This window comes from Photobacterium sp. DNB23_23_1 (genome assembly GCF_052873815.1).
Genome location: NZ_JBNNXT010000033.1, coordinates 1 through 57,671, shown reverse-complemented (window position 1 = coordinate 57,671; position 57,671 = coordinate 1). Strand labels below are relative to the sequence as shown.

The 57,671-nt window shown below is 44.4% G+C and carries 53 protein-coding genes, 2 tRNA genes and 3 pseudogenes (1 of these 58 running past the window's edge); 40 read left to right on the top strand and 18 right to left on the bottom strand.

Features of this window, described 5'->3' with window-relative positions; all coding sequences use genetic code 11:
* Both ACVA53_RS18375 and ACVA53_RS18370 read right to left on the bottom strand, forming a co-directional pair.
* Positions 1–258, bottom strand: partial view of a tyrosine-type recombinase/integrase gene (locus ACVA53_RS18375; RefSeq protein ID WP_446505882.1) — the 5' portion only. 159 nt of this gene lie to the left of the window's left edge; 258 of the gene's 417 nt are visible here — the first part of the coding sequence; its start codon is at positions 256–258; the stop codon falls past the left edge of the window.
* Between the two features lie 32 nt (positions 259–290).
* The gene (locus tag ACVA53_RS18370; RefSeq protein ID WP_446505881.1) at positions 291–833 is read right to left on the bottom strand and encodes a hypothetical protein; all 543 of its coding nucleotides are present in this window, start codon (positions 831–833) and stop codon (positions 291–293) included.
* 174 nt (positions 834–1,007) lie between these two features.
* Here ACVA53_RS18370 and sbcB point away from each other — a divergent pair, with 174 nt between their 5' ends.
* The 7 genes from sbcB to ACVA53_RS18335 all read left to right on the top strand — a co-directional run bounded on the left by sbcB (position 1,008) and on the right by ACVA53_RS18335 (position 7,572).
* A complete protein-coding gene (gene sbcB, locus ACVA53_RS18365) occupies positions 1,008–2,429 on the top strand; it encodes an exodeoxyribonuclease I (RefSeq protein ID WP_446505880.1) in 1,422 nt (473 codons plus the stop codon).
* A gap of 214 nt (positions 2,430–2,643) precedes the next feature.
* Positions 2,644–3,186 (top strand): winged helix-turn-helix domain-containing protein, encoded by a 543-nt coding sequence (locus ACVA53_RS18360; RefSeq protein ID WP_446505879.1) that lies wholly within the window; start codon positions 2,644–2,646, stop codon positions 3,184–3,186.
* 105 nt (positions 3,187–3,291) lie between these two features.
* A complete protein-coding gene (locus ACVA53_RS18355; RefSeq protein WP_446505878.1) occupies positions 3,292–3,633 on the top strand; it encodes a CidA/LrgA family protein in 342 nt (113 codons plus the stop codon).
* Positions 3,630–4,310 carry a CidB/LrgB family autolysis modulator gene (locus tag ACVA53_RS18350; RefSeq protein ID WP_446505877.1) on the top strand — a complete coding sequence of 227 codons (681 nt, stop codon included), beginning with the start codon at positions 3,630–3,632 and terminating at the stop codon, positions 4,308–4,310. Before ACVA53_RS18355 ends, ACVA53_RS18350 begins: the two co-directional genes overlap by 4 nt.
* 189 nt (positions 4,311–4,499) lie before the next feature.
* The gene (gene cdd, locus ACVA53_RS18345) at positions 4,500–5,387 is read left to right on the top strand and encodes a cytidine deaminase (protein ID WP_446505876.1); all 888 of its coding nucleotides are present in this window, start codon (positions 4,500–4,502) and stop codon (positions 5,385–5,387) included.
* A gap of 135 nt (positions 5,388–5,522) precedes the next feature.
* Positions 5,523–6,413 (top strand): DMT family transporter, encoded by an 891-nt coding sequence (locus ACVA53_RS18340; RefSeq protein ID WP_255044082.1) that lies wholly within the window; start codon positions 5,523–5,525, stop codon positions 6,411–6,413.
* 184 nt (positions 6,414–6,597) lie between these two features.
* Entirely contained in the window at positions 6,598–7,572 is a 975-nt protein-coding gene (locus ACVA53_RS18335) for a TAXI family TRAP transporter solute-binding subunit (RefSeq protein WP_446505875.1), read from the top strand.
* Between the two features lie 106 nt (positions 7,573–7,678).
* Here ACVA53_RS18335 and ACVA53_RS18330 read toward each other — a convergent pair whose 3' ends face one another.
* On the bottom strand, positions 7,679–8,083 hold the full coding sequence (locus ACVA53_RS18330) for a hypothetical protein (protein WP_446505874.1): 405 nt from the start codon (positions 8,081–8,083) through the stop codon (positions 7,679–7,681).
* 323 nt (positions 8,084–8,406) lie between these two features.
* Here ACVA53_RS18330 and purT point away from each other — a divergent pair, with 323 nt between their 5' ends.
* A complete protein-coding gene (gene purT, locus ACVA53_RS18325; protein ID WP_255044079.1) occupies positions 8,407–9,582 on the top strand; it encodes a formate-dependent phosphoribosylglycinamide formyltransferase in 1,176 nt (391 codons plus the stop codon).
* Positions 9,583–9,663: 81 nt separating this feature from the next.
* Here purT and ACVA53_RS18320 read toward each other — a convergent pair whose 3' ends face one another.
* Positions 9,664–10,308, bottom strand: a complete 645-nt coding sequence (locus tag ACVA53_RS18320) for a thiopurine S-methyltransferase (RefSeq protein WP_255044078.1) — start codon at positions 10,306–10,308, stop codon at positions 9,664–9,666.
* Between the two features lie 349 nt (positions 10,309–10,657).
* On the bottom strand, positions 10,658–10,951 hold the full coding sequence (locus ACVA53_RS18315) for a hypothetical protein (protein ID WP_107348508.1): 294 nt from the start codon (positions 10,949–10,951) through the stop codon (positions 10,658–10,660).
* A 231-nt stretch (positions 10,952–11,182) separates the two neighbouring features.
* Here ACVA53_RS18315 and ACVA53_RS18310 point away from each other — a divergent pair, with 231 nt between their 5' ends.
* Complete coding sequence (locus ACVA53_RS18310) at positions 11,183–11,578, top strand: nitrous oxide-stimulated promoter family protein (RefSeq protein ID WP_446505873.1); 396 nt, start codon at positions 11,183–11,185, stop codon at positions 11,576–11,578.
* A 4-nt stretch (positions 11,579–11,582) separates the two neighbouring features.
* Here the strand turns inward: ACVA53_RS18310 and ACVA53_RS18305 are convergent, their stop codons facing one another.
* Positions 11,583–11,945, bottom strand: a complete 363-nt coding sequence (locus tag ACVA53_RS18305) for a spore gernimation protein (RefSeq protein ID WP_255044076.1) — start codon at positions 11,943–11,945, stop codon at positions 11,583–11,585.
* A gap of 238 nt (positions 11,946–12,183) precedes the next feature.
* Between ACVA53_RS18305 and pdxY the strand changes: the two genes are divergently transcribed.
* From pdxY to ACVA53_RS18275, 6 genes are all read left to right on the top strand, one after another.
* The gene (gene pdxY / locus ACVA53_RS18300) at positions 12,184–13,038 is read left to right on the top strand and encodes a pyridoxal kinase PdxY (protein ID WP_255044075.1); all 855 of its coding nucleotides are present in this window, start codon (positions 12,184–12,186) and stop codon (positions 13,036–13,038) included.
* A 421-nt stretch (positions 13,039–13,459) separates the two neighbouring features.
* Positions 13,460–13,533, top strand: a tRNA-Gly gene (locus ACVA53_RS18295).
* A gap of 44 nt (positions 13,534–13,577) precedes the next feature.
* Positions 13,578–13,664: transfer RNA gene (locus ACVA53_RS18290), tRNA-Leu, on the top strand.
* A 156-nt stretch (positions 13,665–13,820) separates the two neighbouring features.
* Positions 13,821–14,480 (top strand): glutathione S-transferase, encoded by a 660-nt coding sequence (locus tag ACVA53_RS18285; RefSeq protein ID WP_446505872.1) that lies wholly within the window; start codon positions 13,821–13,823, stop codon positions 14,478–14,480.
* 278 nt (positions 14,481–14,758) lie between these two features.
* Positions 14,759–15,160 (top strand): YkgJ family cysteine cluster protein, encoded by a 402-nt coding sequence (locus tag ACVA53_RS18280; RefSeq protein WP_446505871.1) that lies wholly within the window; start codon positions 14,759–14,761, stop codon positions 15,158–15,160.
* Positions 15,161–15,310: 150 nt separating this feature from the next.
* Complete coding sequence (locus ACVA53_RS18275) at positions 15,311–15,715, top strand: thioesterase family protein (protein ID WP_255044072.1); 405 nt, start codon at positions 15,311–15,313, stop codon at positions 15,713–15,715.
* 327 nt (positions 15,716–16,042) lie between these two features.
* Here the strand turns inward: ACVA53_RS18275 and ACVA53_RS18270 are convergent.
* Positions 16,043–16,211, bottom strand: a pseudogene (locus ACVA53_RS18270) (4'-phosphopantetheinyl transferase family protein); the annotation flags it as partial.
* A 10-nt stretch (positions 16,212–16,221) separates the two neighbouring features.
* On the opposite strand from ACVA53_RS18270, the pseudogene ACVA53_RS18265 reads away from it, so the two are divergent.
* Together ACVA53_RS18265 and pfaD are read left to right on the top strand one after the other, a co-directional pair.
* Positions 16,222–16,581, top strand: a pseudogene (locus tag ACVA53_RS18265) (beta-hydroxydecanoyl-ACP dehydratase); the annotation flags it as partial.
* A 15-nt stretch (positions 16,582–16,596) separates the two neighbouring features.
* Positions 16,597–18,234, top strand: coding sequence for an eicosapentaenoate synthase subunit PfaD (gene pfaD / locus ACVA53_RS18260; RefSeq protein ID WP_255044070.1), 1,638 nt, complete (start codon positions 16,597–16,599; stop codon positions 18,232–18,234).
* Between the two features lie 194 nt (positions 18,235–18,428).
* On the opposite strand, the gene ACVA53_RS18255 is transcribed toward pfaD, so the two are convergent.
* Both ACVA53_RS18255 and ACVA53_RS18250 read right to left on the bottom strand, forming a co-directional pair.
* Positions 18,429–18,845 (bottom strand): plasmid pRiA4b ORF-3 family protein, encoded by a 417-nt coding sequence (locus ACVA53_RS18255; protein WP_255044069.1) that lies wholly within the window; start codon positions 18,843–18,845, stop codon positions 18,429–18,431.
* 101 nt (positions 18,846–18,946) lie between these two features.
* Entirely contained in the window at positions 18,947–19,393 is a 447-nt protein-coding gene (locus ACVA53_RS18250; RefSeq protein ID WP_446505870.1) for a hypothetical protein, read from the bottom strand.
* Between the two features lie 364 nt (positions 19,394–19,757).
* Here ACVA53_RS18250 and ACVA53_RS18245 point away from each other — a divergent pair, with 364 nt between their 5' ends.
* From ACVA53_RS18245 to ACVA53_RS18235, 3 genes are all read left to right on the top strand, one after another.
* Positions 19,758–19,973, top strand: a complete 216-nt coding sequence (locus ACVA53_RS18245; RefSeq protein WP_373689599.1) for a site-specific integrase — start codon at positions 19,758–19,760, stop codon at positions 19,971–19,973.
* 469 nt (positions 19,974–20,442) lie between these two features.
* Positions 20,443–20,916, top strand: coding sequence for a cell division inhibitor SulA (locus ACVA53_RS18240; RefSeq protein ID WP_255045390.1), 474 nt, complete (start codon positions 20,443–20,445; stop codon positions 20,914–20,916).
* A gap of 226 nt (positions 20,917–21,142) precedes the next feature.
* Complete coding sequence (locus tag ACVA53_RS18235) at positions 21,143–22,549, top strand: basic amino acid/polyamine antiporter (protein WP_255045389.1); 1,407 nt, start codon at positions 21,143–21,145, stop codon at positions 22,547–22,549.
* 58 nt (positions 22,550–22,607) lie between these two features.
* Here the strand turns inward: ACVA53_RS18235 and ACVA53_RS18230 are convergent, their stop codons facing one another.
* The 3 genes from ACVA53_RS18230 to ACVA53_RS18220 form a co-directional block, all read right to left on the bottom strand.
* Positions 22,608–23,006 (bottom strand): hypothetical protein, encoded by a 399-nt coding sequence (locus ACVA53_RS18230; protein ID WP_255045388.1) that lies wholly within the window; start codon positions 23,004–23,006, stop codon positions 22,608–22,610.
* Between the two features lie 369 nt (positions 23,007–23,375).
* A complete protein-coding gene (gene glgC / locus ACVA53_RS18225; RefSeq protein WP_255045387.1) occupies positions 23,376–24,593 on the bottom strand; it encodes a glucose-1-phosphate adenylyltransferase in 1,218 nt (405 codons plus the stop codon).
* Between the two features lie 922 nt (positions 24,594–25,515).
* Positions 25,516–25,674, bottom strand: coding sequence for a hypothetical protein (locus ACVA53_RS18220; protein WP_255045386.1), 159 nt, complete (start codon positions 25,672–25,674; stop codon positions 25,516–25,518).
* A 621-nt stretch (positions 25,675–26,295) separates the two neighbouring features.
* Here ACVA53_RS18220 and ACVA53_RS18215 point away from each other — a divergent pair.
* From ACVA53_RS18215 to ACVA53_RS18185, 7 genes are all read left to right on the top strand, one after another.
* On the top strand, positions 26,296–27,243 hold the full coding sequence (locus ACVA53_RS18215) for a TerC family protein (RefSeq protein WP_446505869.1): 948 nt from the start codon (positions 26,296–26,298) through the stop codon (positions 27,241–27,243).
* A gap of 445 nt (positions 27,244–27,688) precedes the next feature.
* A complete protein-coding gene (locus ACVA53_RS18210) occupies positions 27,689–28,699 on the top strand; it encodes a dihydroxyacetone kinase subunit DhaK (protein WP_446505868.1) in 1,011 nt (336 codons plus the stop codon).
* Positions 28,696–29,328, top strand: a complete 633-nt coding sequence (gene dhaL / locus ACVA53_RS18205; RefSeq protein ID WP_446505867.1) for a dihydroxyacetone kinase subunit DhaL — start codon at positions 28,696–28,698, stop codon at positions 29,326–29,328. Before ACVA53_RS18210 ends, dhaL begins: the two co-directional genes overlap by 4 nt.
* Positions 29,329–29,401: 73 nt before the next feature.
* On the top strand, positions 29,402–30,409 hold the full coding sequence (locus ACVA53_RS18200; protein WP_446505866.1) for an ABC transporter permease: 1,008 nt from the start codon (positions 29,402–29,404) through the stop codon (positions 30,407–30,409).
* 76 nt (positions 30,410–30,485) lie between these two features.
* Positions 30,486–31,484 (top strand): substrate-binding domain-containing protein, encoded by a 999-nt coding sequence (locus ACVA53_RS18195; RefSeq protein ID WP_446505865.1) that lies wholly within the window; start codon positions 30,486–30,488, stop codon positions 31,482–31,484.
* A 77-nt stretch (positions 31,485–31,561) separates the two neighbouring features.
* Positions 31,562–33,148, top strand: coding sequence for a sugar ABC transporter ATP-binding protein (locus ACVA53_RS18190; RefSeq protein ID WP_446505864.1), 1,587 nt, complete (start codon positions 31,562–31,564; stop codon positions 33,146–33,148).
* On the top strand, positions 33,145–34,179 hold the full coding sequence (locus ACVA53_RS18185) for an ABC transporter permease (RefSeq protein ID WP_446505863.1): 1,035 nt from the start codon (positions 33,145–33,147) through the stop codon (positions 34,177–34,179). The genes ACVA53_RS18190 and ACVA53_RS18185 overlap by 4 nt, the downstream gene beginning before the upstream one ends.
* A 249-nt stretch (positions 34,180–34,428) precedes the next feature.
* On the opposite strand, the gene ACVA53_RS18180 is transcribed toward ACVA53_RS18185, so the two are convergent.
* From ACVA53_RS18180 to folE, 4 genes are all read right to left on the bottom strand, one after another.
* A complete protein-coding gene (locus ACVA53_RS18180) occupies positions 34,429–34,698 on the bottom strand; it encodes a hypothetical protein (RefSeq protein WP_255043132.1) in 270 nt (89 codons plus the stop codon).
* 104 nt (positions 34,699–34,802) lie between these two features.
* Entirely contained in the window at positions 34,803–36,572 is a 1,770-nt protein-coding gene (locus ACVA53_RS18175; protein ID WP_446505862.1) for a L,D-transpeptidase family protein, read from the bottom strand.
* 342 nt (positions 36,573–36,914) lie between these two features.
* Complete coding sequence (locus ACVA53_RS18170) at positions 36,915–37,862, bottom strand: LysR family transcriptional regulator (protein ID WP_446505861.1); 948 nt, start codon at positions 37,860–37,862, stop codon at positions 36,915–36,917.
* A gap of 106 nt (positions 37,863–37,968) precedes the next feature.
* Positions 37,969–38,622: a GTP cyclohydrolase I FolE gene (gene folE, locus ACVA53_RS18165; protein ID WP_255043129.1), complete on the bottom strand. Its 654-nt coding sequence runs from the start codon at positions 38,620–38,622 to the stop codon at positions 37,969–37,971.
* Between the two features lie 236 nt (positions 38,623–38,858).
* On the opposite strand from folE, the gene moeA reads away from it, so the two are divergent.
* From moeA to ACVA53_RS18145, 4 genes are all read left to right on the top strand, one after another.
* Complete coding sequence (moeA, locus tag ACVA53_RS18160) at positions 38,859–40,091, top strand: molybdopterin molybdotransferase MoeA (RefSeq protein ID WP_446505860.1); 1,233 nt, start codon at positions 38,859–38,861, stop codon at positions 40,089–40,091.
* A gap of 118 nt (positions 40,092–40,209) precedes the next feature.
* The gene (gene moeB / locus ACVA53_RS18155; protein ID WP_446505859.1) at positions 40,210–40,956 is read left to right on the top strand and encodes a molybdopterin-synthase adenylyltransferase MoeB; all 747 of its coding nucleotides are present in this window, start codon (positions 40,210–40,212) and stop codon (positions 40,954–40,956) included.
* Between the two features lie 216 nt (positions 40,957–41,172).
* A complete protein-coding gene (locus tag ACVA53_RS18150) occupies positions 41,173–41,631 on the top strand; it encodes a CC0125/CC1285 family lipoprotein (RefSeq protein WP_446505858.1) in 459 nt (152 codons plus the stop codon).
* A 139-nt stretch (positions 41,632–41,770) separates the two neighbouring features.
* Complete coding sequence (locus ACVA53_RS18145) at positions 41,771–42,421, top strand: MarC family protein (RefSeq protein ID WP_255043125.1); 651 nt, start codon at positions 41,771–41,773, stop codon at positions 42,419–42,421.
* Between the two features lie 54 nt (positions 42,422–42,475).
* Here ACVA53_RS18145 and ACVA53_RS18140 read toward each other — a convergent pair whose 3' ends face one another.
* A complete protein-coding gene (locus ACVA53_RS18140) occupies positions 42,476–43,315 on the bottom strand; it encodes a CvfB family protein (protein ID WP_255043134.1) in 840 nt (279 codons plus the stop codon).
* Between the two features lie 320 nt (positions 43,316–43,635).
* Here ACVA53_RS18140 and ACVA53_RS18135 point away from each other — a divergent pair, with 320 nt between their 5' ends.
* Together ACVA53_RS18135 and ACVA53_RS18130 are read left to right on the top strand one after the other, a co-directional pair.
* On the top strand, positions 43,636–44,985 hold the full coding sequence (locus ACVA53_RS18135) for a hypothetical protein (RefSeq protein WP_255043124.1): 1,350 nt from the start codon (positions 43,636–43,638) through the stop codon (positions 44,983–44,985).
* Between the two features lie 114 nt (positions 44,986–45,099).
* Positions 45,100–46,578 carry a protein adenylyltransferase SelO gene (locus ACVA53_RS18130; protein WP_446505857.1) on the top strand — a complete coding sequence of 493 codons (1,479 nt, stop codon included), beginning with the start codon at positions 45,100–45,102 and terminating at the stop codon, positions 46,576–46,578.
* Between the two features lie 409 nt (positions 46,579–46,987).
* Here ACVA53_RS18130 and ACVA53_RS18125 read toward each other — a convergent pair whose 3' ends face one another.
* Positions 46,988–47,869 (bottom strand): putative PEP-binding protein, encoded by an 882-nt coding sequence (locus tag ACVA53_RS18125; RefSeq protein ID WP_255043122.1) that lies wholly within the window; start codon positions 47,867–47,869, stop codon positions 46,988–46,990.
* 441 nt (positions 47,870–48,310) lie between these two features.
* Here ACVA53_RS18125 and ACVA53_RS18120 point away from each other — a divergent pair, with 441 nt between their 5' ends.
* The 7 genes and pseudogenes from ACVA53_RS18120 (at position 48,311) to ACVA53_RS18090 (ending at position 57,373) form a co-directional block, all read left to right on the top strand.
* Entirely contained in the window at positions 48,311–49,366 is a 1,056-nt protein-coding gene (locus tag ACVA53_RS18120) for a 3-deoxy-7-phosphoheptulonate synthase (protein WP_446505856.1), read from the top strand.
* Between the two features lie 79 nt (positions 49,367–49,445).
* Entirely contained in the window at positions 49,446–49,928 is a 483-nt protein-coding gene (locus ACVA53_RS18115; RefSeq protein WP_107348828.1) for a YajQ family cyclic di-GMP-binding protein, read from the top strand.
* Between the two features lie 513 nt (positions 49,929–50,441).
* A pseudogene (locus tag ACVA53_RS18110) lies at positions 50,442–50,618 on the top strand (pirin family protein); the annotation flags it as partial.
* A 166-nt stretch (positions 50,619–50,784) separates the two neighbouring features.
* On the top strand, positions 50,785–53,028 hold the full coding sequence (locus tag ACVA53_RS18105) for a hypothetical protein (RefSeq protein WP_446505855.1): 2,244 nt from the start codon (positions 50,785–50,787) through the stop codon (positions 53,026–53,028).
* A 10-nt stretch (positions 53,029–53,038) separates the two neighbouring features.
* Positions 53,039–55,258 carry a hypothetical protein gene (locus ACVA53_RS18100; RefSeq protein ID WP_446505854.1) on the top strand — a complete coding sequence of 740 codons (2,220 nt, stop codon included), beginning with the start codon at positions 53,039–53,041 and terminating at the stop codon, positions 55,256–55,258.
* Positions 55,251–55,859 carry a hypothetical protein gene (locus ACVA53_RS18095; RefSeq protein ID WP_446505853.1) on the top strand — a complete coding sequence of 203 codons (609 nt, stop codon included), beginning with the start codon at positions 55,251–55,253 and terminating at the stop codon, positions 55,857–55,859. Before ACVA53_RS18100 ends, ACVA53_RS18095 begins: the two co-directional genes overlap by 8 nt.
* Positions 55,856–57,373, top strand: coding sequence for a hypothetical protein (locus ACVA53_RS18090; RefSeq protein ID WP_446505852.1), 1,518 nt, complete (start codon positions 55,856–55,858; stop codon positions 57,371–57,373). The genes ACVA53_RS18095 and ACVA53_RS18090 overlap by 4 nt, the downstream gene beginning before the upstream one ends.
* Positions 57,374–57,671 lie beyond the last annotated feature (298 nt).

Below are 57,671 nucleotides of genomic sequence, written 5' to 3'. Positions count from 1 at the left end.
GGCGCCTGTAGACAACGAGCGCCTGAAATCATGGGTTCGCCACTCTTCTAATGGCAATCTAGCGCGTATGCGGCGTATATAACGGTTGGCGGCTGAAATGGTAATTGGAATGTTGAGGTTCTGCCCTGGAAACAGCACGTCATCGTATGTTTCCATAACGCGTTCGAGTATGGCTCGGGCTTTGGTGGGGATTGGGCGGCGGATAGGCTTGTTAGTTTTGCTCAGCTCTTTTGGAACTGTCCAAATGCCGGCTTTCATCAACTTTAATCTTAAGTGCATGGTGAGATCGGCTAGCTAAGCGAAATTCTGAGAGGCGGTTGCCCCAGTAAGCACGAAAAAGGTATGGTAAGTTGATGAAGGGTTTTGTTAGCGGTGCTGGCCCGGCTACGTTCGATGGCTAACCAGATTTGTCCTAGTTCAGACCAGGTAGGAACACGGCTTCCGTTCTCTGGCCGCATACCAACGTTTTGCTTTTTGATTCGGTCTAGGTCGGTTCTATCAATGATGAATTTGCTTTTGCAGAAATTAAGGCAGGCAAGGAGCGTGGTAAAAATGGAATTGGCCGTTTTGGGCTTGTCAGCGCCTATATCATCGAGCCATTGCATCCATTCTCTGGCGGGGATGGTTTCGACGTTTCTGTCTGGGAAGGCGCCAAAGTAGTAGTTTCTGGAAAAGGATCGGTAGAGCTCTTGCGTCCCCTTCTTTAAGTTGGGGACATAGTGCTTCAACCAGTAGTTAATGCAGTCGTCTAAAGTGACGAAATCTTGTTCACCACTACCTCCAACCCCGTTGGCAATTTCTGGATTTCGGCCAGATTCTCTCAATTCCATCATGATTTTATGTTTCCGCCTTGCCTCTTTTAGGCTTGTTGCGGGATACTTAGCTAATCTGAGTTTTAGGTGCTGATGAGTTAAAAAATAAGTACATCAGAGCTTAAATACCAACCAATTTAAGGCTGTCGTAAAAACTAACACTTAATATCAATGCGATGGCTTCTGGAAACGACTATGAATGATACAAATCAGCCAACCCTGTTTTGGCTGGATTATGAAACCTTCGGTGCCAACCCGGCACTGGATCGCCCATGCCAGTTTGCCGGTGTTCGTACCGACATGGACATGAACATTATCGGTGAGCCACTGGTTATCTACTGTAAGCCACCCGTCGACTACCTGCCTTCGCCCGAAGCCTGCCTTATCACCGGGATCACGCCGCAGGAAGCGCATGAAAAAGGCCTGTCTGAGCCTGAATTTATTGCCCAAATTCACAAAGAGCTGTCAAAGCCTAATACCTGTGTGATTGGCTATAACAATGTACGCTTTGATGACGAAGTCACTCGCTATACCCTTTATCGTAACTTCTACGACCCATATGCCTGGAGCTGGCAGAACGGTAATTCGCGCTGGGACCTATTGGACATCATGCGGACCTGTTATGCATTGCGCCCGGAAGGGTTGAACTGGCCGACTAACGAAGATGACCAGCCAAGCTTCAAGCTTGAGAACCTGTCTGTCGCCAACGGCATCGAACACGCCAATGCGCACGATGCGATGGCCGATGTCTATGCCACCATTGAACTGGCAAAAATTATTAAGCAAAACCAACCTAAGCTGTTTGATTACTTCTTTAAGCTACGTAACAAGCGCAAGCTTCAGGAGCTGGTTGATATCGTCGAAATGACACCGCTGATGCATGTGTCAGGTATGTTCGGTGTAGAGTGTGGCAATACCAGCTGGATTGTACCAATGGCATGGCACCCTGATAACAAGAACGCGGTTATTACAGTGAATCTGGCAATGGATCCTACCCCGCTTATCGAGCTCTCTGCCGATGAGCTGCGTGAGCGCCTGTATACCAAACGTGCCGATCTTGGCCCTGACGAACAACCAGTGCCACTTAAGCTTATTCATCTTAATAAGTGTCCGGTACTGGCTCCGGCGAAAACCCTGCGCGCCGAAGATGCGGCTCGCATTGGTATCGACCGTGAAGCTTGTCTGAAAAACCTCGCGACGTTGAAAACGCACCCCGAAATTCGTGAAAAGCTGCTGGCGATTTATAGCGTAGAGCGTGAGTTTGAAAAAAAAGATAATGTCGATGCCATGCTTTATGACGGCTTCTTCTCAAACGCCGATCGCTCCACCATCGATATCATCCAGAAGACGCCAGAAGCCGAGCTAGGCAAGCTGGAGTTGAATGTTAGTGATAAGCGTATCAAGCCGCTGCTGTTCCGCTACCGTGCCCGTAACTTCCCAATGACACTGGATTTCCAAGAACAGCAACAGTGGAAGCATCACTGTCAGGATTTCTTTGAAGAAAACCTGCCAAGCTATATGGAAAACCTCGAAGCGGTTGCCATGGAGCACCAGTCGAACGAAAAGAAGATGAAGATCTTAAAAGCTGTCTACGATTACGTACAAACACTTGTATAAATTACGACAGTTCACCGGAACCTTGCTGCTCCACTAGCTTACTGATATAGAAACACATATTGACAGCCCCTTGCGCTTATCTGGCCAAGGGGCTTTTTTCGCATCGATGATTCTTTATTGTGAGATTGCGCAACTGAGCATGTACACCAACACTGATAGTGATGGATTTTAAATTGTCATTCATGGATTCGAAGGGTGAATTGTAGTGATTGATATGACAACACAATCTTTAACACGCTGTTTCCGGTTCCCAGATGTCGATTTCGAGCCAGATGTACACCTGCTGGTGTGGCGAGACAAAACACAAACAACACTCACGTTGCATGAGTCTCGATTACTTGAGGCACTCTGCTATTGTGCTGGTGAAGTGATCAGCCATGAGCAGTTGCACAATAAAACTTTCAGCCAACTTGATCCTTATGAAGACGGCACAGGTCAACACTACGATCTTAATAACATACTCAGGCCTTTGACGGTTAAACTTAATCTTCAAGGAAAAATGGCGATCCCCATCGAAGTGGTCCCCCATTATGGCTTTAGAGTACCACTACCCGAGAAAACCTGCCGACTGGTTCACGAGCCTGAAAAAGCAGAAGACAAAGACCAAGTTACCCCTCCGAACCAAAATGAGGAGGAAGAATTCAGTTCGGCCACAGAAGAGATAGTGAAAACCAGTACTGTGCATAAAATCTCTGTCGCCATACTGGCTTTGATGGCAACAGGGGTTATAACCGCTTCATTCCTTGACTATTTATGAAGTCGCTAACTCTTTGAAGCGCAGCAGTCATTACAACTAACCGTGGCTTAGATTACGTTTATTTTGTATGATAAATGAGTTTATTCTTCCATTCCTGAAGGGCTCATGGCATATCTACGATCTTTCTTTGTTATTTTTGTCTGTCTACTGTTAGGCAAAGGCATTCAACACCTTACAGGTTTAGACATCCCCGGTAGTATCATCGGCATGCTGATATTGTTCACCATTCTTTCTATGGGGCTTATTCCTGCCCACTGGGCAATGCAAGGCTGTCACCTTCTTATTCGCCACATGGCTTTATTGTTCGTCCCTGTTGGCATCGGTCTGATGAACTACCTCGATCTACTTACCAATAACGCCCTTATCATCCTATTTAGCACGATCGGCAGTAGTGTGGTGGTCTTCGTGACCATAGGTTTGGCAACACACTATAAGGAAAAACAATGATCTGGCTGCTGACTACCTTGGTTGTGTTCTACACTGCCCGTTATATTTCTAAACATATCCAGCATCCGATTGTTAATCCGCTTCTCATTTGTTTGCTGGTGATCATCCCTCTACTTATGTGGCTTGAGGTTCCTTATGAAACCTATTTCGAGCAAAACAAATGGCTTAATGCCTTGCTTGAGCCTGCAGTGGTTGCATTGGCTTTTCCTCTTTATGAGCAACTCAGCCAGATCCGCAAAAAATGGAAAGTGATTTTCTCTGTCTGCCTAATTGGTAGTTTACTATCTATGGTCACCGGTGCGGGCATCGCACTGATGCTCGGGGCTGATGCACAGCTTACCGCATCCATACTTCCTAAGTCGGTAACGACGCCTATCGCGATGGCTGTTGCAGAGCAAATTGGCGGACTCCCTTCCGTTGCCGCTATTATGGTTATTATTGCTGGATTATTTGGTGCAGTACTAGGGTATCCCCTGTTCCGCCTGATGGGTGTCAAAGCCCCTATCGCCAAAGGGTTAACCATGGGTACTGTTTCACACGCATTAGGTACCGCGAAAGCGGCAGAAGAAAATTACCAGGAAGGTGCATTCAGCTCGTTGGCCCTGGTCATTTGTGGGGTGATCACCTCGATTCTGGCACCAGTATTGTTTCCACTCATCATGGCAGTATTTCGTTAAGACGTGCTAGTAATCGAATACAAATTTAAATTATTGATTAATAAATATAATTTTTGTTTAAGCCGTGTGACCCGACTCGCACTACTGCAAATGATGCAACATACAGTTGATATATGTGATAGAGATCACCCAATTATATGATTACCAAGCCTACAATGTTTCTCCATACACAAGACGGAGTGAAAACTCATGCACACTAAAGTAATGGATGCTTTAGGCGCTCTACCCGCTGATCTGGCTTCTGCAATTAAACCTGTGCTAGAAGCTGATAATTTCGATGCCACCTTAAGCCCTGAGGTGTTTGCTCAGTTAATGTCGAAAACCAACATGACTGACAGTGAATTGCGTGTTGCATTACTTCCGCTTGCCGCTGCTTATTCTGTCGCACCTATTTCTAATTTCTTTGTTGGCGCAATCGTCCGTGGTCAATCAGGCACACTTTATTTCGGTGCTAACATGGAATTTGTCGGTGCTTGCCTTTCTCAAACGATTCACGCAGAACAATCCGCCATCAGCCATGCTTGGGTGAAAGGCGAAACCGGCATTTCTGATATCACCATTAACTACAGCCCTTGCGGTCACTGTCGCCAGTTCATGAACGAGCTGACAACAGCGAACGAATTAGTAGTCCAATTACCAGAGCGTGCTGCGAAGTTACTGCAAGAGTACTTGCCGGAGTCTTTTGGTCCAGCCGACCTAAATGTAACTGATGCACTGCTATCTAATGTTGATAACGGTATGGAAACCGAAGCATCGGAAGCACTCATTCAGCAAGCATGCCAAGCGGCCAACCGTGCCCATGCGCCTTACACCAAAAACTTCAGCGGTGTAGCACTGAAAGCCAAAGACGGTAAAACGTTCATCGGTATGTATGCCGAAAATGCCGCTTTCAACCCAAGCCTTCCACCGCTACAAGTGGCGTTGGTGAACATGAACATGGCAGGTTACCCGCTTGCTGATATTGAAGAAGCGGCATTGGTTGAAAAAGCAGATAGCACAATCAGCCACCTCTCTGATACGCAGACAACACTAGAAGCACTAAACCCTGATATTCCTTTGTCTTATGTCGCTGCATAAGCATAATGAAGGTAAGAAAACCGCCAACTGGCGGTTTTTTTGTATCTGTTGTCGCGTAGCGAGCAGAAAGCGGTTTTCTCTTAACATAGGTAGGAGTATGATTTTCCAGTTATAAACTCAATAAACCTTAATTACATGTCTCATCAACACAACCCGATCCAAGGGGCTAGCTGGATGGTCACTGCTGGCTTAGCCTTTGCCATAGTCAACAGTCTGGCGCAGTACCTCAGTATGGTTTTACATCTTCCATCAACCACTGTTGCCCTATTCCAGTACTTCATTGCCTTAGTTGCTATTTTCCCTTGGTTAAAAACCTTAGGTATTCGCAATGCACTGCGCACCCAACATTTTAGCCAACACTGTTTCCGCGTGTTGCTAGCGGTAATCGGTATTCAATTGTGGCTTTGGGCATTGGCCTATCCGGTGCCAATCTGGCAGGGTATCGCGCTGCTCATGACCTCGCCGTTGTTCGCTACGATTGGCGCGGGTATATTTCTGAAAGAGAATGTCGGCACTGCACGCTGGGTTGCGACAATTGCTGGTTTCTGCGGTGCGATGATCATCCTAGAACCTTGGTCAGACGGTTTCAGCTGGGCAACGCTACTTCCGGTGGCAGCTGCATTCTTCTGGGCGTGTTACTCGCTGATGGTGAAGAAAATGTCATCCAGTGAATCGCCAACCAGCATTGTGGTCTATTTGCTGATCTTAATCACCCCGTATAACCTACTCCTTGCCGTACCTGAATTTACACTGCCGCAGACAGGGCTAACTTGGCTCTTGCTAGGTGGTGCGGGATTATTGACGGCACTGGCTCAGTGGGCGATAGCCAAGGCCTATGCGGTGGCCGACGCTTCTTTTGTTCAGCCTTTTGACCATGCCAAACTGCCCCTGAATGTGCTGGGAGGGTGGATAGTCTTTGGCTGGGTACCGCCGGGAAGGTTGTGGCTAGGTGCTGCGATTATCATTACATCTGTCGCATTCATCACCCAGTGGGAAAACAAAAAAGCAGCAATGGCAAAGGGCTAACAACTCTGTACAATATCAAGCCTTCCGAACCTACAGTTAGCAAAATAGTAGGTTCGGGGGGAAGTCTTAATCCCACGACAATTCTCATTCCTTCAGCGTCTACACTCTCCCTAAACCGCCCAACCTATTGTTAACTTAATGGTTGAGTCGTCATGTATGAACAACAACATGTGAGGTTTACTGAATGTCTTGGCGCGTTTTAACTCTCTCGTTTATCAGTGGCGCTCTGCTATCGCTCTCTTCGGTTGCACAAGCCCAGTCTTTCGTTACGATCGGTTCCGGTGGTGTGACCGGTGTTTACTACCCTACTGGTGGTGCTATTTGCCGACTGGTAAATAAAGATCGGAACAGGCACGGGGTGAGATGCTCGGTCGAATCAACCGGCGGCTCCATCTATAACATCAACAGCATCCGTGCAGGCGATCTGGATCTTGGTATCGCCCAATCGGACTGGCAGTATCATGCGTACAATGGCACCAGCAAGTTTAAAGAAAAAGGCCCTTTCAAATCACTTCGCGCTTTGTTCTCTATTCACCCAGAACCTTTTACTGTGGTGGCACGGGCAGACTCTGGCATCAAGAATTTTGAAGATCTCAAAGGCAAACGAGTCAATATCGGTAACCCGGGCTCAGGCCAACGTGGAACCATGGAAGTATTGATGAAAGCCTATGGCTGGAGCAAGAAAGATTTTGCCTTAGCGTCAGAGCTCAAAGCATCGGAACAGTCCAAAGCCCTGTGTGATAACAAAATCGATGCCATGGTCTATACCGTAGGTCACCCGAGCGGAGCCATCAAGGAAGCGACAACGGCTTGTAAGAGCGTGATCGTCAACGTTTCTGGACCTGTGATAGAGACACTGATTGAAGAAAATAGCTTCTACCGAAAGGCAACCGTACCGGGGGAAATGTACCAGGGTAATGTTGACGACGTGCACACCTTTGGCGTCGGTGCCACCTTTGTATCATCGGCATCCGTAGACGAGAAGATCATCTATGAAGTGGTGAAGTCGGTGTTTGACAACTTCGATACCTTCAAGAAACTCCACCCGGCTTTTGCCATTCTGAACAAAGAAGAAATGGTGGCAGATGGCCTTACCGCTCCCCTGCATGACGGTGCGAGAAAGTATTACCTTGAGGCGGAGTTAATCCAACAGGAATAACGCTGTCGACAGAAGTCCAAAACAAAACGAGGAGCCCGTTAGATAACGTTGCTCCTCGCTTATCGAGCCGTCTATTATGACGCCTATCAAAAATAACAGTGCTTACTTAGAAACGAATGCGGAAACCCAGCTGTCCTTCTAAATCAAGATCGACATCTTCAACCACATACAGGGTCGGGCCAACCTCGCCGTAGAACTCAAAGCTGTTCACCGGCACTTGGAAACCAATACCACCACGCACACCAAGCTTGTTGTGTTTGTTGTCTACGTACTGGGCGCCGACAAAGGTGTATAAGTTGTTCATGCCTGGGTCTTGGGTAAGTGAACCTAAATTGAAGGTTTTATCGAACGCAAGACCAAAATCGTCGATACCTAGCGAGAAACGCAAGTCATTGTGCTTATATTGGATCCCCGACATCGGGCTACCAAAGAAGATACCAACAGCTTGAGATGCATGAACTGAAAACGGAACCGCCATCATCAGGCCTAGAGCTAATAGATATTTTTTCATGATGTAATCATTGTCGTTACTAAACAAAACTGCGGCTAATCTAACGGTAATACGGTGTTAATTCGACCCTTCTGCATGACTAATGACACAACTTTGACAATCGTGACAGAATATTACTGTGATTTTGTTGTCGCTATAAACCCACCCCATCGATGAGAAAACCACCAGCTTGGGTGGGCAATAAACACCATTCCCAATAACGAGTTACCCATTGAGATAGCAAATTTAAGGAAGTGATGAATTCCAAGCGCAATCGTTTGCGTGGAGGTGAAATTCCTGTATGATCCGCACTAGTTTCACGTCACCTCCAGTAAGGAATTCCAATGTTAGGATCTGCAACCCGCTTAAACGCAACGCGTGTACTTCTTCTTGGCTCTGGCGAGCTAGGTAAAGAAGTGGCCATTGAATGCCAACGCCTAGGCCTGGAAGTTATTGCCGTTGACCGTTATGCCGACGCACCGGCGATGCAAGTTGCCCACCGTAGCCATGTTATCGACATGCTTGACGGTGAAGCCTTAAAGCAGCTTATTGCCGATGAAAAACCTGATTATGTTGTCCCTGAAATCGAAGCAATTGCGACCAACACGCTGGTTGAGTTAGAAGCCGAAGGCTTGAATGTGGTCCCAACCGCCAATGCCACCAAGCTAACAATGAATCGTGAAGGGATCCGCCGCCTAGCTGCAGAAGAACTTGGCCTAACGACCTCTCCTTATCGTTTTGCCGATAACTACGATGATTTCAGCGCCGCTGTTGAGCACGTAGGTATTCCGTGTGTCGTGAAACCGGTTATGAGCTCTTCTGGCAAAGGTCAGAGCGTGATTAAGTCGAAAGAAGACATTGAAAAGGCATGGGGCTATGCTCAGGAAGGCGGCCGTACTGGCGCTGGCCGAGTGATTGTTGAAGGCTTCATTGACTTTGATTATGAAATTACCCTACTGACGGTACGTGCTGTTGACGGTACTCACTTCTGTGCCCCCGTCGGCCACCGCCAGGAAGACGGTGACTACCGTGAATCGTGGCAGCCACAAGTGATGTCAGAGCAAGCGCTCAAAGCCGCTGAGCATGCAGCTGGGAAAGTTGTAAACGCCCTGGGCGGTTATGGTATCTTCGGTGTTGAACTGTTCGTGAAAGGTGACACGGTGATCTTCAATGAAGTATCCCCTCGCCCACACGATACTGGCATGGTAACGCTGATCTCACAAGAGCTATCAGAATTTGCCCTGCACGTTCGTGCCTTCCTAGGACTTCCAATTCACACCATTCACCAGTACGGTCCATCGGCCTCTGCGGTTGTATTGGGTGAAGGTGTGTCTGAAAATATCCGTTTCGATAACCTCGCGACAGCACTTGCCCGCCCGAACACGCAAGTTCGCCTGTTTGGTAAGCCAGAGATCAATGGTCGCCGCCGTTTAGGTGTCGCGCTCACTCGCCGTGACAATATCGAGGGTGCTATCGAAGATGCCCTTGCTACCGCATCCGACATTAAGGTTGTGTACTGATTTTTAGGTAAAACCAAATATACAACTAAAAAAGGAGCCACTAGGCTCCTTTTTGTTCATCTGCCATAAAGTGGCTGTATTCTACGCGACTGTAATCAACCAAGCCTCTTCGGCAAAGCGGGTTAGGCCACGCTTGCGACGAGGGTGTGACTCATCCGCATCATCGCGTGCTAAATGGCGAATATCGCAACCTTCAAACAGGGCTTCAATTTCGTCTTTAACCACAGCGAATGGAGGACCGTCCATTTCATGCTGCGGGTAATCCAGTGTCACCAGCAAGATGCGACCACCCGGCTTCACCATTGATAGCAGCTTCTGGGTATAGCTCTGGCGCATTTCCTGCGGCATAGCTATAAGGGCGGCGCGATCATAAACGATATCGACAGGATCAACCTGTGCCATGAAAAAATCACCACAGTGAATCGTGATTTCATCGAATTCGTAAATTGATTGGCCGTTTCCCACCGGGATCACCAATGGGGTGTAAAGATGCTCAGCAAAGAATGCACGTACCGCAATTTCACTCAGTTCAATACCAACCACTTTATTGTGTTTCTCCGCCAACCAAGACAGGTCGACAGATTTACCACACATAGGGACCAACACCGAATCCTCTCGGGTTGGTTTCACTTCTGGCCAGTATTTTTCTAGTACCGGGTTGGTATCATCCAGGTGAAAACCAATTCGATTCTCAGCCCAGCGGCTATGCCAAAACTCTGCATCCATTTCTTGTTTTCTCTTTCTTTTGACTGACTGATTGGCTTTATATCAAACTTGGCTTGATATAGCTAATCAAGCCATATCATCTATAGAAGGCGATAGAAAGCGCTGTAAGGCATTTAGGGAGGCGTTCTCAATCAAACTGAGGTGATGGTATTGCTCTTACATTACACCCCGCCATCTCGGCGTGCGCGAAGCGAACATAACGAACAAAAAACAACCAGCAATTGCATACAAAAAAAGATGCCAAAGCATCTTTTTTTGTTAGCTAAATTTCAAAGGCAAATCCAGCTAGAAATCTGTTCTTCAATTTTCTTTTATGAGAGTCATTGAATAAACGATAAATGCTAGCGAATTAAGAAATTCGAAATAGCTTAATCGAGTCACGGCGAACAGTCACTCCGCGGAAAGTTACAGGCTCAAGCAATGTCATTAGCTGCTTAGACACAAAAAACTTACCACCGTAGCTACGATCACCACCACGATTTACCCAATCTGCAAATTCATCTGCCAAGTTGAACATAGAGTTTCCAACAAGCAGAACCAACACTTTAGCGACTTCACTGTCATTCTGTTTATTAAACTCCGCGTCGCGAACTTTCTTACGATATTCTTCGACGATTCTTTCTAGGCACTCAAATCTGCTCATATACACCACCACAAAAAAAGAGGTGCGGATACTACTGCTCATACTCACTGAAATCAACCCATCAAGGGCCTATTCTTGGCAGAAACCTGTAATTTTTTCGTTCTCGTAACATGATTCGGGGCGTTTATAAGGAAAATGACGACTTATGTCATATTTTTCACCTTGCCAATAAGTTACATTTCAAATATAACTTTATCAATACCGCCTTGATTTAAAGCCAGAGAAATAACCATGAGTGACCATAAAGTAGACATAAACGTCTTAATGGGAAGCCTAAAAACTGAGTATAAAACTATCGAGGCAATGGTGAAAATTTACTGCAGGGATCACCATGGCACTGGCACACTGTGTGAAGCGTGTGCCGACTTTTTGGCCTATGCGCTGACCAAACTCGATCGCTGTCCTTATGGTGAGGAAAAGCCGACCTGCAAACTATGTCCAATTCACTGCTACAAAGCCGATTACAAAGAACGCTCTCGAATTATCATGCGCTATAGTGGCCCCAAAATGCTATACCACCACCCCATTCTCGCTATCCGACACCTTATTGCAGGCAAGAAGCCGGTGCCAGTTAAGCCAACACCGAATGCTTCCAACCGCCATAAACGAAAATCACGCAGCCAATAACAAATTAATTTCTGTAGTAATCGACAACCTGAATGGTGCTTGGTGGGGTGTTCGCTTCAAGAGATAACTGAAAGCTTTTGCCACCTTGCATCTGCACGCTTGATCCACCATGGCCTGTCACACTGACCCCCTCTATCTTTTCAAAAGATCGAGACTCGCTGTAATGCATGGTAACGTTCAAGTCCACATCTTGGTTAGAAGATAACTCAAACTGACAAATACCCGTTAGGCAATAAACATCAAGGTTGCCATCTTGGTACTTCACATCCTCAACATTTTTTACGGGCTGAGCTGTAATCTGTAATTCTTCGCCACACCCTACTAGTAAGGCTGCCCCTGCGATAACGGCCAACATCAATCGTTTCACGCATCCTCCTTTATCTCTTTCGTTTTCAGAGAATTACTATCACACCAATCACCACCATAGTGCAACCCTTAGCGATTTATTCATAGTTATCTAAATAGTGTATCAATCAAGACTCAGGCAAGTCGGTTCAGATAACGCCCACTGTCGTAATGTAACAATTACCAATTAATTCATTGTGATAAGCCGCATGTCACATTATTATCGATGCCGTATACAGACCCCTAACAGGATAAAAATAATGAAAGGCATTCTTTCTGTTCAGTCACATGTCGTTTATGGACACGCAGGAAACAGTTCAGCCGTTTTTCCACTACAGCGTATGGGCTTTGAAGTATGGCCAATCCATACCGTTCAATTCTCTAACCACACACAGTACCAAGAAGGCTGGACGGGACGTGCTTTTGCAGCAGAAGATATCACCAGTTTAGTGTCCGGTATGGAAGCAATCGGCCAGCTCGCTAATTGTGAAGCGGTGCTTAGTGGCTACCAAGGCAGTGCCGAGCAATGCCTGGCAATTGAAGATACGGTCAAGAAAGTAAAAGCAGCCAACCCTAAGGCGTTATATGTATGCGACCCTGTTATGGGTGCGCCAGATAAAGGCTGTATTGTTGCACCAGGCATTGCCGAGCACCTGATCAACACCCTGATGCCAATGGCAGATATCATCGTTCCTAACCAGTTTGAGCTTAGCCAATTTGCTAGTATGGAAATTAACTCTTTAGAAGACGCAATCAAGGCTTGCCAAGTTGCTCTGAACAAAGGGCCGAAGATGGTTTTGGTTAAACACTTACACAGTGTATCAAATGAGATGTTCTCGATGATGCTGGCCACCCAAGAAGGTTGCTGGTTAGCCCAACGCCCTCACCTTGAATTTGATAAGCAGCCTGTTGGTGTTGGCGATCTGATCTCTGCCCTATTTACTGGCCAGTACTTAGCAAAAGGCAACGCAGAGGCAGCATTCAGCCATTGTAACGATGCCTGTTACGCGGTATTGAAAGAAACCTCACTGCGCGGCGAGTGGGAGCTGCAGACCATCGCGGCCCAAAATGAAATTGTTAAGCCTACTGAGCTCTTCCCGGTAGAAGCACTCTAAGAGCTAACAGCATTCAACGCAGAGAGTCGATAACAATCTCTGCGTTGAATATCACCGACAAGGCCAAATAACGCTAAGCGACAAACTGCTGCAACTTTGATTTATAAAGCAAGCGTGCAAACTCAACGGCAGGCGAAGGTTTCATGAAGTAATAACCTTGGTTAGACGCATTTTGGTCAATATCTATCAGAAACGATCTGCCTATTTTCAATATATCGAATGGGAGATTATATCGAAAAGATGAATCAATAAAGGCGTTATAAGTTACATTCGAGTTGTTCTGTTTATTAAACAATCAAACCATCTAATCAAACCATCTAAAATCAGCTTTAAAGCGTGATAGGTGTGGCAAAATTTACCTTTTACGATTGCGAGAAAGTCAGCCTAGGCTTATCGTTGCTTTGTAATCAGTGACTTATATGCGAGCATCGTATAATGGTATTACCTTAGCTTCCCAAGCTAATGACACGGGTTCGATTCCCGTTGTTCGCTCCAAGCGCTCTGGCGCAAATAATAGTCACTGATAAGTAAGATGACATGCGGTGGTGGCGGAATTGGTAGACGCGCTAGCTTCAGGTGCTAGTGTCCGCAAGGACGTGAGGGTTCAAGTCCCTCCCTCCGCACCAATCTTACTTTAACGTTTCTTTTTTCGTGAAGCCTTTCACCGTTATTTTTTCTTACTGCTATTTAGCAACAGAAATGTTCGCCTCGCAATACCTAATACCTCAATGACAGGTCTATAGTCATCAATACTAGAGCGTTAGATATTGCAAGGGAAGCACATGACATTACCCATACTCTACTCTCTTCGCCGTTGCCCTTATTGCATTAGAGCAAGACTTGCTTTGCTGTTGGCCCAGCAACCAGTGATACTTCGTGACGTCGTAACTAAAAATCTTCCCGATGAATTGTTATTAGCATCACCAAAAGGGACAGTGCCGGTATTGGTTTGTACTGATTCATCTGTTATTGATGAAAGCCTCGATATTATGGTGTGGGCATTAAAGCAAAGCGACCCAAGTAACATGCTTTTAAGTGCCTACCCCGACGCCTTTCAAGCCATGATGGAGCTGATCAATCGCAACGACACTGAGTTTGTCGTTTCATTGGATAAATACAAAATTGCATCACGGTATCACCACAAGGATGTAGTCGATTATCGTGAGCAATGCGTACGGTTTATTAGCTACCTCGACAAACGCCTAACCAAGCACAATTACTTTCTGGGTAACCAACCAAGTTTAGCTGACTACGCAATACTGCCTTTTATAAGCCAATTCTCCCGAGTTGATCGCAGTTCTTATCTGAAATCAGGCGTAAACACACCCTATCCAAACCTTCAACGCTGGCTGACAGCACATTATCAAAACCCATTATATTCAAAAGCCATGACCAAATACCCTCTGTGGCTCGATAACCGTGAAGAGTGTTTGTTTGAATAACGTTTCAAGCAACGGATCGAATGGCGTTCACCCTGCCCTTTTGCTGTCGAATAACCCGTGTTTACCCAAAACTATTGCACTCATTTATACCAATCTGGATAAGTCGTTGATCAAGTATTTGCACTGGAAAAATCGTTGTTATCAAGGCAGATCTTGCAGTAACTAGTGGCTCTAATTGCAAAATATCTAACGCTACTGCCCTCGATTTGAAAAAGCAAATTAACGCCGTCTTTTAGTGATACAATCATTCGATAACTTTTGGGCTCAACGAAAACACTATGAAAGACTGCAACCAATGTGGAAAATGCTGTATCAAATATGGTGATGGAGATCTTGCGGCGACTAAAGAAGAAATTGACTTATGGGAGCAATTTAACCCCGATATATTCAAGTATGTACAAGATGGGAAAATCTGGTTTGATCCTCTAACGAAAAAGCAATTAAACCATTGCCCATTTCTAGAACTCAGCCCCAAACAGAACCCACAAGATAAAAACAAATACACTTGCAGTATTTACCTCGATAGACCTGAAGACTGTCGTCACTACCCTAGCCTAATCAACGAAATGGTGCGTGATGAGTGCGAAATGATAGAAGTCATGGACCTCGATAACCCAAAGAAAGCTCAAAGACAGTTAGATCTATTAATGAGCGCAAGCAGACCTTCAAGCAATTCTTAGGGCTAAAGCCTAATGCCCAGTTCAGGATCCTCGCTGCTATGACCAGTTCAAAACCGATTAAGTTTATAAATGCAGTCATGTAGAGTGTCCTGCTGATTAGAGTGCCTGGCAGCATTCGCTAAATACAACTTAATCGAGACAGCCTGAACAATGACAATCATTCATCATCATCCTGTGCAAATTTATTACGAAGATACCGATCATTCAGGTGTTGTTTACCACCCAAACTTCTTGAAGTATTTTGAACGCGCTCGCGAGCACGTTATCGACAGCGATAAACTCGCAACCTTATGGAATGAGCATGGCCTTGGTTTCGCTGTGTACAAAGCCAATATGATCTTTCAAGATGGTGTTGAATTTGCGGAAATTTGCGATATTCGCACTAGCGTTACTCTAGACGGAAAATACAAAACCTTGTGGCGACAAGAAGTATGGCGCCCTAACGCTACACGCGCCGCCGTGATTGGCGATATTGAAATGGTCTGTTTAGATAAGCAAAAGCGTCTACAACCGATCCCACAAGATTTGCTTGATAGCATGGCATCAATGGCTTAAATCCCAATCGTTTAGAGCCAAGATGTCAATACAAGGTGATTTACGATTGGCAATGAAGGCACAGCAACCTAATCATTATCATTGAGCACATTCACTAGTGAAACTCTTCGGGCGTAAATAGAAGACACATCCAATTTGCGTCCTTTCACTATCAAGCCAAAACGATAGCTTGCTGACAAGCGCCCTAAATATATAGCCATGCTTGCCCTCCTACTTGCTCGCTGCCCACATTGCCTTCCAATGCATTTACACAAATACCCGTCACTATTTCGAGTGATTGTTCACACGCCGAATCTTCATCGAAAAGTGAAAGCTGTTGTTTTTTGTTTAAAGAAAAATCAAAACCAAATGATTTTAACGATTGAGCAAGCCCAAGCCCTGTCGCCTTAATATACGACTCTTTAAGCACCCACAAATCAAAAAAACGTCGGCGCTGATCGCTCAGGCCTAACTGCATTAATGATTTTATTTCTTGTGGTTGAAAGTAATTCTCCATGATAGTGCTAGCAGAGCGCACTATCGACCCAAGTGATTGGTTCTTCCAGTTCCACTTCCATCAAGATCCTGTTATGCCAGGTTCATTAGGTGTTGAAGCGATTATTGAGCTAATGCAAACCTACGCCCTAAACAAAGATCTTGGTGCGGGTTTCCACTCACCTAAATTTGGTCAAATCCAATCGGAAGTGAAATGGAAATACCGTGGTCAAATCAACCCATTGAACAAACAAATGTCGCTCGATGTACACATCACAGCAATTAAAGATGAAGACGGTAAGCGCATTATTATTGGTGACGCCAACTTGAGTAAAGACGGCCTACGCATTTACGAAGTAAAAGACATCGCTATTTGTATCGAAGAAGCTTGAGTTAAGGATTAGAACATGACAATGCAAACAACCCTAAATAACGAAAAGCTTTCTCCTTGGCCATGGCAAGTTGAAGAAAGTGCCACTCAATTCAATACCGAAGCAATGGCTAAAGTATTAAAAGACCTGAGCCGCGGCTGCTACGTCATCAATCACCCAGAAAAAGGGCTTGGTGTAAGCCAAGAGGCAGAACTGACCTCTGGTGATAGCGCAAGCGCTAGCAGTACACACCCTGTCAGTGCATTTGCGCCAGCACTTGGCACACAACGCCTTGGTGACAGTGATTTTTGTCGTGTACATGGCGTGAAATACGCTTACTACGCAGGTGCAATGGCAAACGGTATTTCTTCTGAGGAACTCGTCATTGCTCTCGGCCAAGCTGGTATTCTTTGTTCATTTGGCGCTGCGGGGCTCATTCCTTCACGTGTAGAGCAAGCGATTAACCGTATTCAAGCAGCACTGCCTAACGGTCCTTACGCGTTTAACTTGATCCACAGCCCAAGCGAACCAGCGCTTGAGCGCGGTAGTGTCGAGCTATTCCTAAAGCATAAGGTGCGTACTGTAGAAGCATCAGCCTTCTTAGGTTTAACACCACAAATTGTGCAATACCGCGCTGCAGGTTTAAGCCGCGATCAAAAAGGCGATATTGTTATTGCTAACAAAGTTATCGCCAAAGTCAGCCGTACCGAAGTAGCAAGCAAGTTCATGGAGCCTGCGCCTGCTAAAATGCTGCAAGGTTTGGTGGACGAAGGTCGAATTACACCAGAACAAATGGAACTAGCACAACTCGTTCCAATGGCTGACGATATTACCGCTGAAGCGGATTCGGGTGGTCATACCGATAACCGCCCTCTGGTCACTTTGCTACCTACAATTTTAGCGTTGAAAGAAGAAATTCAAGCTAAACACCAATACAAAACACCGCTTCGTGTCGGTACTGGCGGTGGTGTTGGCACTCCCGATGCCGCGCTGGCTGCATTCAATATGGGCGCCGCTTATATTGTCACAGGCTCTGTCAACCAAGCATGTATTGAAGCGGGCGCGAGTGATCATACTCGTAAACTGCTTTCGACCACTGAAATGGCCGACGTCACTATGGCACCCGCTGCCGACATGTTTGAAATGGGCGTTAAATTACAAGTTGTTAAACGCGGTACGCTCTTCCCTATGCGTGCCAATAAGCTTTATGACATTTACACTCGTTATGATTCAATTGAAGCGATCCCTGCCGATGAGCGTCATAAGCTAGAAACCCAAGTTTTCCGCTCAACACTCGATGACATCTGGGCTGGCACCGTTGCGCACTTTAGTGAGCGCGATCCGAAGCAAATTACGCGTGCCGAAGGCAATCCTAAACGTAAGATGGCATTGATTTTCCGCTGGTATCTTGGTCTTTCTAGCCGTTGGTCAAACACCGGTGAAGCGGGTCGTGAAATGGACTATCAAATTTGGGCGGGTCCTGCACTAGGTGCATTCAATGCATGGGCGAAAGGTAGCTATTTAGATGATTATACAAACCGCCAAGCTGCTGATGTTGCAAAACATCTGATGCACGGCGCCGCTTATTTAGCTCGAATTAATCTGCTGGCTTCGCAAGGCATTAAGCTACCTGCTGATGTTGCTCGTTGGAAACCGGTTGAAAAAATGATTTAACTGCTTATTAAATTTAATTAAATCAGCCTGAGATATTAAAGCCCAGAAACAATGATGTTTCTGGGCTTTTGTTTGGCCTTAAACACTGAGATGATTTAAAGGTAAGGTGCGCCCCATAAAACCAACCAAATGCACTGAACTCCATACAAAAACTGCCAAGTGTAAATCCCTCCTGCACAGTTTGTTAGGCAAATTTACCACTCAGACTCCGGATATTGCTCTGGCTTAACACCTGCTTCTTTTACCACTCTAGGATACTCTGTCCCATCTACAAATGGCTTAGGTTTGCTGCGAGATTTGGATACCTGAAATATCCAATCATCGCCAAAGTCGAACCAGTAAAATAGCTTTTTACCTTTCGGCAGTGGAAATAAACCATATAACTCAGTATCGAGAGAGTATGTGCGGTCATCGAACGATTCTCGACTTGAACCAAATTCTCTACGAGAAATGAAAAATTGAGAGAAGTGGTCATTATCAAAGCCAACGGCATTAAGGATGATTTCATTCAATTCGCGCAATGATGTCTTTTTCGATAACTCAATTTCACAACTCCAGTCTTCATAAGCATACGGACCTGAGACCAGACTTACTTTAATTGATATGTACATACTTTCCTCACTTGCCTAACACCAAGCTAACTTGCACGAAACCTTGGCATAAGCTTTTGCTAAGCAAAAGTGCCAAGCATTGGGTCAACTTGCACAGTTTGTTAGGTGGCTCTTGATTTCTCCACTCGGGCGATCAATTCAACAGCTATAGGGTTCTCTGTATATTGATGCAACCTTGACGGAGGCGTAAATACTAATTTTTTCCCGATATTACCTTCAGTTCGAAGGTTAATGATGATCCGTTCTGGTGAACCTCTTTCACTATAAACACTGATTATCTCGTCAAAATGGATTAATTGAGTTGTTTTTCCTTTTCTAAACAACAGATAATCGCCATAATCTAAAACTTCATCAGATAAATCTGAAACTTTCACCTTGAATAAAAAGAAAGCCACGACGCTAACAAATATTGGGATTAAAACAGAATATAATGACTCCAGGTAAGCTTCAGTGATTAAAACCATTACTAAATACAACGGTGTAAATAGAAAAAACACCAAAGGAAGTAACTGCTTTTGAATAAATGTTGAACCAGATAATTTTCTCATAGACTAAATCCACCACCTAACAACTTTATATTAATACTATTTCATCTTTACAATTCTTCATATCACTTAATTTAATTACGTAAAACAGATAATATCAAATTTAAAACAACGGGTTAAGTAGCATCATTAAAGTAGCTAACAAACAATTGAAGAGAGATTCATCATATCCCCATCATCATTCTCGATAATTGACTTACTGCATATTTTCTTTATATCCCCCATACACTCTCATTGAAAGTGATAGGTACGTCGCAAATAATAACTGTCCATTTCTCTCTTCACATTGCGCAACTTATCTTCAGTATTTATTTTCAACGAGTATAAATTATGACTAACTCACCTTTTTTAAACGCCATCAAAAAGCATATGTTCTCGCCATTACAAAAAATTGACCGTAGACTCTTATATTTACTGGAAACGTTCCTATATCCTGTTTCACAACAAGCAACACCCTACCATGCTAGACTCAAAGGATGTTGAACAGTTTTTAACGCACCTTGTAACGAACAAAATGGTAGCAGCAAACACTCAAAGCACCGCACTCAATGCTCTTGCATATTTGTACAATCAATTTTTGTAATCAGTTAACCGTAATATCGTATTTTTGGTTGGTATTACCTTTAGCCTCATCATTTTTTGAGCTACTCCACGTATGATTACATAGATGACGGAACATTATACAAACCCGTCATGCGCATATATACGCCAAGAGACAACACACATAAACACACCTGGTCATTCTGACAGCCATCACCGCTGTATATACAGGTGTTATACAGTGGTTTTTGCCTGTATACAGTACTGGTCCTAATCCTTTTTAGTGCTAAAAACTGAAGCCTACTCATTTGCATATCAACACCTAATCATTTAAATGACAACTATATCTATATAAAAAACAATCACTTAAACCCAAAATCATAAAACTTTTATTCGAACAATTCACTATTCTGTTCAACTCAATGCAAAAAACACTTGCAACAGTATCCAAATAAAACTACTGTATAAGCATACAGCATGTATAAATAAACACTGTTTAAGGATGAAGGATTATGGCTGCTTACTTTGAACACCAAAACACAGTTTCTGCTTCTCAGGTCTACAAAGCGACGTTTGCCGCTCAGCCTGAGGGCTCTTCTTCTCCTCATAACGTTAATTGCCCAATTGAGGTTTCGTTCAATGACGAAAGCCAAGCACAGTTGGCTTACTTTTTACGTATCCTCAAACAAGCTAGCCAGCAGAATCGCTGGATCATGTTTATCGGTCAGAATTCGCTAATTGACAAAAATTTAATGAAAAGTGCCGGTATCAATTTAAACAAGGTCCTCGTATTGGCCAATAAAAAAAGCAAGACTGATCAGGAACTGATGGAAAAAGCACTTCGCAGTGGTAACTGCAGTGCCGTCATTGCAACGGGTGATATTCAACATTTTGCCAGTTACGCCATCCGTGAAGCATCAGATGCAGGTGCTAGCTATGCATTTGTTATCAACCGAGACGACAAATCGCAGATCACATACCACTGAATACCCTGTCGAATTGCAGAGTTACGCTCAGGAACCAAGACATAATTCTTTCCTATACTTACAAAGCCATCATCAATGCGGATGGCTTTTTTGATCCAGTACAATGAATGGTGTAATTAACTATAAATTGCGTGACTTGCATCAATTCGGCCGTGCAAATCAAGAAAAAACCATCATAATACGCCTGAAAATTATAAATATTCAGTCGTTATAACCGGATGTATAAATGCAAAAGAAACTGGGATTAGGATCGCTAACCGCTTTGGTCATCGGCTCAATGATAGGTGCGGGTGTCTTCAGCCTTCCTCAAAATATGGCAGCTGTTGCCAGTCCCGCAGCCGTAATAATCGGTTGGACAATCACAGGTATAGGAATGATTTTCCTCGCCCTGGCTTTCCAACACCTCTCGCGGCTAAAGCCTGAAATCGAAAGCGGTGTCTTTGGTTACGCTCAAGCTGGCTTTGGCGATTTCGTCGGCTTCTGCTCGGCATGGGGTTACTGGCTAAGTGCAATGCTGGCTAATGTCTCATACCTAGTAATCGTATTCAGCACGTTAGGTATGCTGTTCGATACCCCCGATATGATACTGTTTGGTGCTGGGAACACTTGGCTTTCAGTCATCGGTTCTTCTGTATTACTGTGGCTGGTACATGCACTAGTATTACGCGGTGTCCAAACCGCAGCCATGATCAATATGGTGACAACCTGTGCCAAGTTGATCCCTTTGTTCCTGTTTATCTTCTCTGCGTTTGTCGCCTTTCAGTGGGATACGTTTGTATTCGACTTCACAGGGCTCCACTTTGGTGAGCAACATGATCTGCTATCCCAAGTAAAGGGCACCATGTTGATTACAGTATGGGTATTTATCGGTATTGAAGGTGCAGTTGTGGTGTCAAACCGTGCAAAGAACCGCAAGGATATCGGCCGCGCAACGATTCTTGGCCTACTCACCGCCCTTACCATCTACGTTTTTGTTACATTGCTTTCGATGGGGGTGATTAGCACCGAGCAACTGGCAACCTACCAGAACCCTTCAATGGCAAAGGTACTGACTGAAATCCTTGGGCCTTGGGGTAAATACATCATCGGTGGCGGCCTGCTGGTCTCCGTCTGTGGCGCCTTCCTCAGCTGGACAGTACTAGCCTCTGAAGCGCCGTATTTAGGTGCTAAAGACAAAATGTTCCCGATTTGTTTTTCCAAGCAGAACCAAGCTGGCAGCCCAGTGAACTCCTTGTTGTTAACCAACTGCTGTATCCAGGTCAGCCTTATCTTTGTGATGTTCGCCGGCAGTACCTATGACACCCTGCTTGCGATTGCCTCAGAGATGATCTTAGTGCCTTACTTTTTGGTTGGTGCCTATACACTAAAACTGGCCATTGAGCGCAAAGACCGTGGCTCATTGTTTGTTGTCGGCCTTTGCGCCAGCCTGTACGGATTATGGCTACTTTATGCCTCTGGCCTTGGCTATTTACTGCTATCAGCTCTGCTGTACCTACCTGGCTTATATTTTTACATTAAAGCCAAACGCGAACAGCAAACACGACCATTTGTTGGCAAGGAAATGACAGCCGCCAGCATACTGACTATGGCGGCTTGCTTAGCCGTTGGCATGTTGTGGAAAGGTATGATTTAGATATGAAAAAGCCAGCGTACTAAACGCTGGCTTTTAATTTACCTGAACAAATAAGCATTCAGAGCATATGCGCTCTAAGCACTTCCCCTTCATCATCTAACTTAATCACCTTACACGCGGCTTTACTCTCAATCTCAATCAGTTGAAGCTCTTCTAGCGCATAAGGCAGCTTGATTATAAGCTCGTCAATATGCTCTGCGCGGGCAAGTCGTAACAAACGAATCAGGTTGTTCGTATCACTAATATTGGTTGACAGCACTTTTAGTGCTTGCAACTGCAACTTCTCTGAGTCTGTCATTCCGTGTGGCATTGAAGAAGTCCATGTAATTTCAAATGCAGGAATCAGCGCTTTTAACGCATCGACAAGTGTTACTCTTTGTTTGCATGATGCTGATAAAAATGTCGTGTAATCAAAAACAACATTGTCTAGATTTGAGAATTCAACTGATGTTTCCATAACCATCCTTTCAGAAACATAACCATTGTTGTTAATAACTCATGTGCAGCTGGCTAAATATACTGTTAGCTAATAACTACTATACGACTAACTTAAGCTTGAGCTATGTCTAATTTATGAAAATATGGTGTTGATCTGCTTTTTAGAAGCAAAAAATCAAAGTGGAAATACGCATGGAACAATTGATTAACATCAATAAAACCTTGAGAACATAGTGATCACCATCTTGAAAAATCAATTAATTCAACTGAGCTCAATTGATAAATGTCTTTATTTATGCAAATGATTAATTAAACAAAATTGCAACATTAGCAAACAAAAAGGCCGACAATATTTGTCAGCCTTCCATTTGGTTAAAGAATGTTATTCTTAAAATTGATAATCAGATGAGATAACAACGACTCCATTTGGTGAAATGACAAACCGCTCTGCATCATGTTTGGGGTTCACTCCAATTTCAGTCCCTGCAGGTATAACAACATCTTTATCGATAATACAGTTCTCTACATGAGCCCCTTCACCAACCACGACGCCTTCGAAAACAATGCTATTAATTACCACGGCGGCATTCTCGATTTTCACTTTAGGAAACAACACCGAGTTCTGTGCCGAACCTCCCTTGATGGCTACCCCATTTGAAATAATAGAGTTAATGAAGATCCCTTCATTACCCGCAGATGAAGAGACCGTTCTTGCCGGCGGCAACTGTTGTTCATAAGTCCTTATTGGCCACTCCTTCTGGTAAAGATCCATGGGTGGACAATATGACAACAAATCCATGTTGGCTTGATAGAACGAATCAAGAGTACCGACGTCTCGCCAGTAAGCATCTTGACTTACCCTACCCTCTGAACCACCAAATTGATAAGCATAAACACGCTCACCATCGATCAGGCCGGGGATAATATCGTTACCGAAATCATGGCTACTTGATGGGCAAATTGCATCTTTTTCTAAAGCTTCTTCCAATGCCTTCATCGAGAATATGTATATCCCCATCGAGGCTAAGCAGGCATCAGGATTAGTTGGCAATGGCTGGGGATCTTCTGGCTTCTCTGTGAAAGAGTAGATACGTTGGTACTCATCAATGGACATTACACCGAAGGCATGAGCTTCTGGTTTTGGTACTTCCATACAGGCAACGGTTAAATCAGCTTCATTTTCAACATGTTGCTTGAGCATTGGCTCATAATCCATACGATAAATATGATCGCCGGAAAGTACAACGACATATTTTGCTTCACTTCGGGTGAGTAAGTAGAGGTTCTGGTAGATAGCATCTGCCGTGCCCTGATACCAGCTAGCACCAGTGCGCATTTGTGGAGGTACCGCAGTAATGTACTCACCAAGTTCAGGATTAAAAATAGACCAACCGTCTCTCAGGTGCTTTTGAAGTGAGTGTGACTTATATTGAGTTAGCACCAACACTCGACGTAGTCCAGAATGTAAGCAATTGGTGAGTGTAAAATCAATAATCCGATATTTACCACCAAAAGGTACAGCGGGTTTAGCTCTGTGGTCAGTTAATGGTGACAATCTTGAGCCTACTCCACCAGCCAAAATAACGGTAATTGCTTCCTTTTTCATCCTTTCCCCTAGCGCACAGTATGTAATACAGAGAACAGAGCAATATTTACGCCATAATGGATAATTATTAACCCATTGATAGTTCGCGCTAAAATTGAGTAGAAAATGAAGTCACAACCACGACGCACCAACATGGTGAGACAATAAGAAGCAGTTGCACAAAAAAAGCCCTTTTGATGAATGACTGCACCAAAAGGGCAACTTGCCTAGGTTTTCTCAATCTCTTTCAAACATCTTAGGCAGTTATTCATTAGAGAACCTTTTATCGTGAAATCATAATGTCTAATTGCTGAGTTTATAAGCGCTCGCCTGCCGTTAAACGGCGCGCAATAGATGTCAATTTAGTCATTGTGCACCAGATTGAGCAAAAGCTTCGAGCGCTTTCGTACGCGTACCTGCATTTAGGCCTTCAGTAATCCCTTGAGCCGAATCATCCACTTTGATGCAGCTTTTTTTACATCTGATATCGCAAGCTCAACAAAAGCGCTACCCTGTAACACTTTAAAACTCATGCCTAACTCAAGACATAGATATGTCTTGTCGGTTAAGACGCCGCGTCGATATATCACCAAGAAGTAAGTACATCAGCTTCATCCCTACAAGTTCGCCCCTGTCGTTGGTCATAATAAATCTACCAATGCGGCCGTGAGTAACTACCCGTAACTCTCCTAATGTAGAGAATGCAATGGTTGAAATGGTTGATATAGACTTCGGTAAAGTGGCGATAAGTCACGAGGATGTATTGATAACGTGTTCTGATAAGTTTGACGCTAAATCTGAACTACGCTCATTATCAGCAAGAATAAAAACGTTCACTAAGGTTTTGAAGCACTGAGCGTGACGATAATGCTGTCACGCTTTCTTTGTTTTCAACCAATCCAATAACTTATTTATCAATTAATTATCTGATTGGTAATGGGTATTAGAGCTGGAAATAAACTTGACGGACAGTCATGCCCTCTTGTGTTTCCAGCCCTTGTTGTTGCTCTGTTTGAGCATCAAGCTGTGCCAGTTCTTTTCTCATTTCCGACAGCTCGCGTTCCATATAAGAAATATTTCTAATCAACACTTTCCTTTCCATGATACTTTGCCTCGATCAAAAAAACACAAAAATAGAACAATAATATAACAAAGGTATAGACCTATATAGAATATCAATATGACAGGATTAAAACGTGGTAACCTAATCAAATTCTTTTTTAACATGACAAAAAAATACGATATTCAGTCATGGTTAAGTATGAACTAATCGCATTTTTTTGCCACGAAATTAGCGCTCGTCTGTGACAGATTTATGACAAAGAAGGTAAATATCCAAGTTAGATCAAATCACTTGACGCATAGCACCCTGATGTATATCACCTTGATGCATTTCATCATAATAAATTAATTATTTATGTATTTGGTGTAAATTATCACTAGCGCATTGTGAAATTTGCTTTTAGAATGCGCCTGCTTTGGGGAGTAGTCACCAATTGTTCGTCTGTCGTCATCTCGAAGTCTTGTACTTCCGGCAGCCGAGGGTGGATTTGTAGCACCAGCCCTACACCATTCTGACGAGACCAACGCCATTAATCATGCACAACCGTGCAGGATTATCTTTATTTGCCAATTGGCAAAGAGATAGTCCATGACATTAATGCGCGAAAGGTCTGGTCATATCCCACCCCTTTCGCGCACTCGATCGTGAAAGGAGTAAACTATGAGCCTTTTAAGCTATGAAGGGTTCGCTGTTCTAACCATCTTAATGTTGGCGCTGGACCTGTATCAAACCCGTGGTTGTAAAGTCACCATTAAAAAAGCCGCTGTATGGAGTGTATTTTGGGTGATATTGGCTCTAGCCTTTAATGTGGTTATCTACCTGTACTGGCCTTTGATGGCACCAGAAAGCAGCTATACCAACAGTGAAGCAGCGACGGCTTTCTTAACCGGCTATTTGCTTGAAAAGTCTTTAAGTGTCGACAACTTATTTGTCTTCGCGTTGATTTTCAGCCAATTTGTCGTACCTGAAGCGATTCGCCCTAGGGTGCTGATGCTAGGTGTTGTCGGTGCATTGATCCTTCGTGCGATCATGATTGCTGTTGGTGCAGAACTACTTACCCAGTTCCACTGGATCTTGTATGTATTTGCGGCCTTCTTGCTGTATACCGGTTACAAATTGTGGCGCGAAGATGAAGAAGAACAAGAAGACTTCTCCCAATCGCTACCCGTACGCATGGTGAAGAAATGTTTTCGGGTCTCTGATGAATACAGGGATCACAAGTTCTTCGTCAAAGACAACAAAGGTTGGATTGCGACTCCGTTGTTAATAGTGATCGCGGTGATCGCATTGACCGATGTGATGTTTGCTCTCGATTCCATCCCTGCTATTTTTGCCGTGACAAAAGAGCCTTTTTTGGTCATGACAGCTAACGTATTCGCCTTGCTTGGATTACGTTCATTGTACTTTGTACTAGAAGGTATGCTGACCCGTTTCTGCTACCTACGTCCGGCACTGGCTTTCATCTTGAGCTTTATCGGTATCAAGATGCTACTGATGGAAACCAGCTATGCGATCCCAACTCCCGTCTCTCTGGGTGTGATTGTATTGACCATCAGCACGGCAATTATTGGATCACTATGGAAAACCCGAGAATTGAAAGTGTCATAATCGTAAAGCTTCAGCTGCTTTAGACAAGGCCCAACGCAAACGTTGGGCTTTTGATCTGCACCTTTTATGAACGTATAGATACAGTCAATAAAGCTCTCTTCAATGCATTAAGTCACAGATAACAACCAATAAACTGTATATTTTGTGATCAGCTCCACCAAACAAATAAACACTCATTGAGCATATGAAACACAGGAGTACGCTATCAGTTGCGTACCAGAAGTGTTGACTTAATGTATTTGCCATAATGTTGTTTTGATTGTGCTATTTATCATCTACCTATTAGATTTTTGAGACCATGTAAAATTGATCTTTTTCGGTTTATGCTCTCAACAACCAGCACAAAACCCAGCATATTGCAGATCATATAATCATTCTCGTTCTTATGAACGGTCACTTCTCTTACTTCATGTGGTTTTTCGCATCTAGGATTTTGGAGTGTACTATGCAACGTTTTGTCAATCGTCCCGAACAGGTAGTAGAAGATTCAATTCGCGGATTTGTTAAAGCGAATAAAGATTTAATATCAACGACAGACAACCCAAGAGTTGTAAAATGTAATGATGCCCCAGTAATGGGAAAAGTGGGTATCGTAACAGGGGGCGGATCTGGACATGAACCTGCATTTGTTGGTTATGTCGGAAAAAATCTCGTTGATGCCGTCGCTATAGGGGAAATCTTCTCTTCTCCATCAGCGAAACACTTTGCTGATGCGATGCGGACAGCAAATGGTGGTGCGGGTGTTGCCTGCCTATACGGTAATTATGCTGGTGATAATATGAATGTCAAAATGGCAATAAAAATGCTTCGACGTGAAGGGGTTGAAGTTAAAACCGTTGTTGCCAATGATGATGTGGCAAGTGCCCCAAAAGAAGAAAAAGAAAAACGACGTGGTGTTGCCGGTGAAATTCTAATGTGGAAAGTCGCAGGTGCCGCGGCATCAAAAGGTTATGATCTTGATCAGGTTATTCATGTTGCTCAAAAAGCGATTGATAATACCCTGTCTATTGGAATTGGTCTTACCTCTTGTACTATTCCCGATGTCGGGCACCCTAACTTTACTATCGAGCCAGGTAAAATGGAGATCGGTATTGGCCATCATGGTGAACCTGGTGTTTCAGTAGAGGCTATCAGTACTGCAGACGTTGCGACTCGAAAAATGCTTGATACCATTTTGAATGATGAGCTATTTAGCTCTAGTGACGATATCGTCGTACTGCTTTCGGGTCTTGGTGCTACCCCGATTAATGAGCTTTACATTATTTATGATTCGTTATCAACCATGCTTAACGAACACAAAATAAATATTGAACAGAACTTCATTGGTAATTTGTTCACATCTCTAGACATGATGGGAGTAACACTCACCATGATGAAACTGGATGATGAACTTAAAGAACTCATTCAAGTACCTTGCAAGTCAGTTGGGCTAAATCAATCAGGAGCCCTATTATGATAAATCTCGACTGTAATAATATCATTTATATTGCAGATAAAATTATTGAATCTAAACAATATCTCAGTGATCTTGATGGCCTTATTGCTGATGGTGACCATGGCATAAACATGGCCAAGGGTTTTTCTATTGCCAAAGAATCAATAAAAAAGACTACCCCACCTCCAAGCTTTGCAGAATCAAGTGAGATCGTTGCTTCAACGTTATTCAATGATATTGGAGGTTCCATGGGCCCTATCTATGGAACTATATTCTTCGCTCTATGTGAAATGCTAGATAGAGACAAAGTAGAAGTTGTTGACATTTATAATGCATTCAACTTTGCTGCTGAAGAGTTAATGGAAATAAGTGAAGCTAGGAAAGGTGATAAAACATTAATAGACACCCTCGCTAATGCACTGGATAAAATGTCTGCAGCAATTGCTGATAATAGGACAGAGAGAGAGACTTTATCTTCATTCCTTAATGGTGCGAATTATGGATGGCAGTCAACTAAAGAAATGCAGGCTAAATTTGGGCGGGCATCGAGATTAGGAGAACGTTCTCGGGGTGTCTTAGATGCGGGAGCAACATCTTGCTACTTGATCATAGAGGCTTTCGTTACCAGTACGATGAATCAATTAGAATAGCCATACTTTTGGCTAGATCAATATAATACCTAATTTTCTGTTTGTGAACGTTATCATACATTATGGAGGTGATATGTCTTCTAAGTTCTTTGACGGTCAACTCGGTTTTCTACTATTTGTAAATGCCCTAGTGGTTGTTTCCTCTTTGTTTCTGGTTGGGCCGAAATTTGTTGGTATTTATAACCTTCAATCAATGGCTATACAATTGTCAGAGCTTGGATTGTTAGCCTTTGGTGTTATGCTAGCGATGTCAGCTGGAAGAGGTGGTATTGACCTATCTGGTATTGCTTTAGCCAACTTATCGGGAGTTATTGCTTATTTATTCACACCATCATTTGCATTGGCTGCAGAGTCTCCCCTGTTATATTGCGGGGTCTTTGCTGTTTTTTGCTTATTGACGGGTCTGGCTGGCGGTATGATAAATGGCTTACTTGTTGGTTATGCCGGCCTTACACCAATCATAGCAACGCTTGGCACCCAAATGTTATTTACAGGTGTTGCCGTTGGGTTAACAGGAGGCTCAGCACTTCGACTTGGTTTTATTGAACCCCTTGATGAATTTGCAAATTCAGCAATTTTAGGCATACCCATTAGTTTTTCACTATTTTTATTTATTGCTGCTGTATTGGCGCTAATATTAAGATATTCATCCTACGGAATCCGTCTTTTTTTATTAGGAAGCAATGACAAAGCAGCGAAGTTCTCTGGAATTAAAGTGCAACGTATGTACTTCATAACTTATACTCTAGCTGGCCTTCTCGCCTCTGTCTCAGGAATTATCATTGCAGCAAGAACATCGAGTGTAAAATGGGATTATGGTTCAAGTTACGTTATGGTTGCTATCCTGATTGCCGTTATGGCAGGCGTAAAACCAGAAGGAGGCTATGGTAGGGTCATCTGTGTTTTGATGTCTGCTATTGCGTTGCAATTAATGTCTAGCTTATTTAACTTTATGGCTATTTCAAACTTCTTCCGTGATTGTGCATGGGGAGTATTGCTTCTTATATTCTTACTCGCGAGCAAAACGAACATCATTAATTATCTAAAGTTACGCTCTTCTCTTACACCCAAATTAAATTAAATAAACCCAATAAACTGTCTCTAATTAATAGCGTAAAACAGACAGTAAAAGGGTTAATAAAATGAGGAATAACAAAATGTCTAAATCTAATTTTTTACTCCATAGTCTCTCTCTGCTTATTGCTGCAACATTGAGCTTACCCGCCCTTTCAGCAGAAAAAGAAATTGTCACAGTGGTCAAGGTAACCGGAGAGAACTGGTTTACCCGTATGGGCCAAGGTGTGGTTGCGTTTGGCAAAGAAACCGATGGGGTCAAAGCACGGCAAGTTGGCCCAGCTAAAGCTGATGCTGCCCAACAAGTGGCAATAATTCAAGATTTAATTGCACAAGGTGTCGATGCTATTACCGTAGTCCCTATGGATCCCTCTGCTCTTGAAGGGGTGTTCCGCCGCGCAATGCAGCGGGGAATAGTTATCACAACCCATGAAGCAGACAATATTCAAAATACGATGGTTGATATGGAAGCCTTCGATAATTATGAGTTTGGTGCCAATTTCAATGAAAAGCTTAGTGACTGCATGAGCCATGAAGGCCAATGGACATCATTTGTAGGCTCATTAGGTAGTCTTACCCATGTTCAATGGGCAGACGGTGGCGCTCAATATGCTGAACAGTTTCCGAAAATGAAACTAGTCTCACCTAAAAATGAAAGTTTTAACGATGCAAACCGTGCCTATGAACTCGCTAAAGAGATCCTAAGATCTTATCCTGAAATCAAGGGGTTTCAAGGAGGCTCGGCGATTGATGTGATAGGTATCGGACGTGCTGTTGAAGAAGCAGGCTTGGTTGGAAAAGTGTGTGTCGTCGGCCTTGGGCTCCCTCAGGATACAGGCCCATACCTAGAAAGCGGCGCAGTACAATATATATCTTTTTGGGATCCCAAAGATGCTGGGAAAGTGATGAATATCCTGACTAACATGACGTTGAATGGTGAAGAAATTAAGGACGGTATGGATCTTGGCGTCCCTGGCTACAACAACATAAAAGTCACAAAAGGAGCTGGTAAAGGCATCATCGTTCATGGGCAGGCCTGGGTAGATGTAGACGCTTCAAATTATAAAAATTACCCATTCTAAACCTATTGTCTGGGTTCGATAGTGAGCCCAGACTCCCCTATTTTCAGCTACTGTAATCTCAGAAGGAGCTTTTGATTATGGTGTCGATATCTTTGGAAGAAAACCTGACAGAGCACAGACACGACTCTCCCCATTCGTTTATTGATTTACATGACATTCACAAGCGATTCGGTGGTGTCCATGCACTTCGAGGAGTCAGCCTGAAGATAGAGCGAGGACAGATATACCATCTTCTTGGTGAAAATGGCTGTGGAAAAAGTACTCTAATAAAAATTATTGCAGGGGCACACCCGGCTTCGTCCGGCCAATTAATGGTAATGGGTGAAACACAAACGGATTTCAACTCAATCAAAGCCTTATCTGCGGGTATAGAAACGGTTTATCAAGACTTGTCATTACTACCAAACTTAAGTGTGGCAGAAAATATAGGCCTAAGCCAACAGCTAGTGAAGTCACAAGGAAGCCTATATCGCAAACTGGATCGCCAAACCTTAATTAATACAGCAAAAACCGCTTTGCAAATTGTAGGGCTCCCTACTACCCCAAGCTTTTTAGGCACCCAAGTCGACCGCTTGCCAATTGCAACAAGACAGTTAGTTGCCATTGCTAGGGCAATTGCCGGTAGTGCGGGGTTGGTCATAATGGACGAACCAACAACAGCTCTCACAAAAAATGAAGTTGATAACCTAATAACCGTAGTACGAAAACTCCAAACGCAAAGTGTTGCCGTCCTTTTTGTGACTCATAAACTTGACGAATGTAAGGAAATCGGGGGGATTGGCCTTGTTATGAGAGATGGGGAACTTGTTTGCCAATGTGATATTTCGGATCTGAGTAAAGAGCGAATAGGATACCTGATGACAGGTAGGGAAATTACGCAAGGCCGATACCGATTACCGCAGCATACAGGTGATACCTTACTTGAAGTAAAACAGCTTGAAAAACCTGGAGCTTTCAGCGATATCAGCTTTTCCCTTAATAAAGGCGAAATATTAGGAATTACCGGCCTGTTAGATTCTGGTCGAAATGAGTTACCCAAGGCCCTTGCTGGAGTCGAACCCGCCGTAAAGGGGGACATTCTCATCAATGGCAAATCGATGGCCTTTCAGCAAGTGGATGATGCCGTCCAAGCCGGTATTGGTTACGTACCGGAAGACCGTTTAAATGAAGGCCTTTTCCTCGATAAATCAATATTAGACAACGCCATTATGGGTATTCTAAGTAAATTGAGAGGAAAGTTAGGGCTGATTGATAAGACACGAGCAACAGATCACACCCAAGCCATGATAAAAAACTTAACTGTTGTGGCGAGTGATATTTTGGCACCGGTTAAATCCTTGAGTGGTGGTAACCAACAGAAAGTATTAATTGGACGCTGGCTTGCTACAGAGCCTCGACTACTGATTTTACACGGCCCCACAGTAGGCGTCGACGTTGGTTCCAAAGACACCATATACCAAATAATCCAAAATCAAGCAGAATCTGGGATGGGCGTTATCATCATCAGTGATGACTTACCAGAGTTACTACAAAACTGTGATCGTATCGCTGTTATGTCTGGAGGAAAAATCAAAGCCATCCTCCCCGTTGAGGAACTAACAGAGAGGCAGTTGTATGCACAAATGTCCAGTGGAAAGAAAGCGACAAAAGGAGTTCCGCTATGACTGACATGAGCACCAAATCCCTTGATTTAATAAACAATACCAATGTCTATCAGAAAATTAAGAACTGGTTAATTTACCACCCAATAGTATTCCCTATACTACTCATTGTGATTGTTTGTATTGTTGTCGGCGCGATATCACCCTCATTTTGGCAAATGGCGAATGTATTTGACATTCTTAGAGCATCGGCAATTCGCGGGCTATTTGCGCTGGGCGTACTTGTAGTTCTTGCCTCAGGAGGGCTAGAGGTTTCTTTCACCTCTGTTGCCGCCCTAGTTATGTACTCCGTCACTATGTTTGTTACCCATTACATACCGGGACTCAGTATCGTACCGATTCTGGCTATGGGAGCTTTGGGCGGGACACTGTTAGGTATGATTAATGGCTTACTCGTAAATACATTAAAAGCTCCTTCACTGATAATTACCATAGGTACTCAATATGCGTTTAGAGGTTTTTTATTGACTTTTATCGGAACGGCATTGTTCATGAATATCCCTTCGTCAATGGAGCAGTTCGGCCAGATAACACTGATAACTATGACTAACGATGCTGGTTTTGAAGTCAAATTACCAGCCTATGTACTTGTACTACTAGCGGCAACCTTACTTACTTGGTATATCCTCAACCGGACTTTAATAGGACGCGCAATCTATGCTGTTGGGGGCAACCCCGATATTGCCGAAAGACTTGGCTTTAAGGTCGCTCAAGTCCAGCTCTTTGTTTTTGCCTATGCCGGTTTCCTAGCAGGTATTGCGGGTATCTTGCATGTATCCTCCAATAGATTAGCAAACCCATTTGACCTAGCTGGCACTGAGTTAGCAGTTATAGCGGCCGTTGTTCTAGGTGGAGCAAGGATAACTGGAGGCTCAGGTACTGTTGGCGGGACAATTTTAGGTGTTATCCTAATTACATTAGTAAGTAATGTCTTAATACTGGTTGGGATTCCAAGTACTTGGCAAACGGCGATCCTTGGGAGTTTTATTTTGATTGCCGGTTTATTCTTTTCTTTTTCCGATAAAAGGTTATGACCATAAACTGTGATGGTCTAACTCCCGGACACCATTTCAGGTAGTAAATACGGTGACAGGAAGTCGCTCACTTGTAATGATGATACGTGACAAAAGCTACAATATCGGACGGTTTAAAGTTAGGCTACTCATGAACAGTCAGATATCCGAACCATCTATAGTGGGAACATAACTTATCTCAAGACTTGGTATACAATAGACAAAGCCGCTAGCGTTTCCGCGAGCGGCTTTTATATAAGGCTTTATTTTTTATCCGTGTCCGACAAAACTAAACATACACAAGATAAAAGGAAGGCTCGCAACAACTCGTGCGGCCTTAATAGCATTTTGATTCAGCTGCTCGGACTGCATTTCAATATCTAGCAGCATCTTTTCTTCTGACGGCGTGCTCTCAATCACAGGTAACCCTTCAATCACCGGCATCGCTTTTTGATTGATTTTCTCTATCGCGACTTTGGCTTTAATGTCGCCTTCCAACAATGCTCTTTCAACTAACTCATTGACTCTGTTGCTTAACATCGCCTTGATCCAGCATCATGAATTTTGTGCTTGCACACCCCAGTACTGATTTTTCATTCTCGTTCTCCTAGTCACCTCACGCTTTGAGATATCTAGGATTAACGCTACTGTCTATAATTTTTCACCGTTGAGTATTTCAGTTTTACCGGGCGTTTGATCGGCCTGTCATAACCATATATATCTTCCCGTAACTGCAGTTGGTCATTTTCATCAACCCAAGCAGTCACATAGGTAACATCAACATCAATTTTGCGCGGCAAGGTAATAGTATCGGTTCGCCTATCACTCACCAGTTGCTGGTAGTTACGCCAGCTCGGCCGCTGCTGGTAATCCAGGACATATTCAGCAAGCTCGGCGGCTTTTTCTACTCTAACGCATCCTGAGCTTAAATTACGCTTAGTTTTATTAAATAAACCTCTGGATGGCGTGTCATGCAGGTAGATAGAGTAATCATTTGGCATCAAAAATTTCACATTGCCCAACGCATTTCCCCTACCGGGTTTTTGCATAAATTCATAAGGGAATGTGTGAGGGTTGACGTTGCTCCACTCCACCAGTTCCGGCGAGATCGCAGTACGATCACGCCAACTACGGATCATGGTTAGATTCTTACGTTGCAAGTAATCGGGTGATGCCTTCATCCCTGGAATAACGTCTTTCTTTTTAATCGTCTCAGGAACGTTCCAACGCGGGTTCACCACCATAATATTCATCGAAGAAGAGAACAAGTTGGTTGGCCGAGCAGTGCGGCCGACAATCACTTTTGATTCAAATACCACTTCTTTGTTATGAGTTATTTGCAAGCGGTAATCTGGGATATTCACCCTAATACTCGGACGGTCATCGCCTGTTGCACCTAATTGGCTTCGGTACAAGTTCAGGGCCAATAAGCGGGCAACCTCATTATAAGGCAGTGCTATTTGACGCGTTGTTGCCGGGCCTATAATTCCATCGGCTTCAAGCCCATTACGCTTTTGGAAACGCCTAATTGCTTGATTTAATACACCACTGTTAGTAAGTGTGGGCTCGGCCTTTAATCGGTAAAATTCCTCATCACTCAAATCGCCATAGCTATTAAGAACCTCTATCATGGCCAACCCATTGGGTACCACCTTGTCATGTTTGATCAGTCGGCGGCCGTGAGCTTGATAGTTATGTGATGGCAACTGCTTAAAATGTTCTACTTGTTCCAGCGCTCGCTGAACGAGATCAAATTGATCTTGCCTGCCAACCAAACGGGATGCCAAAAATGATGAGTTGTGTACCGCGCCCAACACCGAACCGGGTAACCGATCCATTTCACTATCACTTTTTAAACTCAGAGTTTGGTGACGAAACATCATACTCGGTTCAGCATAAAGTTGACGGGTTAGGGCTTCGTACAAAAGGTAGGTGTCAGTTGCAAGTATGTCATAACCGCGGGCGTCAGGCTGTTGTTCAAGTTGGGCAAGCTCTGATAGTCGAAGTTCTAAGCCGGAAATCAAGCCTGAGTACGCCAATGATCTCACTCTGACATTAAGCGCCTCCCTCAGGAAGTTCTCACGCCATAGCGGCATATAATCATTTGCAGTATAAATTCGCTTCACTTCCTCTGTGAAGCACAGGCTTGTTTGAGTAACCCCACATAAGGTTTGGCCACTAGATAGATTTATACTTTTAAGCAAAGAAAGATCTAAAAGTGATCTTTCCATCATCGAGCTGTCGGCCGCTTGAGTACGCTGACTTGAATATTTTCTAGTCACATCACTTGGGCTAACCAGAGCAGCATACTCGGTGTTGACTACCGATTGTGCTTGCACTTGGCCACCAAGCGTCAAGGTCAAAGAGCAAAGTAATACGTTAAAACGGTTCGGCGATCTGTCTGAGCAATTCATTACATACGTCCTGAGCTAAAATCTTCGACCAACTATCAAGCTCTGTCCATGAGAAATTTGAGGAGCGGAGCGGCTTCCTGTTTGATCCACCTACTATTATTTTTAGTCAAATAAGTAACACTATGACAACTTCGTTATGTTCCAAAAATGACAATCCAGCCCCAAAACCCAACAAATGAGAATTGAAGAAGAATTGCAACTCGTTCGAAAGCATCAACTGTTTTTGTCTGGCATTACAATCAGTGGGGGTGAAGCAACGAACAGTTCTTATGCTATTAAGGCAGATATTGCAGTAACTAGTGGCTCTAATTACAAAATATCTAACGCATAGAACTAAACGCCCTAGTTCATACTTGACGTTTTACGCTGGGACTCTTGCGCTACTGCAATGATTTGTTCGTAAAGCCAACGCTGGGCAGGATCGTTCATACTCGGCTGATGCCAGACGAGACTGTAAGAGACCTCGCCATAATTAAATGGTAACGGTTTAGTGATCAGCTCTTTTGCCTGCAAGGCGGCACTTGCCCATTGGCGGGAGCAGGTGAACAGTAAATCACTGTGGTGACACATCAAGGCTGCCCCACCAAAGTCAGGCACATTGACGGCAATTTTGCGCTTCCGGTGCTGCTGAGCAAGCTGCATTTCGAAGAACGGGACATTCAAGTCGTTATCGGTAATACCGATATGACCGTAACTGAGGTAATCATCAATGGTCAGAGTTTTATCGGCTAGTGGATGGTTGGGGTTCATCAAGCACACCATCTCGTCATCCAGCAAGGTTTCCCATACCAGATTATTCTGAGTGCTCGGTGGCTGGCTTTTATCATGGGGTAAAATGATAAAATCCAACTGGCCTTTGGCAAGGCTATCAAAGCCTTTATTATCGCGCGACCAAATCTCCAATCGCATACCCGGCGATTGCTCCAGTACCCTCGCGCTCAACTTAGCCGCCAACAGTTCAAACGTACTCTCCCGCATCGCCAAAGAAAAACGTCCTTGATATGACGCAGGATCAAATGCCTCTTGCGTCAGCATCTGGTTCAACTCATTGATCATTTGGTGTACTGTTGGCCCCAGACGACGGGCAAGCGGTGTGGCTACGAGTTGATTGCCGTGACGATAGAACAACTCATCGTTCAAGCTTTCCCGCAATTGGGTCAAGGTCTTGCTAACAGAGGATGGGCTCAGGCATAACCTTTCTGCACTCGCGGTAACACTGAGTGTATCCAGCATGACATGCAGTGTTATTAAATGCTTCATGCTGATTCGGGACAGTTTGATGAGATCCATAAGCCTTTTGGTATCCAGGTGAGGTGTCGCTAGCAACAAAAAAGCCAGTAGATAATCTACTGGCTTGTTTCATAATAAATTATTCTGGATTGGCGTCAAATAAAGATTATCGAAGGCCGTGCAGAAATTCAGCACGTGTTGCTGGATTACGCTTAAAAATACCACCTAGCGCCGTAGTCGTCGTCACACTGGTTGCGTCCATGACACCACGCGCTTTCACACAATAATGTGTTGCATCCATGGTAACGGCAACATCATCGCTTTCAAGCAAGGTCTGCAGAGCAACCAAGATTTGTTGCGTCATGCGCTCCTGTACCTGCGGGCGCTGGGCAAAGAAACGGACAATACGGTTGATCTTAGACAGACCGATGATTTTGCCACGAGGGATATAAGCGACAGTGGCGGTCCCGTCGATGGTAACCAGGTGATGTTCACAAGTGCTGGTTAAGGTAATATCTTTGACCCGCACCATTTCATCACACTTCATCTTATTTTCAATGACGGTGATTTTCGGGAAGTTGCCGTAATCTAGACCAGAAAACACTTCATCAACATACATCTTTGCGATTCGATGCGGTGTTTCAACCAAGCTATCGTCGGTTAAATCCAATGAAAGAAGCTCAAGAATCTCACGCATGTGATATTCAATTTTTTCTTTCTTCTCTTCACGACTTACCACCCTATCAATCATAGGGGTTTCTAAGCCACGTTCAACCAGTGCTTGGCGCACCTTCAATGCAGATTCGCTAAATGCAGTCATTCTTTTCCTCCAACCGGCTGGGCTTAAAGCAAACATCAAGTAATTTTAGATACTTATGTGTATGAAACGTGCCCAAATACGAGTGCCAGCAAACTTTGAAACGGAAGGATACCCTTAAATCGAAAAAAATACACTAGGAATTACACGACGAAACTACTCAGGTATTAGTGCTAGTGACCTTTTTTTGTCATAATTACCCCACTAAAATATATAACGACGATAGACGGATACCTATTATGGGATGTTGTGACACTCCAGGCTTAATGCCAGTCGACACCGCACTGACCAAGATTCTTGATCAAGTCAAACCCCTTGAAACTGCAACGACGGTTTCCCTGTCTGAAGGCATGGGGCTAGTACTTGCAGAAGACATTTGCTCACCAATTAACGTGCCGCCATTTGCCAATTCGGCAATGGACGGATATGCCCTGCGTATCGCTGATCTGGAAAATACCGATACCCTGCACATGGCAGGTAAATCTTTTGCCGGTATCCCATATAATGGCGAATGTAAGCCTGGTCAATGTATTCGTATTATGACCGGTGCCCAAATGCCTGAAGGCGCGGACGCCGTTATCATGCAGGAAGAAACTGAAGTTGATGGCGACAATATCCGCTTCACTAACAAAGTGTCTCACGGTGAAAATGTACGCCCGATTGGCGATGATGTTCACCATGGTGATGTGGTTGTAGCTAAGGGTAACCGCATTACCGCTCGTGAAATGCCTCTGCTTGCCTCTCTGGGGATTGCAACCCTACCCGTTTATCGTCGCCCAATCGTTGCGTTTTTCTCGACAGGTGATGAGCTTCGCCCTGTTGGTGAGCCTTTGGAAGCTGGACAAATCTACGACAGCAACCGCTATGGTATCCGTGCGCTGCTAGAAAAATTTGGCTGTGATGTGGTGGATCTTGGCATTATTGCTGACTGCCCTGAAAAACTTCGTGAGGCTTTTGACAAGGCAACAACAGCCGATGTGCTAGTCACATCCGGTGGTGTCAGCGTAGGTGAAGCTGACTACACCAAAGATATTCTCGACGAACAAGGTGAAATAGGCTTTTGGAAAATCGCCATGAAACCGGGTAAGCCATTTGCTTTTGGCACAATCAAAAACACTTGGTTCTGTGGCTTACCGGGTAACCCTGTATCGGCCATGGTGACGCTTTACCAGTTGGTCCAGCCGATGCTTGCCAAGCTTGCTGGCCATAGCCAGTACCAGCCACCGCAACGCCTGAAAGCCAAAGCAACGACGGTATTCAAAAAGCGACCTGGCCGTGCTGATTACCAGCGTGGTATTTACCAAATTAACAGCGAAGGCCAAGTTGAAGTCGCAACAACAGGTAACCAAGGTTCAGGCGCCTTTAGTTCTATGCATCAAGCCAATTGCTTTGTGGTACTTGAACAAGAACGCGGCCGTGTAATGCCGGGGGAAGATGTCACCATCGAGCTTTTCAACCAAGCGATGTACTAAACAAACTATGTACTAAAACGGCTATAGCCATGTACTAATTACGCAGTGACGAGTGCGCCGCTATCTTTTACGGCGCATTTTTGTGACAACTGCCTGCAGAACACGACAGGAACACACCGTGGTAGAACTTACCGACGCAGAAATGCTGCGCTACAACCGCCAGATTATTCTCAAGCAATTTGATTTTGATGGCCAAGAAGCACTTAAAGCCTCCTCTATGCTGGTTTTGGGTGCTGGTGGATTGGGTTGCGCTTCAACCCAATACCTAGCAGCGGCCGGTGTAGGCAAAATGACCATCATCGATGACGATAAAGTGGAGGTTTCCAACCTTCAGCGTCAGGTACTGCACAACGATAGCACTGTTGGCATGCTAAAGGTCGAGTCAGCACGCCAAGCCCTGCAAACCATCAACCCGAACACCACCATTGAAACCGTTGCTGAGCGCCTTGATGACGTATCGTTGAAAGCGCTTATCGAGCAACATGATACCGTGTTGGATTGCTGCGATAACGTTGATACCCGAAACCAGCTAAACAGATTGTGTTTTGAAACCAAAACACCATTGATTTCTGGTGCCGCTATTCGTATGGAAGGACAAATCAGCGTCTACACCTACCAAGACAATGAGCCATGCTACCAGTGCCTAAGTGCCTTATTTGGCCAGCAAGCTCTGACCTGCGTAGAAGCAGGGATCATGTCACCGGTTGTGGGTATTGTGGGTGCCGTCCAAGCCATGGAAGCCATTAAAGTGGCCGCCAAGATGGGACAACCTCTGACCGGTAAGATACTGATGCTTGATGCGATGGCGATGAGCTGGCGGGAAATGGTATTGGCCAAGCAGCCTAGTTGCACAATTTGTGGTTAATGCATAGACAAAAGGAAGCGATGCTTCCTTTTGTATGGTGTCTGTCGATATAGCATTGAAGTAGCCTCGGGAAGCCTTCCCTAAACCGAATATCCCCCCAAGGCATATTCACCAATTGTATGCTTTTGTACGGATCACACATCAAACCGATGAATGACATTAAATTAATGCTACTATCAAGCACTGTAATGAACAGTGTTTTATAGGGCGGATATAATGAAAAATAGTAGACTTATCGCGTTTGGTTTAAGCGCATTACTTCTTGCAGGCTGTGCTACCCCATATGATACCGACCGCGACTCGTTCTGGTCTTTCGGTAAAGGTTTCGAAGTCACTCCCCTTGCTCAGGACACTTGGCAAATAAGCTTTATCGGTAATGAAAACACCGATCGCACTCTTGCCAGAAACTACCTACTCCACAAAGCAGCAGAATTAGCCAAAGGCGCTGGCTATCCTTACTTTGCGCTTCGAGGCGAGCAGAACTTCCGAGATCAAACCGGCAGCACATCAGGCATAGGATTTTCCAGTAATGACTTTCTGTATGGTACCGGCAGCACGATTACAGAAACTACCGTAATGGTTGAAGTTATTGGTATGAACGAAAAACCAACCGAAAGAAATCTTTCGGTTTACGAGTCCGACTTTGTTTTAAACAGCGTCGATGTGAGATCGTAATACCTCCCCCAAGCCGGTAAATTATCACCGGCTTTCTTCTCGGAAGTGATAATCACCTCTCATTTATCACCAACGCTTTTTACCCCCCTCAGTCATAGCAACTAAGCTTCATCAAAACAGATAGTTAAAGGGTAACCCAATGCATGATTTACTGACTGTTAGCGTAACGGTATTTATGGGGTTCTTTGCCATCATGAACCCTATAGCTAACACCGCTGTCTTCATCGGCTTAACCAGCAATCAAACCCACCAGCAACAGAAAGCCACCGCCTTCAAAGCCCTATTTACTGCATTTTGCATTGTGGCGGCTTTCAGCTTACTCGGAAAAGGGATATTTCAAGTTTTTGGCATTACTCTACCTGCATTAAGAATCTCAGGAGGTATCTTGGTTTTTTTAGTTGGCTATCACATGCTACAAGGAAGTAGTTCATCAATGCACAGCCACCAACCAATTGAAAATAAAGAAGAGAGCAATAGTGAGCCAGATGTCGCTATTTCCCCGCTGGCCCTGCCGATACTAGCGGGACCAGGGACTATTGCAACGGCTATGAACTACTCGGCCGCCGGCGGTGCATTAAATATTGTCATTACTATTTCAGCCTTTGCCTTGCTGTGCCTCATCAGCCTGGTTTGTTTTATTTACGGTCAAAAGCTAGTCAGCTTACTAGGGGAAAACGGAATCAGTATTGTCACCAGGCTGATGGGATTAATCTTGACAGTCATTGGTATGCAAATGGGGATCCAAGGAGTACATGATGCAAGAGAGTTGTTAAATCAAATACCTAGATAAAAAAAGCCGGTGATAAATACCGGCTTTTAAGACAATCATGAAACCAATTTATGATTAATTATCGTTCAGGCGAATGCCATCTTTATCGATAATAATTAGACCTTTCTTATACAGACCGCCAATGGTTTTCTTGAAGGTCGCTTTACTGGTACGAAACTCTTTGAAAATTGCATCTGGTGACGACTTATCACTTAGTGGAACAAAGCCGCCCTTACGCTCAAGTGTCGTTAGAATTTTATCAGCCAAGTCGTCAACCTTTGCCTTACCAGCTTTTTGCAGTGACAGGTTGATCTTACCGTCTGGGCGAATTTCTTTAATGTAAGCTTTCAGCTTTTTGCCCGGGAACAACTTACCAAAAGATTCTGTCTTGAATAGAAGGCCCCAATGCTTATCTTCGATTACGGCTTTATAACCCAGTTCGCTGGTTTCAGCGATCTGAACCTGAACTTCTTCACCCACTTTGTATTCAGCTGGTGTTTTATCCAAGAAACGGTTGAACTTGGTTGAACCTACAATACGGCCCGATGCTTTATCGGTGTAAACACGAACCATGATGTCTTGACCTTCTTCAAGACGGCGGCGCTGCTCACTGAATGGAACTAATAAGTCTTTTTCCAAACCCCAGTCAACAAATGCACCAACACCACAAATGCCGACGACACGCAGCAAAGCAAAGTCACCAACCACAGCATATGGCTGTTTGGTCGTCGCAATGATTTCATCTTCAGAATCGAAATAAACAAAGACTTCCAACTGGTCCCCCAGCTGAGTGCCGGCAGGAACAGAGGCTTTAGGCAGTAGGATATTGCCAAAGTCATCACCACCATCAAGGAATACGCCAAAATCTACTAACTTGACTACCTCTAACGTGTTGTATTGTCCAATTCTAATCATTCTTTCGACACTCTCTGGATAAATTAAACGGCCTGTGTAACAAACAGCCGACAGCATGCGACGCTCTGTCATGCTTCATCTTAACATCAGGCGGGGCATTATACGTGATGTTAATCCAATGCGCCTGACCTATCTTTCATTATTTGCTTACTTTCCACGCTAATAAAGAGTGAAACACTAAATAACACTGCTATTAACTGACTAATTCATCTAAAATTAACCTTGCTTCCCAAACTTAACGTTATGTTAGTAGCTAAGTGGCTTGATTATTCAACGTCGCATATTCATATCACCCAACCATAGTGAGGTAGTGTAGTAGAGTGATCACAGTTGAAAAAAAAGACGGGCATAAACTCAAAATTTCCCATGTCATTCCTGAAACAACCAACCGACAACTGGACCTCTATATTTTCGTTCCCGGCGAACTTGGATTAAATAGCAATATCATTGCTGAAGATGAATTTTTCCACAATGCGATTCAAGGTAAACGTACCTACTACAGTGATGTAAACCACTTGCCACTGGTTCATAGCCGACTTGCTAGTCGCGGTAAACTTTCTACTGAACAGTATCGTTTAAGCTTAAGCCTTTACGCGTATCAATATGCCTTAGCACTTGAGAAGACCGCTCAGCAACTACTCGATGACAAAGAAGAGCGATCGCTTGAGGAAGTCGAAGAAGTCGCCCAATTAACTCAACGGATTTTAAAACGACTCCGCCGTAATGTGCCTACTGACAAAAAACTGCACAAGTATTACGAAAATGTCGATAACTATCTTTCATGGTACACAGAACAGCGATTACTTGAGCTTGTTGCACACCTGCCTAGAAGCAGTGATTACAGCAACATCAAATCACTGCTACTTGAGGTTTGTGAAAAAGAGTCGGAACACCGCTACAAGCATGACTACAACTCATCCAAAGCAATGGAAGATCCGACCCGGATGTCCAACAAAATGCGCCTACTGCGCCGTTTGATAGAATACCCGGTTACCATGAAAGAAAAAACGACTGAGCTGGGCCAGAACACCCGCAAAGTGGTTACTGGGTTTGCAGCCGGTTTTGTAATGATTTTCGTTACCTTGATGCTGATTGAAGCTCGAGGTGTTCTCGGTGATATTACCGCTTCATTTATTCTGGTTCTATCTTTCATCTATGCCGCACGCGAAGTGTTTAAGGATGACTTAAAAACCATCCTTTGGCGCATGGTACGAAAAGGCAAACCTAAGTGGCGTAAACAATTTTTTGACGTTAACTCTAACCAGTTGATCGGACGCCAGTTAGAATGGATGGAATATTGCGCTTTTAAAGATTTAGATAAAGAAATCAGAAAGGTTCGCAAACACAAGGTTTCACAGCATGAAGAGACGGTATTGCACTACAAAAGCACGACGCGCATGTCGCCCACCAAGTTTCTGACAGGCTATGAGCAAACCCGTGAGTCCATAATGCTCGATCTGCGTACAATTACCCGACTAATGGAAAAAGGGTCGCAAAAAATCTACCAATTAAAAGACGGTCAAGTGTCGAAGGAAACCGTAGAAAAACGTCACTTGGTCAATCTAGTGACCCGGGAAATGGTCGATGAGAAAACCATCTGTGTCCAGCGCTGGAAGGTCATTATGAATCGCTCAAAGATTATCGATATCGAACCGATAGAAAGCAATTAACCCCCACCGCATGCACGAAATACAACCGGGAGAGGTAATACCCCTACACTCTCTCCGTTGTAACCTCGCCAGCAGTTGATACGCTTAAAGGGAAGCCATTTTGATGATCCCTATATGAAAAAACTGTCCGAGCTCATCTTCAACAACACATTCAGCCATCTTCCAGCTGCGTTTGGTACGCCAATCAAACCCCAGTCGCTTGATGATCCTTTTCTGGTTAGCGCAAACCCTAAGGTATGCGAATTGCTTGAACTGGACCCGGTTCAAACCAGTACTGAGTACTTTATTAACCTCTTCACGGGCAATGATCAGCACTCAGCAATGGCCCCTCTTGCCATGAAGTACACCGGTCATCAGTTTGGTCAATATAACCCTGAGTTAGGAGATGGACGGGGGTTGTTACTCGGTGAAGTACTGACATCATACGGACAAAAATGGGATATCCACCTTAAAGGATCCGGTCTTACCCCCTATTCTCGCCAAGGCGATGGCCGAGCTGTTTTACGTTCCAGTATTCGTGAGTACCTTGCTAGCGCAGCAATGGATGGATTAGGCATCAAAACAACCCATGCTCTTGCGGTACTTTCGAGTAATACGCCAGTCTTTCGTGAAACGGTCGAGCGTGGCGCGACGCTAATCCGTGTTGCCGAAAGCCACCTCAGGTTCGGTCACTTTGAATACCTTTTTTATACCCAGCAACATAGCGAACTAAAGTTGTTGGCTGATTATTTAATCAGCAACCACTTTGCAGATATTGACAGCAAAGCCGACGATGCCACACGTTATCGCCAGATGTTCAATACTATCGTCTTTTTAACCGCCCAATTGATTGCCGACTGGCAAGCGGTTGGTTTCGCCCATGGCGTGATGAATACCGACAACATGTCAGTTCTCGGTCTGACGTTTGACTATGGCCCTTATGGCTTTCTAGATGACTATGACCCCGGTTTTATCTGCAACCATTCCGATTACTCCGGACGATATGCATTCAACCAGCAACCCAACATCGCCTTGTGGAACTTATCAGCACTCGGCTATGCACTCACCCCTCTGCTAGAGAAAGATGACATTGATCATGCCTTAGAAAGCTATCAAATTTTGCTACAACAAGCCTATAGCAAGAATATGCGCAACAAGCTCGGTCTAAAAGAAAAACGAGAACAAGATACCCCGCTGTTTGCCAATTTGTTTGATTTGATGAAAAAACAAGCTGTCGACTACACCTTATTTTTCCGTACTTTGTCGTCAATTCCTCATGCAGAATTGAAGACATCCAGTCACCACTTCCAACCTTTGTTCAAAAATCTTGCCCCACTGGAAGTATGGCTATCCCTGTATGCTGATAGGCTGGAAAAAGACTCCTTGAGTGACACCGATCGCCTCGCGCTGATGCGCGCATCCAACCCTAAGTTTATTTTGAGGAACTACCTCGCTCAGCAAGCTATCGAACAAGCGGAGAAAGGTGACTTCACTCTGGTGGAACAACTATTGAAAGTATTGCAAAGCCCATTTGATGAACACCCAGGGTTTGCCACTTTTGCAGAGCAACCGCCTGAGTGGGGGAAAACACTGGAGATCAGTTGTTCTTCTTAGGGAAGCGTTGAGACATAGTTCACGGTTCATTAAATCATTCGATTTTTGAGTATTTATTCCCATCAAATTTGATAGGGGTGTTTTTTTAAGTCGGGCGAACCTTGGTTACGGCTTCTCATTAACCAACTCAGTCGATTTGCCGTACCAACACCACTGCGAAGTGTCCTGCTAAGGTATGAACCAGCATAAAAAAAGAACCCGGCAGGGTTATACCAACCTACATAAATATTTGATCAGTCTTGCTGGTTAAAATCGCTGTTCTCTGCATTAGATATTTTGTAATTAGAGCCACTAGTTACTGCAATATCTGCCTTGATAACAACGATTTTTCCAGTGCAAATACTTGATCAACTACTTATCCAGATTGGTATTAGACATCCGCCGGGCTCTTCGTTTCAACATTTGTTCTCTATTGCGTGATCACTTTAGAGACTCCATGCTCCATTAACCACAACTGGAGGTTAGGCGCTTTGTTGATGTAATGGCTCAGCATATCACATGGTTTTTTCGCTACCGTTGTAGCCTTCAATGCATGGTCGATGAGTGCTAATACCGCCTCATTTTGATCGTCATGCAAATACTCCAATGACGGATGGGTTTGATCCAATCCAAGCGCAAACTGCGCAAGCTGATCGATATCAATGACCAAACCATCAAAGTATTGCAAAAACTTTTCTGCCATCAGTGCGTTGGCTGGTAGTTCAGCCATCAGATGGACCTTAAGCCCCTGCGCTCCCCGGCATAACCCTTGCTCTGCCAATAAATCAATGGCTGTTGCCGCCTCACTGAAAGTTCTAACAAATGGAATAACAAGTTCGATATTCACCATACCTTCAGCAATTCTGGCGCGCTTAACGGCTTCGCATTCCAGTTCAAAAGCTTTACGGATCGCCTTGTTTGCCCAACGAGAAACTCCTCGCTGGCCAATCAGTGGATTCACCTCTTTGCTTTCAAGCTCTGAGCCCAGTAGTGATTGCCTTTGGTAAGAATCAGCACCAGCAAGACGTACTTTAAGAGGGTTGTCCCCCGCTTTTTGTGCCGCGGCAATGAGCTTCTCTGCCAATGCAGAGACAAAATATTCGGCTGGGTTCCCCTCTGTTTGTGTCAACAACTGCTGCTGCACGTCTGAGGGTAAGTCGGCAGGGTAAGCCGCTGCCAGAGGATGAACACCGACTTCTAATAAGATATCATCAATCGAAAGCAGGCCAATATCCGCTTGCATACTTGATAATTGCGACGAGGATTTAAGAATTTCAGAAAACTGTAAACCTGACTGAGCGCTGTTTGTCATAAGCCACCATAACTACTTTATCTTGGTTTCTAGGAAGAACATATATTAGACAGATCATAGCGCCTAGGCCTGTGATTCCTTTCGTATATCGACTTCCATTTTTACCCACGCAACATGGGTAGATATTCATATAGACCCAACATACTGATTCATGCCATCTGACGCAAGTAGCTATACAGAAAGTTTTAATCATCTATCACTTCGTTAAGTACAAGATTCTGAGCTATTCACAGACATGAGGCATTTAATGCTAGATGGAGATGAACTATTTCAGTTGCACAAAAAGGCAGCTTGCATTGACCTATTTTGATAAAAAGCGAAGTAACAAAAAAAGATCTAGAATAAAAATCTAAGTGATATCACAAGTTTGGTTTATTCCTGTCAACTTTTGGGCTATCTTTACGCGTCAATAATTTTTGTAATACCGAGATAGGCAACACTATGCCAATGAAAACAGATGAACTCCGCACCGTCAGTCTTGGGCTAATGCCAACGCCAGCTGCGGTAGAAGCTGCTTACCCAATCACAGATGGAATTGCGGAGCATATCGCCCACTCTCGTCGTCAAGTTGAAGCTATTCTCACGGGCAAGGACTCACGTCTTCTTGTTATCGTTGGTCCTTGTTCTGTCCATGATCCTGATGCTGCCATCGACTATGCTAAACGCCTTCAAGCTGTTCAGGAAAAATACAAAGATACGCTATTTATTGTAATGCGTACTTATTTTGAAAAACCGCGCACTGTCGTGGGCTGGAAAGGTTTGGTTTCCGATCCTAACCTCGATGGCAGCTTGGATTTAGCCAAGGGGCTTCACACTGCCCGTAAGCTGCTTGTTGATATCAATGCGCTCGGCATGCCTACAGCAACAGAATTCCTTGATATGATCACTGGCCAATATTTGGCTGACTTGATCAGCTGGGGCGCTATCGGTGCGCGTACAACCGAATCTCAGATTCACCGTGAAATGGCATCTGCACTATCCTGCCCGGTTGGGTTCAAAAATGGCACCGATGGCAATATTAAGATTGCAATCGATGCGATTCGTGCCACACGCGAGTCTCATGTGTTTTGTTCACCAGCTAAAAATGGTGAAATGACCATTTACCGTACATCCGGTAACCCTCATGGCCACGTAATTCTTCGCGGTGGTAAGATGCCAAATTACCATGCAGAAGATATTCAAGCATCTTGCGACACATTAGCTTCATTCGATTTACCAACCCGCTTGGTCGTCGATTTCAGTCATGGAAACTGCCAGAAGCAGCATAAACGCCAACTTGATGTCGCTGCCGACATTTGCCAACAAATTAAATCAGGCAGCCAGTTTGTTGCTGGTATTATGGCGGAAAGTTTTATCGTTGAAGGTAACCAGCCTGTCGATACAAACGATCTAGATGCACTAACTTATGGCCAGTCTATTACCGACCCGTGCATTAACTGGGATGATACAGTCACCCTGCTTGACATGCTGTCTGATGCGGTAGGTAGCCAACAATAACTGACCGAGGTATGGCAGTTCAATGCCATACCCCCAATCCAAGATATCATTAAATCACTAAACAATTAGGATTACGCACATGCCATCTTTTGATATTGTTTCTGAAGTAGACTTCGTTGAAATCCGAAATGCGGTAGAAAATGCGTCTCGTGAACTTGAAACTCGTTTTGACTTCCGAGGTGTAGAAGCCAGCTTCAAACTAGAGAAAGAAGTCGTAAAAATTACGACTGAATCAGATTACCAGCTAGGCCAGCTAATTACGATTCTTCGCGGCAACCTTGCTAAGCGTCACGTTGACGCCCAATCAATGGATCAAAAAGACACCACTCGCACTGGTAAATCTTTTGCTTGTAACGTCGAATTCAAGCAAGGCGTCGACACAGCTGTTGCGAAAAAAATCGTTAAAATGATTAAAGATGAGAAGCTTAAAGTACAGGCTTCAATCCAAGGCGATAAAGTACGTGTAACAGGCAAGAAACGTGATGACCTGCAAGCAGCTATGGCACTTGTACGCGGTGCTGAGCTGGGCCAGTCATTCCAGTTTGACAACTTCCGTGACTAAGCCGGTATGTTTCGCTCTAAAAAAACCGCCAGCTGGCGGTTTTTTTTCGTCTTCAGCAACCATACGTAATACCAACCTACATGAATATTTGATCAGCTACTTATCCAGATTGGCTTAACTTGGCAGGCTTTCATCATATAAACTATCGATTCATCGTCATGATAATCGCTTACCGTTAATTATCGATATCCATGCTTTGTGCTTTCAAGCGCCAACCCTGGCGCTGATATCACAGAGGTAGTAGAAGAACACTTTGGTGCAGGCATGGGAAAAGTTATCACTTTGCTTTACTTTTTTGCCATCTACCCGGTCCTGCAGGAAGAGATTAGCCCGAAAGCCATAACGTAATCATGACTCAAGGCCATCGGTCGACGGCCTATTTAAAATATCTCACCCAACCCTTTACCCGCTAAGCATCTTCAATTTTTTTAAACATCTTGTTCGTCAATGGCTACTGTTTGTCATCCACAACTCGGCATACACTAAAACAATAAAACAGATTCGGAGGCAAACATGACAATTCGACAAATCCAGTCACTCATTCCCGCCCACCCTTCCTCTGATGGTGACGGTGTCCGTATTCAGCGTGTCCACGGGTTTAATAACACGCAGTTCTCACCCTTTTTAATGATTGATGAACTGAAATCCGAAAGCGCAGATGACTACATTGGTGGATTTCCGGCTCACCCCGGTACATTTTGTCGAGCTACAATAGATGTTCAAGATAGTTGATTAAGTGTAAAACATACTATAGCAATGGTTTTTAATTAATCATTGAACAAAATGTGAACAAACCAATATGAACACTTAACTCCTATCATTTACACTGTATAAAATAGCAGGTAGGGGTAAGCTAATGGAATTTGTACAGCAAGGAAACTCCCTCACTGCGCTGATCGCTAATCCGCGCAAAACAGAGCCACATCAATGCGACATATCACCGCTACTCATCTTGCATGAAGAAGATCGAAATATAATCCTCAACGCAACACGACGGCGCTCTATCGCCATGGCTTGCAGTACACAAATTTGTGATGTTTCTTCTATTCTTCGCCCTTTTGGTCAATATCTTGAATGGGAGATATCTCTTCACAACAATGGTGAATGTCGATTACCAACTACATTTGAAGGATGGCAACATTTAGTTCTGCAATTTGGGTTATGGTACATAAGTCGCCCGAATACTGAAGCAAGCCTTGAGACACTATGTCATGACGGACAAAGTAAAATACGTCCTTGGTTAGAGTTTCTACAAGAAGAAGGACAAATCCCGCTAGGAGTCATACTTCCTGACTTTAATTTACCCAAAGAACTAACCAACCACGGTTCAGCAAAAAAGACTACATTACTAGGTGAACAATCTCTTAAACCCAGCCACGAGAACGAACCTGTAGAAAAAATTAAGGATCCACTAAATAAAACACTCGCAGGTCCTATTTTTTGGCACAGTGACGCTGAGTATTTAGATCAGGTTGAGGCTACCCTACGTAATCGAGATCAAATACTGGCTAATTCTTTGGATGATTACTGGTTACGACTAGTACAAGACTATCGCAAAGGTCAAAAAATGCTTAAGCAAATCACAGCTGATGATTGGCTATTTCGCGAGCAGAATGCTTTATGGAAGGACACATTCGAAAGAACAATAATTGATAAGACGGGTCGCCAATACCAAAAGCAGTCAAGTATGGTACTTACTTCATCTGCCCACCCGGAAGGTCACATTTGGTTACTCCGTATGATGCAGCAGCAATTGGATTATAGCCGCGACCCTGAATGCCTAGAGCCCAAAATATTTCGTCAGCACCCAGCAACTACGGCAAGACTTCTTGAATGTTCAAAATCCACACCTATTTATCCTCTACTAAATGAAAGCACCCTATCACCGATGCAAGCTGAGCTACTTACATCCGGACAGTTATATCATCGCTTCCTTGGCCTTCTGAACAACACCGATATGGCTGTCGCCATGGCAATACTAATTCGTGAGCACGCTAACCTGACACCCGAGGCGTTAGCCGGAGCAAAGTTACTCAACGCAAAGGGTAAAAGCTATATATTGTTGACCGACGAGGGACAGCAACAAATCTTCAGCGTCGATAAACCCCGTGCCAATAGTCGTAAATACGCACGACTAACACTTCGTGCAACTCAGGTGCTACGTCACTTGAGAAGAGCAACTGCACCGGTTAGAGCTCTTCTAAAACGCATCGGGCACCCTCATTGGCGATATCTAATGCTAGGAATAATAGGAAGTGGGGTACGGAGAAACGTAACAACCCTCGGGCATCCTCCAAGGATCTACCCTCAACGATTACACGACACTACAAGTAGCTATAAATTTAGTCTTGCTCGTTGTTATCCGGAATTAGCTGATGCTGGCCTTGGTAGCGGAACTTTAGATTTCAGTAAAATACGCCACACCCAGGGCGTACTTGCTTGGTTTGACAAAGGCTCGATCAGGGCTGTACAAAAACGTCTCGGTAATAGCTTCCGCGTTGCCATAGATCATTATATTCCTGAAAGCCTGCTTAAAGCTTGGAACGAGCGTATTATTCGCCGCTTTCAGAATACCCTTTTGGTCCTTGCCGCAGCTAATGAGGATTATTTACTAGACGTAGTAGATATGCCTAACCTTGCCGAGCTACACCATTTTCTAGCTCAATTGGTATATGAACTTCCCTCAGGAGTATCACCTATTGCCGACAGGCTACAACAACTTTACGCAAATCGTTTTTGCATTGAGCATGCAGGAAAGCCTGGAGCTAAAGAAGAAACAGGACCAACGTCATATGACTTGTTGCATCTGCGACTATCACCCAACAGCCTAGCGCTGTTGCTCGCCTATCGTCAGTGGGCACAACTACATCTTGAACCAAAACACCAAAATCAGCCAGACCACCTAACCGGACTAACTCCTAAACATTTTATGGATCTTGGAGGCATGCTTCAAGCTGCTGCTTTAAATAATGATTTAGGGAATGCACTGCGGGAGTCTTTGAACTGGAAAAAGCTTCAACGGGTTTACAGTCAGGCGGAAAAAAAAGTACCAGAATTAGTTTGTCGGCTATGCCGACTGTCTTTAAAAACAACAATGTAGAAGTGCTCTCATGAGAACGAATGTAGAAAGTATCAACCACTTACTCAATAGTTTACGTCTTGCTACAGACAGTCCAAGTGAAATACATTTACAGCACCTAGATTGGGTCCGACAGAGAGTGAAACCGTACGATGGTCAATGGAAAGCCCCCTGGCTCCTCAGTGACTGGAAAGATCCAATATGGCAAACAACCTCAGGTAGCAAAACAAGACAAAAAGATGATCTTTGGATTGGCACATCTAACGTGAATTGGTCAATACGTCTCCCTGACCATCATCAATTGACAGATAGTCACTACTCCATACTTCTACAAACTTGCCGCCAGTTAAGCTTCCTTTATCGACAAGGTTATGCAGATGGAAATCCTCCCAGCATACGTAGCTGGGAAAGATTTAATCGGCAACTACTCTGCCTTTGTCAATGGATGGTTCTTGAGCGCTCACGATACCTCCCAGAGACTTATGGCTTAAGCCTTCTTGATCAAGCCGGAATTACGCGCCTTCTTCGCTCTATAGCAACTGGTGGTTGGACTGAAGCACATGGGTTGGTTGAGCGCTGCCTTTGCGCGCTATATCAAACGGTATTTCAAGAGCCTTTGCCAGAAAAACTGCTAGCCAAACCTGGGAATTTACCTAAAAAAACTTGCAATGTAATTATTGAATGGCTTCGAGCTAACCAAGGGTACTCATATAGCGCTACAACAAGAGTTGAAGACAATGGCCTTGTGTCCCGTGTACTAATTGGGAAACTAGCATCAGCCCCCATTAAATCATTAAAGAAAAATAAAAGATTTAATGCTGTATTCCGCCAATTTGAGCCTAAAATTTCTCACCCAACACTTCTTATAAGAGGTAAACAAAGGACTGAATACCCTAGGCAAGACACACCCACTATCAATGAGGCACTTCAATATAAAGCAAGCGAGAGCTCAATTGATAGTGTAAATAAAATGCTGCGCATAGTTCTTTCACTCTATCGTCATCAACCGGAATACTTACCATCGCCAGCCACACTTAACTTACCTCAAGCAGTTTCATCTAGTAAACAACTTGCAAAGCCTAATGGCCATACACCATTTATCCCTGTTGATACAGGATTGCAATATATCAACCAAGCTCTTCGCTGGGTGGTAATTTACGGGGATGCTGTTATTGACTACTATCTGTCGGTCATGAGTCAATTATGTGTCAGAGTGGAAGCCTCTTCGGCAGTACAACCATGGAAAGTGGCGATGGGTGTTGACCTATCACAAATACTATTACAAACCCCTCTGCCAAAAGTATTAATAGAAGCTGGCTTTACCTTCACTCATATAAGTACACCAAAATCAGGCATTAATTTCGAACGCCTAAGAAAGAACCCTACACTACAAGACGTACTAGAGATTTATATCGGCGCAGTCACTGTGCTGATCTCAATAATGAAGCCGTCACGTGATATTGAGATCACAAATCTATCTCGCATTTGTCTATTGCGAACTAGTAGAGGTCAGTATTGGCTTGACTCTGATTTAGCAAAAAGAACAAAAGCAGAACGCCGTGCTCGTACAGGAGGTAAACCTATTCCTGTAATTACTGCCCGTGCCATACAGCAAGTTCGAAAACTTAATCGGGGCCTTACTAAGCTATTCAGAGAGACCGATAGCCATATGAGAAGTAAGCTTTTTTACCTTCCAAACCCTATTAAATGGGGTTCAGGTAAGATAATCGACTCAGGCTCACTTAACAGTTATCTAGACAAATTTTGCGATTATGTTGGCTTACCGCCAGACATACATGGTCGGCGCTGGTATCTTCGTATTCAGCAGATGCGTAAATGGTTCTTGCTCCTCTTATTCTGGAGTGGTCGTTATGATGTTCTTGATGCAGCTCGTTGGATTGCTGGCCATACTGACATCGGACACCTTTATGCCTACATAGAACGCGAATTTCCTGGTGGCAAAATTGGGCAGTTAGAAGCTGAGTGTGCAATTGAGCGTCTTGCTGAATACGATAAAACTCAAGTATTAATAGATGGTGAAGACGAGGGTCTAGCTGAACTATACAAGCGTGTACTTCGCCAGCTCCGAGTCAAGACACTTAACATGGTACCTGAGCGTGAATGGCAAGCCCTAGTTGAAGATCTTTTCGAACATGACTACCACATAGAACCATACAGTATTGCAACTACAGGCGGGCAACAACGACTATGCATTGCCATTCGTCAAGGTGAGAGAAAAGGTGATGACTAAACAACAATCACGACGGAAACCAAGCGCTGAAACCTGCAAGACCAGTGTCTATAACCGCTACGAAGTATTGCTACGAGCGTTGCGTGCCCCGAAACTGGCTCCAACCGAGTTACTGAATGCTTGCGCGTCCCAATCCACGTTAGCCGCGCTGAATATTCCCCAGTATGGGATCACCCCCTTATCGCGAAATTCCATGTACAAATACGCTGATCAAGTACTGGCAGACAACATTGTCCCCGAAGGTAATACAGCAGGCCAAAGCGGACATTATTATCTAGATTGGCTTCGCAAGCAGGTAACGGCTTTAGCTCTCAAAGAGACCGGCTATCGCACCAAGACTGCCCGCGCTAAGCGAAGTCAAAAAAGCATACAAGATAAGAGTGACAAACTGGATGAAACCGAACTTCACGCGCTGAGACTAAGCAAAGCCTACCTGCACTTGTTTCAAAAAGTGCGTGGCATTGCTCGTGATGAGCAGATTGAACAGCGCACGCGTCAGTTACTTTTTAACCTGCTCAATGACCATGACGCGCTTTACGGTGACTTGTTTAGTGAAGCCGGAACACAACGAGATTACAATGTTGAGATACTGCCACGATGAAACGACCTCCCCAAAAACAGCTCTATAGAAAGCTGACCGAAGTCGCCCTGCCGGATAGCATAAAATACTTTCGTATTAACAATAAAGAAACCTATCGAATTGAACAGCAATATTTACCAGTCGCCGCCTTTGTACGCTGGCCCAGTGGCAAGCCCTGCCTGCCTGTAAATATGTACCTGCTGTACAACGGCTACAACTGGACCGGCGACAGCGTACTCACCACAGCATCAAAGTTGTCTGAGCTCGTTCGCTACTGCGCCTATGGTCGCGCCACCCGACAACCCTGTGGTTTTGGTGACCTAACCGACAATGATATCGGCCGTCTAATAGAGAAATTATGCACCGATGTCTACATGGATGATCCTAGTCAGCGCCTACGTAACAACAATACAGTGCGCGCTATCATGCAGACCATTCTCAGCTTCCTCGTCTGGTACCAGGACAACCTATATCTCAAGCCTGGACGCCTGATAGGCTCCAGGGGTGAAGGGGCGGCCATCGTCGTCACCCGCAAGAAGAATCCGCACAATAATCGCTATTACTGGCACCATCGTTACCTGCCGCCAAGCGTCAGCACCGACCCCAAACTACCGATGGGCACCATCATGATCGAAGATATCGAGATGGTGATAGAGGATCTGTACGAGCCGGATGCCTATCCGGAACCTGCTCGGCGTCGTTTTGGCAAAGATGAATCTCTGTTTGAAGCTTACCGGAACTACATCACGGCCCGGCGCGACTTTATGCTGATGATGATGCGCAAAACCGGCCTCCGTCCGGAAGAAATGGTCCAGATGTCACTCAAAGCCAACCGGCGCAGCATCGGTGAGAGTCAACCGGTGCTGATCCTGCCCACGCTCAAGCGTCGTCAACTCGACCCGCCGCTACGTAGCTTCCCAATCACACCAAAAATCGCCACTCGCGTGCGGTTGTACCTCAAGGCGCATCAGAAATGGCTGCAGTGTTGCGAGGAGCGCAACCCTGAACTTGCGGAATCAGACAATCTGTTTCTCAGCACAGAGCCAGGTAACCTCGGTGCTGCGGTCGCCAAGTCAGGTCTGGACAAGGACTTTGAAAATTTGTGCAACCGCGCCGGTTACCGCAATCACCAGGCGTGCTTCTCCATGTTCCGCCACAGGTTTATTACCGACCTGGTACTACTGCACCTCAAGGAGTTGAATAAAGGTAAAACAGAGATGAATAAGCACGACTACCGCATGGTTCTAGAAAAAGTACGTGAGAAAACCGGCCATAAGAGCATCAAGTCACTGTGGCACTACATCAACCTAGCCTACGATATGGAAGGCGTCTGGAACCCGGTTAACCAAGCTATCCGCCGCCTGCAGGCCACCGAAGAGCTGAAACACGACCTGAACCAGCTGCGCCGCCAGTTACGTAACTCAGACGGTAGCCAGTTGGCTAGCAGCCAGGTGATCGATCTGGTAACTGAGCGCCTAAGCCAGATCATCGGTGACGCCGAGCAGGCCGGACTAGATACGGTACCGACCGGATAACCCACAGCGTTTTATAGAGTAGCCCCCTAATGAGGCTCTGACATTTGTGTTTCTAACCTCTGAAAACAAGAAAGACTCCTGCCAAAGTAAGGTTTTGTGCAAACAAAATGTAAAGGGGGTCAAACTCAGGTTTGGACATAAATGAGCTACAGCTTTCACTAATATTAGCTATTCATGAATAACTACAGGTATGGAAAGTCGTTAACTTTGTGTCCAGTATCGTAAGCGCCCCATAAACACCGCATTCTAATAGCCTCAGTCCCCAATTATGATCTTACTTCACCAACACGGAGGTAAG

Coding starts and splice junctions, on each gene's coding strand:
- ACVA53_RS18340 (WP_255044082.1), top strand. CDS start 5,523: ATGTCTCATCAACACAACCCGATCCAAGGGGCTAGCTGGATGGTCACT.
- ACVA53_RS18215 (WP_446505869.1), top strand. CDS start 26,296: ATGAGCCTTTTAAGCTATGAAGGGTTCGCTGTTCTAACCATCTTAATG.
- ACVA53_RS18115 (WP_107348828.1), top strand. CDS start 49,446: ATGCCATCTTTTGATATTGTTTCTGAAGTAGACTTCGTTGAAATCCGA.
- ACVA53_RS18140 (WP_255043134.1), bottom strand. CDS start 43,315: ATGATTAGAATTGGACAATACAACACGTTAGAGGTAGTCAAGTTAGTA.
- ACVA53_RS18285 (WP_446505872.1), top strand. CDS start 13,821: ATGACATTACCCATACTCTACTCTCTTCGCCGTTGCCCTTATTGCATT.
- ACVA53_RS18100 (WP_446505854.1), top strand. CDS start 53,039: ATGAGAACGAATGTAGAAAGTATCAACCACTTACTCAATAGTTTACGT.
- folE (WP_255043129.1), bottom strand. CDS start 38,622: ATGACTGCATTTAGCGAATCTGCATTGAAGGTGCGCCAAGCACTGGTT.
- ACVA53_RS18220 (WP_255045386.1), bottom strand. CDS start 25,674: ATGGAAAGGAAAGTGTTGATTAGAAATATTTCTTATATGGAACGCGAG.
- moeA (WP_446505860.1), top strand. CDS start 38,859: ATGGGATGTTGTGACACTCCAGGCTTAATGCCAGTCGACACCGCACTG.
- ACVA53_RS18185 (WP_446505863.1), top strand. CDS start 33,145: ATGACTGACATGAGCACCAAATCCCTTGATTTAATAAACAATACCAAT.
- ACVA53_RS18240 (WP_255045390.1), top strand. CDS start 20,443: ATGGCTGCTTACTTTGAACACCAAAACACAGTTTCTGCTTCTCAGGTC.
- pdxY (WP_255044075.1), top strand. CDS start 12,184: ATGAAAGGCATTCTTTCTGTTCAGTCACATGTCGTTTATGGACACGCA.
- ACVA53_RS18195 (WP_446505865.1), top strand. CDS start 30,486: ATGTCTAAATCTAATTTTTTACTCCATAGTCTCTCTCTGCTTATTGCT.
- sbcB (WP_446505880.1), top strand. CDS start 1,008: ATGAATGATACAAATCAGCCAACCCTGTTTTGGCTGGATTATGAAACC.
- ACVA53_RS18280 (WP_446505871.1), top strand. CDS start 14,759: ATGAAAGACTGCAACCAATGTGGAAAATGCTGTATCAAATATGGTGAT.
- ACVA53_RS18370 (WP_446505881.1), bottom strand. CDS start 833: ATGATGGAATTGAGAGAATCTGGCCGAAATCCAGAAATTGCCAACGGG.
- ACVA53_RS18335 (WP_446505875.1), top strand. CDS start 6,598: ATGTCTTGGCGCGTTTTAACTCTCTCGTTTATCAGTGGCGCTCTGCTA.
- ACVA53_RS18360 (WP_446505879.1), top strand. CDS start 2,644: ATGACAACACAATCTTTAACACGCTGTTTCCGGTTCCCAGATGTCGAT.
- ACVA53_RS18310 (WP_446505873.1), top strand. CDS start 11,183: ATGAGTGACCATAAAGTAGACATAAACGTCTTAATGGGAAGCCTAAAA.
- ACVA53_RS18180 (WP_255043132.1), bottom strand. CDS start 34,698: ATGTTAAGCAACAGAGTCAATGAGTTAGTTGAAAGAGCATTGTTGGAA.
- ACVA53_RS18175 (WP_446505862.1), bottom strand. CDS start 36,572: ATGAATTGCTCAGACAGATCGCCGAACCGTTTTAACGTATTACTTTGC.
- ACVA53_RS18150 (WP_446505858.1), top strand. CDS start 41,173: ATGAAAAATAGTAGACTTATCGCGTTTGGTTTAAGCGCATTACTTCTT.
- pfaD (WP_255044070.1), top strand. CDS start 16,597: ATGACAATGCAAACAACCCTAAATAACGAAAAGCTTTCTCCTTGGCCA.
- ACVA53_RS18255 (WP_255044069.1), bottom strand. CDS start 18,845: ATGTACATATCAATTAAAGTAAGTCTGGTCTCAGGTCCGTATGCTTAT.
- ACVA53_RS18125 (WP_255043122.1), bottom strand. CDS start 47,869: ATGACAAACAGCGCTCAGTCAGGTTTACAGTTTTCTGAAATTCTTAAA.
- ACVA53_RS18330 (WP_446505874.1), bottom strand. CDS start 8,083: ATGAAAAAATATCTATTAGCTCTAGGCCTGATGATGGCGGTTCCGTTT.
- ACVA53_RS18355 (WP_446505878.1), top strand. CDS start 3,292: ATGGCATATCTACGATCTTTCTTTGTTATTTTTGTCTGTCTACTGTTA.
- ACVA53_RS18170 (WP_446505861.1), bottom strand. CDS start 37,862: ATGGATCTCATCAAACTGTCCCGAATCAGCATGAAGCATTTAATAACA.
- ACVA53_RS18095 (WP_446505853.1), top strand. CDS start 55,251: ATGACTAAACAACAATCACGACGGAAACCAAGCGCTGAAACCTGCAAG.
- purT (WP_255044079.1), top strand. CDS start 8,407: ATGTTAGGATCTGCAACCCGCTTAAACGCAACGCGTGTACTTCTTCTT.
- ACVA53_RS18210 (WP_446505868.1), top strand. CDS start 27,689: ATGCAACGTTTTGTCAATCGTCCCGAACAGGTAGTAGAAGATTCAATT.
- ACVA53_RS18275 (WP_255044072.1), top strand. CDS start 15,311: ATGACAATCATTCATCATCATCCTGTGCAAATTTATTACGAAGATACC.
- dhaL (WP_446505867.1), top strand. CDS start 28,696: ATGATAAATCTCGACTGTAATAATATCATTTATATTGCAGATAAAATT.
- ACVA53_RS18130 (WP_446505857.1), top strand. CDS start 45,100: ATGAAAAAACTGTCCGAGCTCATCTTCAACAACACATTCAGCCATCTT.
- ACVA53_RS18230 (WP_255045388.1), bottom strand. CDS start 23,006: ATGGAAACATCAGTTGAATTCTCAAATCTAGACAATGTTGTTTTTGAT.
- ACVA53_RS18200 (WP_446505866.1), top strand. CDS start 29,402: ATGTCTTCTAAGTTCTTTGACGGTCAACTCGGTTTTCTACTATTTGTA.
- ACVA53_RS18145 (WP_255043125.1), top strand. CDS start 41,771: ATGCATGATTTACTGACTGTTAGCGTAACGGTATTTATGGGGTTCTTT.
- ACVA53_RS18320 (WP_255044078.1), bottom strand. CDS start 10,308: ATGGATGCAGAGTTTTGGCATAGCCGCTGGGCTGAGAATCGAATTGGT.
- ACVA53_RS18105 (WP_446505855.1), top strand. CDS start 50,785: ATGGAATTTGTACAGCAAGGAAACTCCCTCACTGCGCTGATCGCTAAT.
- ACVA53_RS18250 (WP_446505870.1), bottom strand. CDS start 19,393: ATGAGAAAATTATCTGGTTCAACATTTATTCAAAAGCAGTTACTTCCT.
- cdd (WP_446505876.1), top strand. CDS start 4,500: ATGCACACTAAAGTAATGGATGCTTTAGGCGCTCTACCCGCTGATCTG.
- ACVA53_RS18190 (WP_446505864.1), top strand. CDS start 31,562: ATGGTGTCGATATCTTTGGAAGAAAACCTGACAGAGCACAGACACGAC.
- glgC (WP_255045387.1), bottom strand. CDS start 24,593: ATGAAAAAGGAAGCAATTACCGTTATTTTGGCTGGTGGAGTAGGCTCA.
- ACVA53_RS18090 (WP_446505852.1), top strand. CDS start 55,856: ATGAAACGACCTCCCCAAAAACAGCTCTATAGAAAGCTGACCGAAGTC.
- ACVA53_RS18350 (WP_446505877.1), top strand. CDS start 3,630: ATGATCTGGCTGCTGACTACCTTGGTTGTGTTCTACACTGCCCGTTAT.
- ACVA53_RS18120 (WP_446505856.1), top strand. CDS start 48,311: ATGCCAATGAAAACAGATGAACTCCGCACCGTCAGTCTTGGGCTAATG.
- ACVA53_RS18315 (WP_107348508.1), bottom strand. CDS start 10,951: ATGAGCAGATTTGAGTGCCTAGAAAGAATCGTCGAAGAATATCGTAAG.
- ACVA53_RS18235 (WP_255045389.1), top strand. CDS start 21,143: ATGCAAAAGAAACTGGGATTAGGATCGCTAACCGCTTTGGTCATCGGC.